This is a genomic window from Flavobacterium sp. TN-1, assembly GCF_052828645.1.
Map to the genome: position 1 here is coordinate 461371 of NZ_CM128253.1, position 57671 is coordinate 519041.

The 57671-nt window shown below is 30.5% G+C and carries 45 protein-coding genes (1 of these 45 running past the window's edge); 24 read left to right on the forward strand and 21 right to left on the reverse strand.

Annotation, left to right across the window (positions count from 1 at the left end):
* Positions 1-525 precede the first annotated feature (525 nt).
* From ACUXZJ_RS01890 to ACUXZJ_RS01900, 3 genes are all read right to left on the reverse strand, one after another.
* Entirely contained in the window at positions 526-2202 is a 1677-nt protein-coding gene (locus tag ACUXZJ_RS01890; RefSeq protein WP_081248738.1) for a thiol-activated cytolysin family protein, read from the reverse strand.
* 1082 nt (positions 2203-3284) lie between these two features.
* On the reverse strand, positions 3285-4001 hold the full coding sequence (locus tag ACUXZJ_RS01895) for a geranylgeranylglyceryl/heptaprenylglyceryl phosphate synthase (RefSeq protein ID WP_088466316.1): 717 nt from the start codon (positions 3999-4001) through the stop codon (positions 3285-3287).
* Positions 4002-4114: 113 nt separating this feature from the next.
* Complete coding sequence (locus ACUXZJ_RS01900; RefSeq protein ID WP_060381536.1) at positions 4115-4756, reverse strand: 4'-phosphopantetheinyl transferase family protein; 642 nt, start codon at positions 4754-4756, stop codon at positions 4115-4117.
* A gap of 252 nt (positions 4757-5008) precedes the next feature.
* On the opposite strand from ACUXZJ_RS01900, the gene ahcY reads away from it, so the two are divergent.
* The 3 genes from ahcY (at position 5009) to ACUXZJ_RS01915 (ending at position 9531) form a co-directional block, all read left to right on the forward strand.
* Positions 5009-6325 (forward strand): adenosylhomocysteinase, encoded by a 1317-nt coding sequence (ahcY, locus tag ACUXZJ_RS01905; RefSeq protein ID WP_060381535.1) that lies wholly within the window; start codon positions 5009-5011, stop codon positions 6323-6325.
* A gap of 513 nt (positions 6326-6838) precedes the next feature.
* A complete protein-coding gene (gene pnuC, locus ACUXZJ_RS01910) occupies positions 6839-7471 on the forward strand; it encodes a nicotinamide riboside transporter PnuC (RefSeq protein ID WP_060381534.1) in 633 nt (210 codons plus the stop codon).
* Positions 7426-9531, forward strand: coding sequence for a DUF4301 family protein (locus tag ACUXZJ_RS01915; protein ID WP_243825805.1), 2106 nt, complete (start codon positions 7426-7428; stop codon positions 9529-9531). The genes pnuC and ACUXZJ_RS01915 overlap by 46 nt, the downstream gene beginning before the upstream one ends.
* 501 nt (positions 9532-10032) lie before the next feature.
* Here ACUXZJ_RS01915 and ACUXZJ_RS01920 read toward each other — a convergent pair.
* From ACUXZJ_RS01920 to ACUXZJ_RS01930, 3 genes are all read right to left on the reverse strand, one after another.
* Positions 10033-10785, reverse strand: a complete 753-nt coding sequence (locus ACUXZJ_RS01920) for an enoyl-CoA hydratase/isomerase family protein (RefSeq protein ID WP_060381532.1) — start codon at positions 10783-10785, stop codon at positions 10033-10035.
* Positions 10786-11100: 315 nt separating this feature from the next.
* Complete coding sequence (locus ACUXZJ_RS01925; protein ID WP_060381531.1) at positions 11101-11850, reverse strand: uroporphyrinogen-III synthase; 750 nt, start codon at positions 11848-11850, stop codon at positions 11101-11103.
* Positions 11851-11882: 32 nt separating this feature from the next.
* Complete coding sequence (locus ACUXZJ_RS01930) at positions 11883-12548, reverse strand: DUF4271 domain-containing protein (protein WP_060381530.1); 666 nt, start codon at positions 12546-12548, stop codon at positions 11883-11885.
* Between the two features lie 102 nt (positions 12549-12650).
* Here ACUXZJ_RS01930 and ACUXZJ_RS01935 point away from each other — a divergent pair, with 102 nt between their 5' ends.
* The 3 genes from ACUXZJ_RS01935 to ACUXZJ_RS01945 are packed head-to-tail and all read left to right on the forward strand — an operon-like array spanning position 12651 to position 15127.
* Positions 12651-13376, forward strand: coding sequence for a polyprenol monophosphomannose synthase (locus tag ACUXZJ_RS01935; RefSeq protein ID WP_063743326.1), 726 nt, complete (start codon positions 12651-12653; stop codon positions 13374-13376).
* 14 nt (positions 13377-13390) lie between these two features.
* Positions 13391-14728: a dihydroorotase gene (locus ACUXZJ_RS01940; RefSeq protein WP_060381528.1), complete on the forward strand. Its 1338-nt coding sequence runs from the start codon at positions 13391-13393 to the stop codon at positions 14726-14728.
* 18 nt (positions 14729-14746) lie between these two features.
* Positions 14747-15127, forward strand: coding sequence for a DUF4296 domain-containing protein (locus ACUXZJ_RS01945; RefSeq protein WP_060381527.1), 381 nt, complete (start codon positions 14747-14749; stop codon positions 15125-15127).
* On the opposite strand, the gene ACUXZJ_RS01950 is transcribed toward ACUXZJ_RS01945, so the two are convergent.
* Positions 15128-15277: a hypothetical protein gene (locus tag ACUXZJ_RS01950; protein ID WP_376777404.1), complete on the reverse strand. Its 150-nt coding sequence runs from the start codon at positions 15275-15277 to the stop codon at positions 15128-15130.
* Positions 15278-15784: 507 nt separating this feature from the next.
* Positions 15785-16771 carry an NAD-dependent epimerase/dehydratase family protein gene (locus tag ACUXZJ_RS01955; protein WP_060381526.1) on the reverse strand — a complete coding sequence of 329 codons (987 nt, stop codon included), beginning with the start codon at positions 16769-16771 and terminating at the stop codon, positions 15785-15787.
* A gap of 154 nt (positions 16772-16925) precedes the next feature.
* On the opposite strand from ACUXZJ_RS01955, the gene cas1 reads away from it, so the two are divergent.
* The 3 genes from cas1 (at position 16926) to ACUXZJ_RS01970 (ending at position 19369) form a co-directional block, all read left to right on the forward strand.
* Complete coding sequence (cas1, locus tag ACUXZJ_RS01960; protein ID WP_063743332.1) at positions 16926-17810, forward strand: type II CRISPR-associated endonuclease Cas1; 885 nt, start codon at positions 16926-16928, stop codon at positions 17808-17810.
* A complete protein-coding gene (gene cas2, locus ACUXZJ_RS01965) occupies positions 17801-18130 on the forward strand; it encodes a CRISPR-associated endonuclease Cas2 (protein WP_060381524.1) in 330 nt (109 codons plus the stop codon). The genes cas1 and cas2 overlap by 10 nt, the downstream gene beginning before the upstream one ends.
* Before the next feature lie 408 nt (positions 18131-18538).
* Positions 18539-19369, forward strand: coding sequence for an IS982 family transposase (locus tag ACUXZJ_RS01970; RefSeq protein ID WP_063743850.1), 831 nt, complete (start codon positions 18539-18541; stop codon positions 19367-19369).
* 347 nt (positions 19370-19716) lie between these two features.
* Here the strand turns inward: ACUXZJ_RS01970 and cas9 are convergent, their stop codons facing one another.
* The gene (gene cas9, locus ACUXZJ_RS01975) at positions 19717-24177 is read right to left on the reverse strand and encodes a type II CRISPR RNA-guided endonuclease Cas9 (protein WP_446195655.1); all 4461 of its coding nucleotides are present in this window, start codon (positions 24175-24177) and stop codon (positions 19717-19719) included.
* Positions 24178-24492: 315 nt separating this feature from the next.
* On the opposite strand from cas9, the gene tyrS reads away from it, so the two are divergent.
* From tyrS to ACUXZJ_RS01990, 3 genes are all read left to right on the forward strand, one after another.
* Positions 24493-25803, forward strand: coding sequence for a tyrosine--tRNA ligase (tyrS, locus tag ACUXZJ_RS01980; RefSeq protein ID WP_060381522.1), 1311 nt, complete (start codon positions 24493-24495; stop codon positions 25801-25803).
* 201 nt (positions 25804-26004) lie between these two features.
* A complete protein-coding gene (locus tag ACUXZJ_RS01985; protein WP_060381521.1) occupies positions 26005-29229 on the forward strand; it encodes a reprolysin-like metallopeptidase in 3225 nt (1074 codons plus the stop codon).
* 94 nt (positions 29230-29323) lie between these two features.
* Entirely contained in the window at positions 29324-31240 is a 1917-nt protein-coding gene (locus ACUXZJ_RS01990) for a S9 family peptidase (protein WP_063743351.1), read from the forward strand.
* A gap of 57 nt (positions 31241-31297) precedes the next feature.
* Here ACUXZJ_RS01990 and glmS read toward each other — a convergent pair whose 3' ends face one another.
* The 3 genes from glmS to ACUXZJ_RS02005 are packed head-to-tail and all read right to left on the reverse strand — an operon-like array spanning position 31298 to position 35595.
* The gene (gene glmS, locus ACUXZJ_RS01995) at positions 31298-33145 is read right to left on the reverse strand and encodes a glutamine--fructose-6-phosphate transaminase (isomerizing) (protein ID WP_060381519.1); all 1848 of its coding nucleotides are present in this window, start codon (positions 33143-33145) and stop codon (positions 31298-31300) included.
* Position 33146: 1 nt separating this feature from the next.
* On the reverse strand, positions 33147-34781 hold the full coding sequence (locus ACUXZJ_RS02000; RefSeq protein WP_446195658.1) for a DUF4270 domain-containing protein: 1635 nt from the start codon (positions 34779-34781) through the stop codon (positions 33147-33149).
* Between the two features lie 4 nt (positions 34782-34785).
* The gene (locus tag ACUXZJ_RS02005) at positions 34786-35595 is read right to left on the reverse strand and encodes a glycogen/starch synthase (RefSeq protein ID WP_060381517.1); all 810 of its coding nucleotides are present in this window, start codon (positions 35593-35595) and stop codon (positions 34786-34788) included.
* 107 nt (positions 35596-35702) lie between these two features.
* Here ACUXZJ_RS02005 and panC point away from each other — a divergent pair, with 107 nt between their 5' ends.
* The 8 genes from panC to ACUXZJ_RS02045 all read left to right on the forward strand — a co-directional run bounded on the left by panC (position 35703) and on the right by ACUXZJ_RS02045 (position 44743).
* Positions 35703-36551: a pantoate--beta-alanine ligase gene (gene panC, locus ACUXZJ_RS02010; RefSeq protein ID WP_060381516.1), complete on the forward strand. Its 849-nt coding sequence runs from the start codon at positions 35703-35705 to the stop codon at positions 36549-36551.
* A 14-nt stretch (positions 36552-36565) separates the two neighbouring features.
* Positions 36566-36916, forward strand: a complete 351-nt coding sequence (gene panD / locus ACUXZJ_RS02015; protein WP_060381515.1) for an aspartate 1-decarboxylase — start codon at positions 36566-36568, stop codon at positions 36914-36916.
* A gap of 1 nt (position 36917) precedes the next feature.
* The gene (locus ACUXZJ_RS02020) at positions 36918-37880 is read left to right on the forward strand and encodes a lysylphosphatidylglycerol synthase transmembrane domain-containing protein (protein ID WP_060381514.1); all 963 of its coding nucleotides are present in this window, start codon (positions 36918-36920) and stop codon (positions 37878-37880) included.
* Between the two features lie 123 nt (positions 37881-38003).
* A complete protein-coding gene (locus ACUXZJ_RS02025) occupies positions 38004-39269 on the forward strand; it encodes an alpha/beta hydrolase (RefSeq protein ID WP_060381513.1) in 1266 nt (421 codons plus the stop codon).
* Between the two features lie 6 nt (positions 39270-39275).
* Positions 39276-40637, forward strand: a complete 1362-nt coding sequence (gene radA, locus ACUXZJ_RS02030) for a DNA repair protein RadA (protein ID WP_060381512.1) — start codon at positions 39276-39278, stop codon at positions 40635-40637.
* 11 nt (positions 40638-40648) lie between these two features.
* On the forward strand, positions 40649-41050 hold the full coding sequence (locus ACUXZJ_RS02035; RefSeq protein ID WP_060381511.1) for a hypothetical protein: 402 nt from the start codon (positions 40649-40651) through the stop codon (positions 41048-41050).
* 37 nt (positions 41051-41087) lie between these two features.
* Positions 41088-43055, forward strand: a complete 1968-nt coding sequence (locus tag ACUXZJ_RS02040) for a transglycosylase domain-containing protein (protein WP_060381510.1) — start codon at positions 41088-41090, stop codon at positions 43053-43055.
* 65 nt (positions 43056-43120) lie between these two features.
* Positions 43121-44743, forward strand: coding sequence for a DUF4139 domain-containing protein (locus tag ACUXZJ_RS02045; RefSeq protein ID WP_060381509.1), 1623 nt, complete (start codon positions 43121-43123; stop codon positions 44741-44743).
* A 126-nt stretch (positions 44744-44869) separates the two neighbouring features.
* Here the strand turns inward: ACUXZJ_RS02045 and ACUXZJ_RS02050 are convergent, their stop codons facing one another.
* From ACUXZJ_RS02050 to ACUXZJ_RS02060, 3 genes are all read right to left on the reverse strand, one after another.
* Positions 44870-45904 (reverse strand): aldo/keto reductase, encoded by a 1035-nt coding sequence (locus ACUXZJ_RS02050; RefSeq protein WP_060381508.1) that lies wholly within the window; start codon positions 45902-45904, stop codon positions 44870-44872.
* 198 nt (positions 45905-46102) lie between these two features.
* Complete coding sequence (locus ACUXZJ_RS02055) at positions 46103-47071, reverse strand: OmpA family protein (RefSeq protein WP_060381507.1); 969 nt, start codon at positions 47069-47071, stop codon at positions 46103-46105.
* Between the two features lie 21 nt (positions 47072-47092).
* Positions 47093-47851, reverse strand: coding sequence for an exodeoxyribonuclease III (locus ACUXZJ_RS02060; RefSeq protein ID WP_063743354.1), 759 nt, complete (start codon positions 47849-47851; stop codon positions 47093-47095).
* A gap of 253 nt (positions 47852-48104) precedes the next feature.
* Between ACUXZJ_RS02060 and ACUXZJ_RS02065 the strand changes: the two genes are divergently transcribed.
* From ACUXZJ_RS02065 to ACUXZJ_RS02075, 3 genes are all read left to right on the forward strand, one after another.
* The gene (locus tag ACUXZJ_RS02065) at positions 48105-49916 is read left to right on the forward strand and encodes a GNAT family N-acyltransferase (protein ID WP_060381505.1); all 1812 of its coding nucleotides are present in this window, start codon (positions 48105-48107) and stop codon (positions 49914-49916) included.
* A 92-nt stretch (positions 49917-50008) separates the two neighbouring features.
* Positions 50009-50431 (forward strand): hypothetical protein, encoded by a 423-nt coding sequence (locus tag ACUXZJ_RS02070; protein WP_060381504.1) that lies wholly within the window; start codon positions 50009-50011, stop codon positions 50429-50431.
* Positions 50432-50500: 69 nt separating this feature from the next.
* Complete coding sequence (locus ACUXZJ_RS02075; RefSeq protein WP_081078369.1) at positions 50501-51001, forward strand: septal ring lytic transglycosylase RlpA family protein; 501 nt, start codon at positions 50501-50503, stop codon at positions 50999-51001.
* Here the strand turns inward: ACUXZJ_RS02075 and ACUXZJ_RS02080 are convergent.
* A complete protein-coding gene (locus ACUXZJ_RS02080; protein WP_060381503.1) occupies positions 50998-51477 on the reverse strand; it encodes a CYTH domain-containing protein in 480 nt (159 codons plus the stop codon). The genes ACUXZJ_RS02075 and ACUXZJ_RS02080 overlap by 4 nt on opposite strands.
* 85 nt (positions 51478-51562) lie before the next feature.
* On the opposite strand from ACUXZJ_RS02080, the gene dinB reads away from it, so the two are divergent.
* Positions 51563-52639, forward strand: coding sequence for a DNA polymerase IV (dinB, locus tag ACUXZJ_RS02085; protein ID WP_063743356.1), 1077 nt, complete (start codon positions 51563-51565; stop codon positions 52637-52639).
* Between the two features lie 6 nt (positions 52640-52645).
* Here dinB and pyk read toward each other — a convergent pair whose 3' ends face one another.
* The 5 genes from pyk to ACUXZJ_RS02110 all read right to left on the reverse strand — a co-directional run.
* Entirely contained in the window at positions 52646-54079 is a 1434-nt protein-coding gene (gene pyk, locus ACUXZJ_RS02090) for a pyruvate kinase (RefSeq protein WP_060381501.1), read from the reverse strand.
* 2 nt (positions 54080-54081) lie between these two features.
* The gene (locus ACUXZJ_RS02095; protein ID WP_354018157.1) at positions 54082-54567 is read right to left on the reverse strand and encodes an IPExxxVDY family protein; all 486 of its coding nucleotides are present in this window, start codon (positions 54565-54567) and stop codon (positions 54082-54084) included.
* A gap of 419 nt (positions 54568-54986) precedes the next feature.
* On the reverse strand, positions 54987-56258 hold the full coding sequence (gene bioA / locus ACUXZJ_RS02100) for an adenosylmethionine--8-amino-7-oxononanoate transaminase (protein ID WP_060381499.1): 1272 nt from the start codon (positions 56256-56258) through the stop codon (positions 54987-54989).
* A gap of 56 nt (positions 56259-56314) precedes the next feature.
* The gene (bioD, locus tag ACUXZJ_RS02105; protein WP_060381498.1) at positions 56315-56932 is read right to left on the reverse strand and encodes a dethiobiotin synthase; all 618 of its coding nucleotides are present in this window, start codon (positions 56930-56932) and stop codon (positions 56315-56317) included.
* Positions 56933-57336: 404 nt separating this feature from the next.
* Positions 57337-57671, reverse strand: partial view of a DUF3078 domain-containing protein gene (locus ACUXZJ_RS02110; protein WP_060381497.1) — the 3' portion only. Its footprint extends 556 nt past the window's final position; the window shows 335 of its 891 coding nt (coding positions 557-891); the start codon falls outside the window, past its right edge; the stop codon is at positions 57337-57339.

The window sequence follows — 57671 nt, forward strand, 5'->3', positions numbered from 1 at the left end:
ATCCAAAAACCAAAAAAGACTTAATACAAGGGATTGTTTTACTAACGCAAAAGTTTTAGGCATCTTCGCAAACTATAAACGCTATAATAAGATAAGAAGAAAACTTATAATTTAATTATTAAAGGAAAATATTCCTCATTCCCATCTTTTAAATATTATATTTAACTAAAACAACAAACAAATTCTATAGATTTTGAGTATTAAAAAAATTCTATCATGATCTAGATTTTAAGAATTTGTAGCCCTTTTTATTTTCATACATTCTATTTCTGTATACATTCAATAAAAACGAACAAGGTTACCCTTTTATAGGGTAACCTTGTTGTATTATTCTAAATTTTTATTTAGAATAAGAAAAAAAAACAATTAACTATAATCTAAATAAATCAATTATTCTCCTAAGTAAAATCTTACCTATTAAAGTGTTTTCATTTTAAATTGGCAAACACCTCATTTTGGAGTAAAATCAGTACAAAAATATTATATACAGATTTTAAAAAAATTAACTATTTAAAATTCTTTATATTAGTTTATAACACTATTTCCTTTACCAGTAATCGTAAAATTAACATACGGTGCCGCTTTTCCTTCAATAGTACCTCTAATTCTAATATTATCTTGTATTTTTTCTATAGAAGGTCTCGTACTATTATAATTTAACTCTGATTCTGTTATTTCTTTAAAATTAACTAAAACATTATTCGTTCTAGCTGCTTCAACAGGCGCATAGGTACCGAAACTTATTGTTTTATTGTCAAATAAATATGAAATTTGGTTATATGTACCTTTTGAAGTACCATATTGATTAACAGCTAATAAATATCCATATTTTCCTGCTGGAATAGAGGTAGGTGGTAAGTTTGAAAAAGTACTACCAGACCAAGGAGTATAATTTTTTAATACGATTTCTCTATCTGTGTTATTAAATATAATAATCTTAGCACAACTATTATAACCATATTCCGTTTTTAAGTCTTCAACTCTTTTTTTAGCTTCATCAAGCGTTTTTGCTGTATATATAGTTTCTTCACACTCTGAATAGTTTGATATTCCATTAACGTTAATAGTAGCATCAAGGTTTGATTCAATATTAACAGCTGTGTATTCTATTGGGTACCCTGGATTTTCTTTAGAAACATCTGCTCCATTTACCACAAAATCTCTTACTTTTTCAAAATTTCCTGCAAATGCTCCAAATGCTGCATCTAATCCACCAGAAGCATTACCTCCTAACTGTTTTGCATATACTTTTGTATTTTGTAATGTAGTAGAATATTTTAATTTTTGATCAACTGTTATAGATGCAGCTGGATTTTTATAAGCAAAATTTAAAGCTTGCTCCATATCAAAAGAACTTTCGTCAGATTCATAAACTAAAGTATATAATCTACCATACGTTACAGACGAGATATAGGCAGCTGGATTTTTCTGTCCTATATATTTATCAAATTCAGATCTCGGATAATCTTTTTTTATCCAACCAAAATCTCCTTGAAGTCCTGGTTTTGCAGATACTGATACGTTAAAGAATTTTTGTTTAAGCGTAACGGCATAATAAGTCTTGTTCTTTTTAAAGCTTAGCCCCAAACTAGCTGACAAACCTACAGAAGGTCCTGTATAACCAACACCTAAAGCTACTTGTAATTGTTTACTGTCATACGTTCTTTGAATTTCAACAGCATAATTAGCAGGAAACTTAGTTCCTGATGTATAATATGAGTTTAATATTTTTTCTAAAGCATCTTGTACTTTACCTGCTGTTGGATTTTCTACCTCTTTACTTGATGATTTTGATTCATTAGATGAAAAAGCATCTACCTTTACCTCAATAGTATTTCTTCCTTTTGGATCAATAGGAATAGATGCCAAGTTTCCTGAAACAATAGTTCCTCCTTGCACAATATTTCCTGGCCACAATAAATGAGTCCCTGCTCCTAATTTTGAAAAATTATCAAATGTTTTATCATAAGTTTCCTCAATCGTTTTACAGCTCGCAGATCCTACTTGATCTGGTGGTGACGAAAGAACTCTTCTACTAATCTGTAATTCTGATTTAGGACCATCATTAATGCTTTCTTGTTTAATATTTTTTCCATCCTTATCTGATTCATTAGCTGCAACATCTTCTTTATTACAACTTAAAACCGACAATTGCATTAATGCGAGCAATGTCCACTTGGCATTTAGTTTTAAAAAATTCATATATTTATTTATTTGTAATTATTCTACCTTATTTTCGCAACGTTTTATTTTTATACAAAGATAACATTTTTTAATACAAAACATGTTTTTATAACACAATTAAGCTTTTTTTAACACTTGTTTCCTTTTGATAATAACAAATAGTTTAAAAAATATAAAATGTTATTTATAAATAAAAAACATAATAAAAACTATTAGTTATAAATAAAACCCTTTCGTTATATAATTGCAATATTACAACTCGTAATTACATTATTTAAACATATACGATATAAAAAACAAATTATTAAATAATTAAAAACAATCATTTAAAGAGTTGAAAATTTAAAAAACACTTATCGTGTATTTATAAAAAACACAATGTTTAAAAAATTTAAACACAAAAGGCACTAAAAAACAAATAGTTAACAACTATTCTTTAAACTACATTTTCTTCTTTTATAGTCAAAAACATACCTAAAAGAATACAAAAACAAACACATCTAATATTATTATATTTATATATTAATGTAGATAACTTTTAATTTTATTAAAAGTGTTTAAACAAAAAAGGGATAATAGAATTTATAGAATATAACTATAATACAGGAGACTGTCCAAAAAGTTCGCAGACCAAAGGGAGAGAAATCACATAATGCTGATTATGAGACTCCTCCTTACTGGAGTGACAAACTACATGTTGATTTATTACTTTTTGAACAGCCTACTTTTTAATATAACTCTTACTTAAATTATAATTTGTAGCACTATTTTATCTAAAGTCTATACAATCGATATACAGTCATTTTAAATTTATAAAGAATAAAGGCAACTAATTTTTTTTTTAAATTTTCCTTACTTTATAACATTTGGTCAATAGTAAAACCAAAAAAATATTCTTTTATATGATAAGTCATAAAGAATAACATACTAAAAGAATCTTGTTAAGTATTTTCAGAATTTACATTAATCTAAAATATCAGGACAAAATATTATCATCAAAATTATATCGTATTTTTTTAAAGCTATGAATCATTAATTCTAAAAACAACTTATCAACTAATTCTGAAGAGTCAAAAACAGTCTATATATAACAACTAGAATCAATCAAAAAAGTTCAAATCATTTTCAAATGCAGTACCTATTACAACCATATCAGCACCCGCTTGATACACTTCTTCAACTGCTTCTTTTGATCGAATTCCTCCTCCAACAATGATTGGTATTCTAAGATTTTTTGAGATTTTACGAATCATTTCTAATGGTACTTTTTCTAACGCTCCACTTCCCGCTTCTAAATACATAAGCTTATTACCTAGATATTCACCTGCTTTGGCTGTTTTATAAGCTAAATTAATATCGTTTCTCTCTATAGGTTTTGTTTTACTTACTCGTTCAACAGCTGTTTCTTTCCCTCCATTTATTAAGATGTAACCTGTAGGAATAATTTCTAATCTTGAATTTTCGAGCAAATCTATGGCATTAACATGATGTTCTATTAAATACTCGGGATTACGTCCTGAAAGCAAACTTAAAAACAATACACCATCTGCTTCATGTGAAATTTGCGAAGGGTGTCCTGGAAAAATCAATATAGGTAAGTTACATTCTTTTTTTAATTCTATGATTAATTCATCTATAATCCAATTTTTAACAATACTTCCTCCTATAAAAATATGAGTAGCTGGAGATTCATTAATTTTTCTTACTAGTCTATTAATATTATATAGTTCTATTTTATCTGGATCTATTAAAATAGCTAATAACCTGTGTTTTCTCTTTTTTGCATTAAAAATAGACTCATAAACCGTAATTGACATCATTAATTAATTTAACTCTGTAAATTTAATCTTTTTTATTAAAACGAATATTACTATTAAATTCTATAGAAGAAGCCACAAAAAACAAGCAATATTTTTCATTAATTTCATTCTCAGGATCTATAAGCACAAACTAACATATAATCCTCTATGGAACAAAAATCAATATCAAAATCTTCAATTAAATTTTTAAAACGCAATTGCGCTTTACAATGATTATCATGTAAGTTAAACATATCTTCAAAAATATGATCAGGAAAACTAATACCTACTTCATTTTTTATTTTAAATATAGATTCTTTTATTCCCCAAATAACAATCGCTTTTTGTATTTGTTCCTTTACTGAAAGATTTTCAATATGCTTCATATCCATATAACGAGGAGCTATGCGAAGAACTTTTTCTTTTATCTTCTCTAAATCTATACCTATAGGCTTATTACTTAATCCCAATGCTGAAAATTCACCAGAATGAGAAATACTTACTTCTACCACTGGTTTATTCTTTTCTGATTTAAGTATAGGTTTACCACTAACATCATAACATAAATCATGATCTGTATAACCACAATATTGTAATAGCATTCGAACCCCTAAAAAATTTTTTCGATGATCTTCAGAACCCATTTTTTCAAGTCGAGCAAGAGACTGATTTTTTAACAATACGTTTTCAAATAATTGATTGTAAGTTTCTGTAGTTTTCCAAAGATATATAGTGGTGTCTTCTGAAAAATATATTTCTTTATAAAAAGGCATTTTGAATCTTATTAATTTCTAAAGTTTGTTTAATTCATTTGAAAATAGATAATACAACTTCAAATTTTACTTTTAATAATACCACAGACAAGGGGAAATGGATTTTAAAATATAAAATACATTGATAATTAAATAGTTACAACAAAAAAACAAATATTAATTTGTACAAATCTATTGGCAAATCAAAAACTAATCCGTAGTTTTGCATCCGATTTATAAAATTTAATATTTAAAAACAAATATACTAAATAGATGAGTACTACAACAATTCCGTATGTACCTTATAAGGTTAAAGATATTTCTTTAGCAGAATGGGGAAGAAAAGAGATTCAATTAGCAGAAGCTGAAATGCCTGGTCTAATGGCTATCCGTGCTGAATATGGTCCGAGCCAACCCTTAAAAGGTGCTCGTATTGCAGGTTGCCTACACATGACTATTCAAACAGCTGTATTAATTGAAACTTTAGTAGCTTTAGGTGCTGAAGTAACTTGGTCTTCTTGTAACATTTTCTCTACACAAGATCATGCAGCAGCAGCAATTGCAGCAGCAGGTATTCCAGTATATGCTTGGAAAGGTATGAATGCAGAAGAATTTGACTGGTGTATTGAACAAACTTTATTCTTTGGTGAAGAAAGACAACCATTAAATATGATTCTTGATGATGGTGGTGACTTGACAAACATGGTATTTGATAAATACACTGAATTAGTTAAAGGAATCAAAGGTTTATCAGAAGAAACAACAACAGGTGTTCATCGTTTATACGAAAGAATGAAAAACGGCACGTTATACATGCCTGCTATCAACGTAAATGACTCAGTTACAAAATCGAAATTTGATAACAAATACGGTTGTAAAGAAAGTGCAGTAGACGCTGTGCGTCGTGCTACTGACGTAATGTTAGCAGGTAAAAGAGTTGTGGTTTGTGGTTACGGTGACGTAGGTAAAGGTACAGCAGCTTCTTTCCGCGGCGCTGGTTCTATCGTTACCGTTACCGAAATTGACCCTATTTGTGCTTTACAAGCAGCTATGGATGGTTATGAAGTTAAAAAGTTAGACACTGTTATAGGTAATGCAGATATTGTGATTACTACAACTGGTAATAAAGACATTGTAGTAAGTCGTCATTTTGAAGCTATGAAAGACAAAACTATCGTTTGTAACATTGGTCACTTTGACAATGAAATAGACATGGCATGGTTAAACACTAACCACGGTGCTACAAAACAAGAAGTAAAACCTCAAGTAGATATTTACAACGTAAACGGCAAAGAAATTATCATCTTAGCTGAAGGTCGCTTAGTAAACTTAGGTTGTGCTACAGGTCACCCATCATTTGTAATGAGTAACTCTTTCTCTAACCAAACGTTAGCGCAAATTGAGTTATGGACTAACAGTACAGCATATAAAAACGAGGTATATATGTTACCAAAACATTTAGATGAAAAAGTGGCTGCTTTACATTTAACGAAATTAGGAGTTGAATTAGAAACTTTATCTGAAGAACAAGCTGCTTATATTGGAGTTGAAGTCAAAGGTCCTTTTAAACCTGAATACTATCGCTACTAATAATTCATAAAGTTTTATCAACTTATATTCTGAAGTCTATTTTATTAACTTGTTAAAAAATATAAGATAAACTGTATAAGTATAAAGAGGCTATCCAAAAAGTAATAAATAAACATTATGTGATTTCTCCCTTTGGTCGAAATGGCAAAATTGCGAACTTTTTGGACAGTCTCTTTTTTTTAGAATATCTACTATATTTTTACAATTTCCCAACTTTTAGCACCTTCAGTCTTAATTTTTATTTTGATTTTTTGTTCATAATAAAATTTACACCTGTATTATACCCCCTTTTTTCTAGCAATATAGAAAAAGAAATAATAATCGTTTTTATTCAATTATTCTATTTCTTAAAAAAACAGTATTTTTCAAAAATACAACACAATGTTCTTTCCTTTTCCTAATTCATTTTTCATTAGTTTTGCTAGAGAACAATTTATATTTTACTGATTAATTAACTCTAATCTATATTCTTTAAATTATTTTTTTTATAAAATAAAAAAGCCTGTATAAAATATGATTAATGAAATACTTACTCAATACCAAAATATTCCAACCTGGCAAATTACACTAGAAACTATTGCTTTTATCTTTGGAATTTTAAGTGTATGGTTTGCTAAAAAGGAAAATTATTTGGTTTATCCTACTGGAATTATTGCAACTACTATAACTGTTTATATCATGTATAAAGCCAAATATATGGCAGATATGAGTATTAATATTTATTACACCTTTATGAGTATTTACGGTTGGCACAAATGGGTTCAGCCCAACATGAATGAAAACAGTACCTCAAAAATTACAAGAACTAACAATAAAGAAAAGCTAATTGGATTTGTAATGTTCCTATTAACAGCTATTATTTGTATTGGTATTTACAGTATTTTTGAAATCAAAATATATATAAATAATTGGATTGATATTTTTACTACTTGCATTTTTTTTACAGCTATGTGGTTTATGGCGTTAAAAAAAATTGAAAGTTGGAGTTTATGGATTCTTGGAGATTTTCTTATCATCCCCATCCTTTGGTCGCGAGAACTTTATATCTTTGCCCTCCAATATATTATTTTCACAATTTTAGCCATATTGGCCTATTTAGAATGGAAGAAAATCTTAAACAAAGAAAAAGTAACATCCTCAGAATAACCACTTACGGACCAGAAAGCACAGGAAAAACCACATTAGCACGTGATTTAGCTAAACATTTTAACACCACTTGGATAGTAGAATATGCAAGGGATTTTCTTTTAGAAATTCTTGATAAAGAAGGGCGTACTTGTGAAGAAAAAGATTTACTACCTATTGCTATTGGTCAAATTGCTATTGAAAATGAAGCTCTAAAAACAGCTCATAGATTTTTATTCTGCGATACTAATGCACTCGTTACTAAGGTCTATTCGGATATTTATTACAATAAATGTTCTCCTGAATTAGAAGAAGCAGCTAATTTACATCACTACGACCTTTATTTTTTAACAGACAAAGATATACCATGGGAATCTGATGGCTTAAGAGATAGTGCTGAATACAGAGACTCTTCCTTTGAAATATTTAAAAAAAATTTAATTCAATATAAAAAACCTTTTATTTTAATCAGCGGCAACAGAGAAGAACGCTTAAAAAAGGCAATCCAAATTGTAACTGATTTAGAAAAAGCTCTAAATGCAGGATTTACAAGCCATGAATTTATAGAACTCTACAACCAAAACAAAAACATTAATCTAATCATCAAACAAATTTATTCCTTAAAAAATGGAATTGTCAAAACAGCACTAGAAGCTCCTGCTACAATTGGAAATGGGATTATAAAACTAGACGCACAAGAGCTAGATTATTATATCAATTATTTTGACTCCAATAAAACTGGGAAAACGTTGGAAAAATTCATTCCAGCTTCAGGTGCTGCAACTAGAATGTTTAAGTTTTTAAACGATTTTATACTCGATTTTAACTCCGAAGAGGAAACCATAAATGGCTATATTAACAGAACAAACAATACTGCTTTAGAAACATTTATTGCTGGTATTGAAAAATTCCCTTTTTATCACCAAGTTGTCTCCAAACTAGTTCTACAAAATAATCAATACAAAAAGTTATCCGCTTCTAAAAAAAAATATTTATTTATTAAAACAATACTAGAGGATCCTGATTTTAATTTTCTTAACAAACCAAAAGCAGTATTACCTTTTCATAAATACGAAGAGAAAATTACCACACCTATTGAAGAACATTTCAAAGAATCAAACCAATACGCTTCCTGTAGCAACGGTAACATCCACTTTACCATCTCAATTGAACATGAAATACTATTTTCTGAATTAATTAAACAATTACCTAATGAATTAAAAGAAAACTTACATATAAGTTTTTCTTATCAAGATCCTTCTACTGATTCCATTGCGTTAACAAAAAATCACAAAATATTAAAAAACGAAAAAGGAAATTTTATATTTCGCCCGGGAGGACATGGTGCTCTACTCTACAATTTAAATCAAAGAGAAGCAGACATCCTTTTCATTAAAAATATTGATAATGTATCTAGAAATCATTCAGAAATTGTAACAAAACACAAAAAAGCGTTAGCTGGTATTCTACTAGAAATCAGCAACAAAAGCCACAACTACCTAAAAGAACTTAACAAAAACAAATACCATAATATTTTAATACAAGAAGTTAAAAACTTTATTCAAAACAAACTTTCTATTATTATTAATCCTGATTTTGATGAGTACAAAGAAGAAAGTCAAATCAAAATTTTAAAACATTTCTTAAACAGACCTATACGTGTATGTGGAATGGTTAAAAACGAGAATGAACCAGGCGGTGGTCCTTTTTGGGTAAAAGATAAAAAAGGAAACTCAACACTACAAATCGTTGAATCCGCACAAATTGATTTAGAAAATGATAAACAAAAATCAATTTTTAAATCTTCCACTCATTTTAATCCCGTGGATCTTGTTTGTTCCATAAAAGATTATCAAGGCAATAAGTTTAATTTATTAGATTTTACAGATCCCAACACAGGCTTTGTTGTTAAAAAAAATAAAGATGGAATTCAATATAAATCATACGAATTACCTGGGTTATGGAATGGTAGTATGGCCAATTGGATTACCCTTTTTATAGAAGTTCCTCTTGATACTTTTACTCCTGTAAAAACGATTAATGATCTTTTAAAATCTGTCCATCAACCTGAAATTTTATAATTCTAAAAAAATATAATACAGATACTGCTCAAAAAGTTCGCAATCTTGTCATTTCAACCAAAGGGAGAAATTACATAATCTTGATTATGAAACTCCTCCTTACTGAGTAACAAACTGCATGTTGATTTATTACTTTTTGGGCAGCCTCTTTTTTGTCCTATAATCCTAATCATCATTTAAATTTTATAATAAACTCTAATCTTAAAGAAGACTTTGCATTCTTATAATCTTCGGATCTTTTATAGAATCAGAAGTTTTACCCCAGATTATACTTTATCATAAAGAAGAAAAGTCCCTGTATTTTTTGTAGTTATAACTTTGTTATATTGAGAACAAAATAAAACCTATTTTATAGATTTATGATCCTTTTTATCTGTAACAAAATTCTAATACGTAATCCAAAATTTAAACAATCTTCTTAAAATAATCCTTTTATAAAACACAATCCTTTATTACCATAATAACAATATTATATGTATTAGCAACATGATTTCGTTTACTTTATTTCTTAAAAGCATTCAACGCATTTTTTGTAAAATCAGACAAAACTAGTTTTCCAGAGACAGCCGCACGATCATACAACAATTCATCCCAATGACTTGTTCCTTCCCATAAGACTTTTTTAAATTCTAATAAAGCCTCTGGATTATAGCTTGCTAATTGTTGAGTAAATTCATTCAATGTTTGATCCATAGTTTCTACATCTTCAAACAATTTAGAATACAATTTATGTTGAAATCCCCACTCTGCACTTTTCCACTCTGTAGGTGAAAGCGTCATTTCTGTCATAGCTGATTTACCAATTTTTCTTGAAACAGCTGGTTCTATTACAAAAGGACCTATACCTATGGCTATTTCAGATAATTTTATAGCTGCAGCATGGGTGGCAAAAGTATAATCGCAAGCAGACACAAGACCTACTCCTCCTCCAACTGTTTTACCTTGAACTCTCCCTATGATTATTTTTTCGCATTTTCTCATAGCGTTAATAACATTTGCAAAACCACTAAAAAAAGCTTTTCCTGTTTCTAAATCATTTACTTCTAGTAACTCATCAAAAGAAGCTCCTGCACAAAAAGCCCCTCTTCCTTCACTTTGTAAAACAACCACCCCAACTTCTTTGTTTTTACTAATTGCAAAAATTTCTTCTGTTAATAATTTTAATTGTTCGCTTGGAAATGAATTACTGGCAGGATGTGAAAAAGTAATTCTTGCAATTTTATCTTTTATAATGGTATTAATGAATCCTTTCATATTTTAATTTTTTATTATAAATCAAATAGTTTTTTTTATTTATTAACAAGGTACTAACAAAATCCTCTTTCATTAGTAATTTTACTTCTAATTTTGTTACAAAAGAAACTGTCCGAAAAGGTCGTGATTGATTGATTTCAACCATAAGGAAGCTCAAACGAAGTAAATAGACGAAAAAATTGCATAACCTTAATCATGTTTCTCCTATCATTGAAGAGGCAGGCTAAACATCTATTTTTGACTTTTCAAACGCGCTCAATTTTGTTTAAAAAAAAATCCCGATAAAATCGGGATTTAAGAATATAGATACAAAAATTATTTACCTTTATTTACTTCAGCTACATATTTCTCAAGTGCCATCGTCATAGAAGGTACTCCTGGAGCTGGTGCCATGATGTCTATACGTAAGCCATGATCAATAGCCTCTTTTTGGGTTGTACTTCCAAATACCGCTATACGTGTCTCATTTTGTTTAAAATCAGGAAAATTTTTAAACAATGACTGAATACCTGTTGGACTAAAAAAGGCTAATACATCGTAATACACATCTTTTAGATCTGATAAATCACTCATTACTGTTCTGTAAAAAGTACCTGGAGTCCAATCTAATTTTAAATTATTTAAGGTTTGAGGCACATCTGCATTTAATTTGTCAGACGCAGGGAGCAAAAACTTTTCATCTTTATACTTTTTAAAGAAAGAAGACATATCTGCAAATTCCTTTTGTCCTACATAAATTTTCCTTTTTCTGTAAACCACATATTTTTGTAAATAGTAAGCTACTGCCTCTGACTGACAAAAATAACGCAAATCTTCAGGAATCTTATAACGCATTTCCTCTGCCACTCTAAAAAAATGATCTACAGAATTCTTACTAGTTAAGATAATCGCTGTATAATTATTCAAATCAATTTTTTGAGCGCGAACCTCCTTAGCAGGCACTCCTTCTACATGAATAAAGGGTCTAAAATCAACTTTTATTTTATGCTTATTTTGTAAATCAAAATAAGGCGAGTTCTCAACTTTTGGCTCAGGTTGCGATACTAAAATCGTTTTCACTTTCATAGTCAAAAAATGTTGTTTTGTACAATTATGCTTTACCTATTTGTAATGTAGTAATACATAAAAAAATAAGGTGCAATTTCCAGGGCGCAAATATACAAAATAAAATAAAACAACTTCCTTAAAAGTAAATTTTGATAATTTCGCAATGACACAAGATATGTTACTGCATTTATTATTAAAATTATAACTAAAACTCCAAGAATAACATATTGATTTATTGAATTAGTATAATATAATACCATATCAACAGGTAACAGCAAAATACCTAAATAAGTTCTATAACTCACTTTAAAGAGATTAAACTGCTCTATAAACGACTCTGTATCAAATGAAGTTGCTATAATTTTTTCTATCAAATATTTTGACAGAACAAAAAATGTTAAAAAAGTTATAATTTGTATAAAGCTTACCCAATTAGTCTTTGTTGTATAACCGTAATAAGACAAAACTAACTGAATAAAAAAGGAAAATGAAATTAATTGCACAAAAAACAATAAGATTGTAAACCAAGTCATTAAGTTACTCGGATCCTTATAAACTTTTATATACTTATTATTAAACAATAATCTAACAAAATCAGTAAAGCGTTTTTCAAAAACGGCCTTAGTAATCGTTACCACTCCTATAGCTACAATAAAAACTATAGTAATCCAATTTTTATTCTCTACAATTCGAGGAATTAACTCATAGTTATTCATAGTACAAAATTACAAATTTTTCATTCCCTTCATCGAATTATAGATAATTTAGGAGTCTCATAATTTAAAAAGATTATTTTTGCAGCACAATTCAGTAAATTTATGCAGGACTCTATCGTTATCATACCTACTTACAACGAAATAGAAAATATTGATGCTATTATTAGAGCTGTTTTTGCTCTACCTAAAAAATTTGATGTTTTAATTGTCGATGATAACTCTCCTGATGGCACTGCAGATCGGGTAATTGAATTACAAAAAGAATACCCAGAAGCATTACATCTTGAAAAAAGACAAGGAAAAGCGGGATTAGGAACAGCTTATGTGCATGGTTTTAAGTGGGCTATACAACATCATTATGATTATATTTTTGAAATGGACGCTGATTTTTCGCATAATCCTAATGATCTTACAAAGCTTTACGAGGCTTGCAAAACACAAAATGCGGGGATGTCTATTGGCTCTCGTTATATTACGGGCGTAAACGTAGTTAATTGGCCTTTAAATCGTGTTTTACTATCTTATTTTGCTTCTGTCTACGTTCGATTGATTACGGGCATGCAAATTCAGGATGCCACTGCTGGTTTTATATGCTATCAACGTCAAGTATTAGAAAAAATAAATCTAAACCAATTAAAGTTTACGGGATATGCTTTTCAGATAGAAATGAAATACAGAACTTTTGCTAATCATTTTAAAATTATTGAAGTACCTATTATCTTTACAGATCGTACAAAAGGCGAATCTAAGATGAGTGGCGCTATCATACGAGAAGCTATTTTTGGCGTAATTATGTTGCGAGTTCGCAAGATGTTTAATTTATTATAAAAACACAACACATTATGAAAACTATTTTAATTAAAAACGCTCAGATAGTAAACGAAGGTCATATTTTTAAAGGAGATGTTTTAATTGAAAACAAGTTTATCATAGACATCGCTGAACACATTACGCCCTTAAAAGATTTTGAGATCATTGATGCTCAAAATAACTATTTAATTCCTGGGGCTATAGATGATCAAGTACATTTTCGTGAGCCTGGTCTAACCCACAAAGGTACTATAGCATCTGAATCTAGAGCCGCTATAGCAGGAGGCATAACTAGTTTTATGGAACAACCTAATACCGTACCTAACGCGGTAACACAGGAATTGTTAGAACAAAAATACGAAATAGCCTCTAAAACTTCTTATGCCAACTACTCCTTTATGATGGGAGCTACTAATGATAATTTAGAAGAAGTTCTCAAAACCAATCCACGTAATGTAGCAGCTATTAAAATTTTCTTAGGCTCTTCCACTGGTAATATGTTAGTAGATCGTGAAGAAGTACTCGAAAAAATCTTTAGCCATACGAATATGATTATTTGTGTGCATTGTGAAGACGAAACAACTATTCAGAATAATTTAGCTGATTATAAAGAAAAATACGGTGATAATATTCCTATAGATTGTCATCATTTAATAAGAAGTGAAGAAGCTTGTTATATTTCTTCATCTAAAGCTATAGAATTGGCTAAAAAAACTGGTGCTCGTTTGCATATTTTTCATCTTTCTACGGCCAAAGAAATGAGTTTACTAGACAATTCAATTCCGTTAGAAAACAAAAAAATAACCGCCGAAGTTTGCGTACATCACTTATGGTTTACTGATAAAGATTATGCGGATAAAGGCACCCTAATTAAATGGAATCCTGCCGTAAAAACAGAAACAGACAAAAACGCTTTGTGGGAAGCTTTATTAGATAACCGAATTGATGTAATTGCCACAGATCACGCACCTCATACACAGGAAGAAAAACAAAAACCTTACACAAGTGCTCCTTCTGGCGGTCCTCTTGTACAACATGCTGTAGTAGCATTATTTGAAGCTTTTCATCAAGGTAAAATTTCTATTGAACGAATTGTTGAAAAAATGGCTCATAATCCAGCTAAATTATTTCAGATAGATCGTCGTGGTTTTATTAAAAAAGGGTATTATGCTGATTTAGCCATTATTAATACAAATTCTCCTTGGACGGTTTCTAAAGACAACATTCTGTACCAATGCGGTTGGTCACCTTTTGAAAATTATACTTTTAAATCAAAAATTACACATACTTTTGTAAATGGTAATTTAGTATATGAAAACAACCAAGTCAAAGATCTTCAAGAAGGAATGCGACTAGAATTTAACCGGTAAATAAAAGACTCTTATAATATGAACAAAATAGCTTGCTTTTTTTTAATTTTATTTTCTCTGTCTTGTCAGAAATTCAACACTCCTGAAAAACCTGATAATCTGATAGATGAAGCAACTATGGAAAAAATATTATATGATTTGGCATTGATTCAAGCAATTAAGGGGCATGATGCCAAATTACTTCCAACGAATCAGATTGATCCCAAAAAATACGTTTATAAAAAATATCATATAGACAGTTTACAACTTGTAAATAGTAATAAATACTACTCTTATGATATTGCAAACTATAAAAAAATATATGATCGTGTTATCGAAAAAATCAAAACTGAAAAAATCAAAACTGAAAAACTACGACAAGCTGAATTGAAAAAAGAAAAACTAAAAAAAGCAGAATAATTATAGATAAAATGATTGAAGTTTATCAGGTCTTTTTATAATGAAAATTTCAATAAATAATTTTATTATTTCAAAAATCTCACGAATAATACCATTTAAACTTAAAATATACTGGATTAGAAAATAAAGTTCTTGATATGTTTTTTTCATTTTAAAAACAACTCAAACGGACGGTTAAGTATATAATTGAAATCATCGTTAGTTCGAGCGTGAAGCACATCGAGAACCAATGATGATTTTTATTGTTTTTGTAAAATAATACCTAAATCAACATGCGTTTTGTTACTCCAACACAAGGAGGAGTCTCATAATCAGTATTATGAGGAAATTTCAAAGTTTAAATGGTATTTAGGTTCAACGAAAACTCTTTTAGATTAAAATAATACCCTTTTAGATTCAACGAAGACTCTTTTTGGTTCTATTTTTAGTCTCTTGTTTGTCACTACGTAAGGAGGTATCACATAATCAAAACCAAAACCACTTGATAAAAGAGGAATAGCATCATGAGAATTTAAAAAGGTTATGTTTGTGATCTCTCCTAGTGTCGGGATGACAAGAACCTGATTTTTTTTGTAAGCAAAATTTTATCTCTTTAGATTGAGAGCACAGAAGACAAATTTCTTTTTAGATTTAAAATTCTTTTATCTATACTGAACTTTACAATACACAATCTTGGTTTAAGTAATCTTGTATTGTTTTAAATTCAAATTTAAGGGTTTCTTTTATTTTAGAATGATCATAATTATCCATCGTTTGTAAAGTACGAATCATATCTTTAGATAAAACTCTGGTTTTACCAAATAATCCTAAAAACCAATCAAAAGTATATGCCAATCTTAGTGCGTAAGACCGTATTAAAATGGTTGGTTTCTTAACATTTAATTTTTTTGCTATAAGATTTGTTACTTCTTGGTATGATATGGTTTGTGATACTACAATAAAACGTTGCCCGACGATGGGGCTTTTCATTAGTTTTTTCATGATACAAACTAAATCATCTACTGATACAAAGCCGGTTCCTCCTTTTGTATAAAAAGGAATTTGAGAAGCTACTTTATTATAAATATCACCGCTTCCTTCTCTCCAGAACAAGGGGCCTAAAACAACTCCTGGATTAACAATTACTACAGGCAATCCTTCTTGGTAAGCTCGCCAAACTTCCATTTCTGCTCCATATTTAGAGATAGCGTAATCACTGTGAGGTAACTCAGGATTCCACTCTGTTTCTTCTGTTATTTTATGTTCGTATTCCTTTAGATCTCCTAAGGCAGCAATAGAACTTACATAGCATAATTTTTGAACTCCAAAATCAACAGACAAATTAACTACATTAGCTGTTCCTTCAATATTTACTCTTCTTAATTTTTCTTCTTCTTTGGGTTCGAAGGATACTAAAGCTGCACAATGGTAAACCTGTACAATATCTTGAAATGCAAATTCTAAAGAGGGTACATCTAGTATATCTCCTAAGACCCAATTTATTTTATCAAACTGATCTTCTTTTTTATAATGTTCAAATACTTTTTTTACTTTTTCTTTGTTTTTTTCTGTACGAAATAACGCTTTTACTTTTTCTCCTGAATTGATTAATTTCAAGATTAAGTGTGAACCTACCAATCCTGTTGCTCCTGTAACTAAAATCATGGCTCAAATATAAAAAAGATTAGAATTATATTACCTATTTTCATTATCTTAAAACGCTTTTATACATATTATCGTTTAATAAGAGTCGTTAAACGATTTCATCTTTTTTATTTTTTTTTAGTTAGTAAATTGTTATAAATAACAAACATTAACTATGCTAAAAAAAACCGTACTTATAGAAAACAAATGTTCTATTGTTACAAAAAACAATCAGTTACATATTAAGACAGAAGAAAGAGAAAACGCTATACCTGTAGAAGATATAGGTTTTATTATCCTTGATAATCCCGAAATATACATAAGTATTCCTGCTATGAATTTGTTAATAGAACATAATTCAGCAGTAATTATTTGCAATAAAAATCATCTTCCAAACGGAATGTTTTTAAATTTAGAGAGCCACCATATTCAACAAGAAATTTTCAGATTTCAAATAGATGCTAGTATTCCTTTAAAAAAACAGTTATGGCAACAAACTATTATTGAAAAAATTACAAATCAAGGGCTTTTATTAGAAAAAATAAAAGGGAATAAAAACGTCTTTCCTTTTTTAGCTTCAAAAGTATTAAGCGGAGACAGCAGTAATATGGAGGGAGTGGCGGCTGGTCAGTATTGGAAAGATTTTTTTGAGATGGATTTTAAAAGGGAACGATACGGAAATTATCCTAACCCTTTTTTAAATTATGGTTATGCTATATTAAGGGCAGCTACTGCTCGTGCATTATCGGGGAGTGGTTTACTCAACACACTGGGTATTCATCATAAGAGTAAATACAATGCGTTTGCTTTAGCCGATGATATTATGGAACCTTTTAGACCTATAGTAGACGAAAAAGTATATGAATTGGTACAAACTTACGAGGAGCAAGAACTAAACACGGCTATCAAAGCGGAATTATTGCAAATACTAACACGAACAGTATATTTCAAGGACGAAAAAAGCCCATTGATGGTAGGTTTACAAAAAACGGCTAGTTCGTTGCAACAGTGTTTTGCTGGGGAGCGCAAAAAGATAAAATACCCAAAATTATGGATTTAAACGGGTATCGAATCATGTGGTTGTTTGTATTTTTTGATTTGCCTACTGATACTAAAAAAGACCGAAAAAATGCTTCTGGCTTTCGGAACCAACTTTTGAAAGATGGATTCAGTATGATGCAATACTCGGTGTATATACGACATTGCGCGAGTAGCGAAAGTGCTGATGTACATGAAAAACGTGTACAAAAACTCCTACCTCCTTCAGGAAAAGTAAGTATATTACGAATTACAGACAAGCAATTTGGGAATATACAAAATTTCTGGGGAAAAGTAGAAATTCCTTCGGGACCTCAACCCACTCAACTTGAATTATTTTAGGAATAAAAAAATGCTTCAATTTTGGCATAGCATCCCAAAAAAGAAGCATTTTTTTTAACGATATCAAAACTTAACCATTTGATAATTAGAAGATAAAACATCAACTAATATCGTGTTTTCTAATCTTTAATCAAACCACAACTATCTAGGCGCGCTCAAATATAAGACCGTAAATATCGTGTTTTCTAATCTTTAATCAAACCACAACTCTACGGCAACGTAAAAGATGCAATCAATTAATATCGTGTTTTCTAATCTTTAATCAAACCACAACGGAGATAAAGAATTGGCTAAAACTTCTATAAATATCGTGTTTTCTAATCTTTAATTCAAGTTGCTAGTTGATATTTATAAAAAACAAAGCAAAGGTTAAGTAATTTTGTTTTGTGAACCAAAAAAACAACACCAATGCTTTGCAAAGACAAAATTATATCAATTTTTTGTTTAATTGATGATATTTTAAAAGGAATCGAACATCCAGAAGATATAAGAAGACAGGTTAGCGATAGTGAAATTATTTTAACTGCGATTGTGTCATCAACAAGCTTTTATGGAAATCATAGTTCAGCTATAAAGTTTATGAAACAATATGGATTTATACCAAAGATGCTTGACAAGAGTAGATTTAATAGAAGATTACATAAAATTGGAAGTTTGCTTTATGAGTTATTTGAAATAATAAGTTCATATTTTAAAGATTTATGCTGTGAGATGCAGTATATCATAGATTCATTTCCAGTTGCTGTTTGCAATAATATGAGGATTTCGAACTGCAAAATCCTCAAAGAAGAAAAATGGCGAGGTTACACAGCAAGTATGCGAAATTATTTTTATGGAGTTAAAGTACAATTACTTACCACAAAAAATGGAATCCCAATAGCTTTTCATTTTACACCAGGAAAAACAGCAGATGCAAAAGCACTAGGAAAAATGATTGACAAATTACCAGTAGAGGCTTCAATATATGGAGATAGTGCTTATACTGATTATAGTTTAGAGGATGTTGTATATGAGAGAAGATGTATTTCATTAAAAATTCAGCGTAAATCAAATGCTAAAAGAATGGATACTTTAGAACAAAAAAATGAAAAACTAAAAATGAGAAAAAGGGTAGAAACAACAATAAGCGATATTAAAAAAATGTTTCCAAGAACTATACATGCAATAACATTAGAAGGTTTTCTAATAAAACTTACATTATTTGTCTTTGGCTTGCAATTAAATAAATCAATTAACTAGCAACTTGAATTCTTTAATCAAATCGACCAGAGGGAGATTCACAAACACACCTATAATAAATATTAACTTGGTGTTTGTAAACCAACTTACGATGACTAATGTTTTGAAACGGAATATCGTGTTTTCTAATCTTTAATCAATTATAATCACAAACACACCAATGACAAATATAAACTTGTGTTTTTAAATGAAATTATTCTCAAACTTTTAAAATCACCAACAAAGAGTGAAAGTCTATATGGTTTAAGGAATTACAATTCTAATTTTGTTAAGATTTTTACTTTTTTATTTCAAAGAACTTTTAATTCGAAGTTGATTCCTAGAGGATTACTTCTGTGATTGTTTTTTTATATTTTTTGAAATTTTCCCGAGGGTAAAACTTTAAAATCAATTCCTTCCACAAATGCTGTAAATTGATTGTGATTCATTTTCCTAGTTGGTTTGTTTTCATTGATTTTGAACTCTCCATCAGGTTTGAAGCTGTCTTTGCTAATTTCTTCTGATTTTCTAGCTTCTTTAAAATATCTAAGTTGAATGATGCCATATTCATTGACCTTACCAGTTTTTTTGTCTTTTTGTCTTTGTATTGTCAATCCTTCAATTAAATATACTCTTCCTCTAAAATCTACTATTTCTGAAATATCTTTAGGATTTTCAACTGTTTTATCGTAAAAAACTACCTGTTGTCCTCTTTTTAAAACTACATCTGTATTGTTTCTTTTCTCAATGGGTATTAAAACTTTTTTACCTTTTATTTCTTTTTCTTTATGTAATGGATAGTAGCCTTGACCTTGTTTAAGAAGTTTTGCTAAATTAAAATTATTGATTAATTCAAATTCGCGTTTTCCATCAAGTTCGTACAAAGCCATTGCATAATTTTCATCATTTTGTCCATACACAGTTTGCTTATGTTCGTGTTTTGATTTAGATAAAGGACTATGCTTTTTAATTTCTATAGGGTTTTTAACGGAATTAGCATAGATTCTAACTTTGTTAATTGGTATTTTTTTCTCTTCATTCATCCAAACTTTTTTACCTTCGGCAAATTTGTTTTTTTGTTTGGGGTTAGATGAAATAAGTAAAATTTTATTAGCAACAGCTTCTTTTACTTTTGCTTTTACATTTTCATCGACTATGTTTTCTATATCATTTGCTTTTAAACTTTCTAAATCTTTGCGAATTACATAACGAATTTCATTAGTATTTAATGGGTTTTTAATGGCACCATAAATACTGTCTTGATGTAAAGATCCTCTTATTGTATCGCCCTGTTGTAGTATGGGTATTTTATTACCTCTTTCGTTAAGCTTATAAATTATTTTACCACTAGCATCCTTTTTAGGAATAGCTTTTCCATTTGCACTTCTTTCTATTTCGGCTACGTATTGTTTTTTACCTCTTACACGAAGAATCTTTTTAGCTTGTTTTTTTACGTTATCTGGCGTAAAATGTGACACTAAAATTTCGGTTTCTATTTTTTCTATATCTTCTTTAAAGGTTTTCCAAGGCTTGGCTTGTTCAATTAAAGCTTTTGCTGCTTTTTTATTTTGTTCGTCTTCTAAACGCCACGCGTGAGCTAACAAATCATATTTGTCTTTAGGCATGCACGCAATGGTAATGGCATCAATGGTATGATGGGTGTGTTTACTTCTGTCTTTTTCTTTGAAGTGTTTGAATCCGTTTTCATCAATGAAACTTTCTTGGATGCCCCAAAGTTTTCTGAACTCAGCCACTGCGCCACCTTTTACACTTTCTACTCTTTTGAAATAGGATTTTAAATAGGCTTGCGCATATTTGGTTATAATACCTGTATCTGGAATTTGGCTGTTTTTAAAACCTACTTTAGGTTCTTCCCAGGTAAATCGGTCATATTTTCCTTGAATATAGTCACGTTTAAAAGTGAGGTAATGCCTTTTTCTTATGTTTTTATCTTTTGCGACTTTTGTAGCTGCTGATTTTATAGATTTTGAAATAGTTTCAATTTGTCGAGTTAGTTCCTCTGCTTGTTTTTTCCAATGCGCAATTCTCGGTAAAATTTCATTGTAGTTTGATAATTCTACAGGCATTTTTTTGCCTTTCACACTTCTGTTAAAATCTTTATCACATAGTGTTTTATTCATAAGAGAATTATCTTGGGAAATACTTCTTGGAATAGTATGCTCAATATCAAATTTTGGATTTCCCTCTAAAAAACTATCGATACTAATAGTTTTGCCTGTATAAATACAAATATGATTTTGCTCTTCCCATATTTTGTATTTTATTAGTTCTTCTTTAGTTATAATTCTTCCATCTTTAGTTTGTTCTAATGCCCATTCGAATTTTTGTAAATCTTCATCGGTAACGTGGAGTAGTTCTTTTCCTTTTTTTACTTGATAAAGTTCTTTAATTTTAGCTTCATAAATTTTATATAACTCTTCTCTTTCTTTTTGAAAATCCTGTATTCCTTTTCTTTTGTTTGCATCGTTCAATTCACGAGCCATTTCTATATGAATGCGAGTGTCTTCATCTATTTGTCCATCTAGTATTAAAGTATTAAGAACTTTACGTAATTGATGCAAAGCACGCATTGCCATTGGGTTTTTTATAGAAGTGGTAAGCGGACTGCCTAATACTACTTTTTCATTGCCCCATTCGTCTTTAATAGTTTTCTTTTTGAATACTTCTATATCTGATGGATGATAGAGTTTTTTTAACTTATCGGGATGGTTACAAAATATTTGTCCTTCTTCATTTTCGCCTTTAAGAAAAGCTTCAATTTTTTTATCTAACCTAACTATTTTAATGAATTCCTGTTTTTTTAATTGCTCAATTAAAATTGGGAATAAATCTTCAAATATTATTTCTTGTTCCTGTTGCTCACTAATAGTGTTTGCTTTATAAAATGGAACAAGCTTTTTTCTCAAATCAGCCTCAAAAAGCGATTCAGCTTCTTTAGAATAATGTACTTTTTTACCTTCTTTGTCTTCTGTATTATATATTTTCAATAAACCGTTAATAATTTCTAGCTTGCTTTTTTCTACTAAATAATTATCTATTAAATCAACTATTTTTGATTGAATAAATTTTTGTTGCTCCTTATCTTTCCAAATGTCATCATCTACAATATTCTCAATATTTGCCATAAAAACAGCATGCGAGTACAGTAATCCTTGTTTTAAATAAGGTAATATTTTTGCAATAGCTGCCAAACTAAGACTTGCAAAGTCTTTTTTAAGTTTTGTTTTGCTAAATGCTTTTGCGTTTTTAGGTTCTAGTTTTAGTTTTTCGATGGCAAAATCATATAAATACGTATCAGAGGTTGCAACTGAAAGTAAGTGCCAAAGATCTTTGTAATTTACAGATTTTGTGACTTCTTTCTTTTCTGTATTTCTAGTTTGGTATTCGAAGGTTTTAATCTTCCAGTCTTTTCCTATTGCATTTTCCAGTGAAGCCGAAACTACACAAGCAGAAACACTATCTGTAGATTTGTAATTAAACCAATAAAAAAACTCATTTTTCTTAGAAGATTTGTAATAGCCAAAACTAGCTCCTTTTTCAACCAGTTCTTTGGCTAAAACCTCAAAATTAAAGTCATTTTTTCTGTAAAATTTCGGAACTAATTTTAATTTTTCTTCCAGTGTTAAGAAACGTAATGTACTCTCGCTTTGTGTGCCTATCTTTATGGTGTTTAAGTATGACCACATTCTAAATTCCTCATAATCTGGATGCGAAACAGCACATCGAGATTTGTTTTTTTCAAAGGAACATTTTCCTATTAATCCCTTTTGCGATTTTAGAGGTCTTTGAAAAAAAATAGCTCGGTATAAGTCTTTAGCTAAACCCGTAAACTTTTTTTCGGGTAATTTTTCATTTGTATTTATCCCTTCAATTCCTTGTGTTTGACAAATTACGATAAACTCTTCTAAATAATGTTCTTCACGAGAAGTGTATTGGTTTCTTATTCTTGTTTTGTTATATAAACTAAAAAAATATTGACCTAAGGTTTTAAAATTTCCATCAAGCATTGCTTGTGAAATATCTTTAATTTCTCCTTTTACTTTGCCTAAATCTGCCTTTTTATTGAGACGCGCAATAAGCTCTTGTTTACATGTTTCAATATCATTAGCATTCTTTTTTGTAATGGATACTAATGAAGTGTATAATTTCTTTAGATTTTTTTCTCCTTCGTCTAAATCCTTTTTAAAACCACTTTTCTCTGACTCATCTATAATTCCAAGATTAATATAATACTCTTTTAATTCGTTTAAGATCTCATTAGAACTATCTAAATCTTCAATTAAATTTTGAATTTGCGGGTTATGTTCTTCAAAAACACCTTCGGCTGATTGATCTAAGCGATTACTCAAAAAACCTCTTCGTTGTGCTATATGGTATAAGGCTCTTCCTAACTCGTATAAAGTAACTTTTTGCTTACTGGCTTTGTCTCTAAAAAGATAAGGATTTATATTTTCATCTTCGTTAGTTCGCAACCAATTAAGAAATTCAGGATTTAAAGGATATACTTTGAAACCAGATTTTTTCCATTGTTCCACTTCTTCAACAGATAGAGGACACATTCCATTAATAGAGAGCACTTTTAAAGTTTCGTATTTTCTTAGTTTTCTGCGATATTTTATTTTCCGAGCACTTCTGTAGGCTGTTCTTTCGGCAGCTCTGGATATTTCTTTTCCATTTTCAGATTTTACTCCTTCAGAGAAAATTCTGACTCCTTTATCTATAATTTGATTTACTCCTTCGTTTTCATCTTCTCTAATCGCCCATCCAATAGAATTAGTCCCTAAATCGAGACCTAAAATTTTTGTCATAATAGTTTTTTATGTTGTTTAGCTTACGCCTAAACTTATAAAAAAACATTTGTTTAAAAAAATAAAATTATTTTAGATTTTTTTTTATCTTAGCAACAGATAAAATTATTCTAATCTTTAATCTTATCACAATAAGGCTATATGCCGTAGACGAAAGTCTAAAATCCCGCGTACTCCGTGGGATTTACCATTTATACGAACTACAAATTCTTTGATTTACTTCATTTTAAGGCTTGTTGGACTTATTAAAAATGTCGTATAGGAGATTTACAATCTAAAAACTAAAAACTTATCTTTGCAAAAATTTTTTAAATAATGAAAAACATAATTGCTGAATTACAATGGCGTGGACTGGTACACGATATGATGCCAGGAACAGAAGAACAATTGTTAAAAGAAAGCACGGCAACATATATAGGATTTGACCCAACATCAGATTCTCTACACATAGGTAGTTTAGTTCCTATTATTTTATTAGTTCATCTTCGAAACTTTGGTCATAAACCTTTTGCTTTAGTAGGAGGAGCTACAGGAATGATTGGTGATCCTTCAGGAAAAAGCAACGAACGCAATTTATTAGATGAGGAAAGTCTTTCTAGAAATGTAGAAGGGATTAAAGGTGTTTTATCTAAATTTCTTGACTTTAATGCTACCGATGACAACGCGCCTGTATTAGTAAATAATTATGATTGGATGAAAACTTTTTCTTTCATAGATTTTGCTCGAAATGTAGGAAAACGAATTACGGTTAACTATATGATGGCCAAAGATTCTGTTAAAAAACGTCTTTCAGGAGAAACAGGTGACGGTATGTCTTTTACAGAATTTACATATCAGTTAATTCAAGGATATGATTTTTATCATTTATACAAAACATACGGATGTAAATTACAAATGGGAGGTAGTGATCAATGGGGCAATATCACTACAGGTACTGAATTAATCCGTAGAATGAATGTAGATACGGAAGAAGAAGGAGCTAAAGCCTATGCCTTAACTTGTCCTCTAATAACAAAGGCAGACGGATCAAAATTTGGAAAAACAGAAGGAGGGAATATATGGTTAACAGCAGACAAAACCTCTGTTTACAAATTTTATCAATTTTGGCTTAATACAACAGATGCAGATGCAGAAAAGTACATTAAAATATTTACTTTCTTAGATAAAGACACAATTGAAACTTTAATTGAAGAACATCGTCAAGCTCCACATTTAAGAGTTTTACAACGCAAATTAGCAGAGGAAATAACTATTTTTGTACATGATAAAGATGCTTTAGATAAAGCTATTGCTGCTTCTAATATGTTATTTGGAAATTCTACTTCTGAAGATTTAAAAAAATTAGACTCAGAAACTTTCTTAGAAGCTTTTGAAGGAGTGCCTCAAGCAACCATTTCAAGAGAAGCTATCGAGGAAGGAATCAATATTGTAGATGTACTTAATACTAAAACAGGTTTTTTAAAATCAAACGGTGAAGCACGTAGAGCATTGACTGAAAATTCAATTTCTGTCAACAAAGAAAAAGTAACTGAGGAATTTATACTTAAAACAAAGGATCTTATTAATAATAAATTTGTCTTACTTCAAAGAGGCAAGAAGAATTATTTTGTTATAAAAATTGAATAAACATATATTTTAACACAAAAAAGCAGCTTTAAACGAGCTGCTTTTTTTGTTTAAAAAAACAAATATTTACAAGTATTTCACTAATAAATTGCACTTTACCTATTTTAAACTATTTTTTTTAACGTATTTTATTATAATTTATTTCATTTTATTAAAAAAATATAAATATATTCGCAGCCATTATTAACACCAACCAACCAAATGAAAAAGAAATTACTTTTAATTGCCTTATTGGCAACAGGAGTTGTATTGGGTCAAGATGGCTTATGGAAACGTACCAATACCAATCATAGAACCCTAATAGAATACAAAACACAACTTCCTGAGAAGAACCTTTTTGACTTGAATATTGATTTGATCAGAAAACAATTATCTAAATCTCCTAACCGATTTGGTCGTTCTAGTTCTGCAACCGTTATTTCACTTCCAAATGCTGAAGGAAAGTTAGAAAAATTTAAAGTTTACGAAAACTCTAATATGGATGCTGCTTTACAAGCTAAATATCCTCAAATCCGATCGTACATAGGAATTGGCATTGACAATCCTACTTCTACTGCTTATTTTAGTATGTCTCCTTTAGGATTTAAGTCTATGACATTAAATGCTGGAAAATCAGCTTCATTCATTGAACCTTATTCTAAAGATTTAAAGACTTATTCTGTTTATAAAAAAGCTGATAAAAAAGAAAACTTATCACCATTTGAATGTAAAGTAATTGATAAAATAGAACCAAGTTTTAAAGTTTCTGGAACTAATTTACGCCCTAATGCAGATGATGGCACTTTAAGAACTTTTCGTTTAGCATTATCCGTAACAGGTGAATACACGACTTATTTTGGTGGTACCGTAGCACAAGCATTGGCTGCTATAAATGCCACAATGACTCGAGTAAATGGTGTTTTTGAAAAAGATTTTAATACCAGAATGAACCTGATTGCAAATAATGATGTACTTATTTATACAAATGCTTCTACGGATCCTTATTCCGTTGCTTCTACAGGTTCAGGAGGCGCATGGAATACTGAGTTACAAAATAACCTAACCAATACCATTGGCAATGGAGCTTATGACATAGGACACTTATTTGGTGCTTCTGGAGGTGGTGGTAACGCGGGTTGTATTGGCTGTATTTGTGTAGATGACACTTCTAGTACGACCGATCAAAACAAAGGTTCTGGATATACATCTCCTGGTGATGGAATACCACAAGGAGACAATTTTGATATTGACTATGTTGCGCATGAAATGGGGCATCAATTTGGTGCTAATCATACACACTCTCATAGTAAAGAAAGAACTGGAGCTAATATGGAGCCAGGTTCTGGGTCTACAATTATGGGATATGCTGGCATTACACCACAAGATGTTCAAGCTCATTCTGACGCTTATTTTCACACTTATAGCATTCAACAAGTTACTAACAATATAAAAACAAAAGCGTGCGCTGTAAACACTCCAACAGGTAATGCTATTCCAACTGCAAATGCTGGATTAGATTTTACTATTCCAAAAAGCACTCCGTTTGTTCTTACTGGTACAGGAACTGATGCTAATGGAGATGTCTTAACTTATATTTGGGAACAATTTGACAGTGCTACTTCAACCCAAACTGGAACAAGTTCTGCTGCTAGTACAACCAAGGTGTCTGGTCCTATTTTTAGATCTTATACCCCTACAACAATTCCTTCGAGATATTTTCCTCAAATGGCTTCTATTCTAACAGGAGCAACTACTACACAAGGTTCTGAAATTTTAGTAGAAGCTTTACCTTCTATTGCTAGAACTATGAATTTCCGTTTTACCGTTCGTGATAACAGAGCTGGTGGTGGTGCTAACAACTCTGATGATATGATCGTAACAGTTAATGGAACTGCTGGTCCTTTTGCTATTACTTCTCAAGGAAGCGAAACTTCTTATACAGGAGGCACTTCTCAATTAATAACTTGGAACGTAGCAGGTACCACTGCAAATGGTGTTAACTGCTCTAATGTAGATATTTTATGGTCAACAAATAATGGTGCAACTTGGACAACTTTATTAGCAGGAACACCTAATGATGGATCCGAAAATATAACAATACCTAATACTGCTACTACTACAGGCCGAATTATGGTTAAAGGATCAAATCATATCTTTTTTGATGTTAACAATGCAAATATTACTGTAAACCTAAGTACATCTGATACTATACCACCAACAGCTCCTGTCTTAAGCGCATCTGGCACAACAACTTCTTCTACTAACTTATCTTGGAATGGTGACACTGATAATGTAGGTGTTATAGGATATGATGTGTATCAAGGAACTACTTTATTGGGTTCCATTACATCTAAAACTTATAACGTAACAGGCTTAACCCCTTCTACAACCTATTCTTTTACAGTGAAAGCAAAAGATGCCGCGGGTAATATTTCTATTGCAAGCAATGTTGTTAGCGTAACAACTTTAGCTAATGTAATTGACACAACTGCTCCAACTGCTCCAATATTAAGTGCATCTGGTACAACAACTTCTTCTACTAACTTATCTTGGAATGGTGATACTGACAATGTAGGCGTTACAGGATATGAAATATATCAAGGAACTACTTTATTGGGTTCCATTACATCTAAAACTTATAACGTAACAGGCTTAACCCCTTCTACAACCTATTCTTTTACAGTGAAAGCAAAAGATGCCGCGGGTAATATTTCTATTGCAAGTAATATTGTTAGCGTAACTACACTATCTAACACACTTACTTATTGCACTTCAAAAGGCAATAGTACTGCTGATGAAAAAATAGGAAAAGTTGTAATTGGAACAATTAATAATACTTCTACTAGCACTGTTGGTTACGAAAACTTTACAACTCTATCTACTTCAGCAGTAAGAAGCTCAACTCAAACGATAACAATTACTCCATCATGGAACTCAACAACTTATCCTGAAGGCTATGCCCTTTTTATTGATTATAATCAAGATGGTGATTTTACAGATGCAGGTGAAACTGTTTGGACTAAAGCCCCTTCTACTACAACACCCGTTTCTGGTACATTTACAATTCCAGCAACAGCAATTTTAGGAGCAACTAGAATGAGAATATCTATGAAGTACAATGGAATTCCTACTTCATGTGAAACTTTTTCTTATGGACAAGTAGAAGATTACACTATTAACATTACTTCGAGTGCTAAAGAAAATCAAAAAAATATTGCCTCAGGTTTTGAAATTACTGTATTCCCTATTCCAACTTCCGAAATACTTACTATTAAAGGTATTTCTGAAATGGCAACGTATAAAGTATATAACCTAGTTGGACAAATAGTTTTAGAAGGAAAAATAAACAATGAACAAATCAATGTAACCAATTGTAAAGCTGGAAACTATATATTAGAAGTTTCTGATTTGCATTCAACTGTTACTAAACGCTTTATCAAAGAATAACTTTGATAATTAACCCAACCCCCAACCAAAAAGCTATCTCTAAGAGATAGCTTTTTTTTTAATAAAATCATTATTTTAGCAAAAAAGATCAAAAATGAAAAAACTAGCGCTATTAAGCGTAACGCTTATGAGTATTAATTCTGGAATCGCACAAAACATCATGACTCCTGATTTATTATGGAAATTAGGTCGTGTAACACCTCTTGGAGTATCAAAAGATGGAAAAAATATTATTTATAAAGTAGCTACCCCATCTATTGAGGAAAACAAATCTACTAGTAAATTTTATAGCATTTCTATTACAGGTGGTAATGCCAGTGAAATTAAAGAGTACACAGAATTGATAAAAAACAAGAACATTTCTCCTGATGGAATGTACTTACTTTCTGATAAAGAAGTTAAAATAACTCCTGTATTAGGAAAAGATTTTTACCCAGAATTATCTCTGTCAGATGCTCAAGTTTATGACGGTCTTGATTATCGTCATTGGGATACTTGGCGAGATGGCACATACAATCATGTCTTCTTTGGCGGAGTACCTGCACCTAATGTACGTTTGGCTCCAGCTATAGACATTATGGAAGGAGAACCTTATGATGCTCCACAAAAACCATTTGGTGGTGATGAAGATTATATTTGGTCTCCTGATAGTAAAAACATCATCTATGTCTGTAAAAAAAAGACTGGAACGGCTTATGCAACCAGTACTAACACTGATTTATACCAATATAATATTGAAACTAAACAAACTGTAAATCTTACACCTAATAATCCGGGTTATGACACACATCCTGATTTTTCACCAAACGGTGATCTTACTTGGCTACAGATGAAACAAGATGGTTACGAAGCTGATAAAAATGATATTATTGTAAAACATAAAGGAATTGAAATAAACCTAACTGCTAACTGGGATGGAACTGTAGAGAGTTTTAAATGGAGTAAAGATGGAAAAAAAATCTATTTTATTGCTCCTATAGATGGCACAAAGCAATTATTTGAAGTAAACTTTCCAGGATTGACCAAAATAGCTATTGGAGTTAAACAAATTACCAATGGTGATTTTGACATAACGCAGATTATAGATTTTACACCTGATCAAATTCTTTTGATGAGAAATGACATCAATCATGCTTCTGAAATTTATTCTTATCATTTAAAAAACAAATCTTGGAATCAGATAACTCATGTTAATACAGAAATTTATAAAAATTTAAATTTATGTAAAACAGAGAGACGTTACGTAACCACTACAGATGGTAAAAAAATGTTGGTTTGGATTATACTTCCACCAAATTTTGATGCTACAAAAAAATACCCTACTCTATTATACTGCCAAGGAGGACCACAAAGTGCCTTAACTCAATATTATTCTTTTCGTTGGAATTTTCAAACAATTGCATCACAAGGCTATATAGTAGTTGCTCCAAACCGTAGAGGAATGCCTGGTCATGGTGTAAAATGGAATGAACAAATTAGCAAAGATTGGGGTGGTCAAGTAATGGATGATTATTTATCAGCTATTGACGATATAACAAAAGAATCTTATGTAGACAAAACCCGATTAGGTGCTGTAGGTGCAAGCTATGGTGGGTACTCAGTATTTTACTTAGCGGGAATTCACAACAATCGTTTTAAAACATTTATTTCACATTGTGGTATCTTTAACACCCAAAGTATGTATGGAACTACAGAAGAAGTGTTCTTTACAAACTGGGATTCAGGAGGGGCTTATTGGGAAAAGAATAACATTGTTGCACAAAAAACGTACAACGATTTTAACCCAATTCATTTAATTAATAACTGGACTACTCCTATTCTTATTATACAAGGAGGAAAAGACTATAGAGTTCCGTTAGGACAAGGTCAAGAAGCTTTTCAAGCAGCTCAATTAAAAGGAATAAAAAGTCGTTTTTTACATTTTCCAGAAGAAAACCACTGGGTTTTAAAACCACAAAACGCATTGGTATGGCAACGCGAATTTTTTAAATGGCTTAAAGAAACACTATAAAAATAAAAGCGGTAGTCTCTAAAACAAGACTACCGCTTTTTTATTATATACGTATAATTATTCTACTGTAACTGATTTAGCTAAGTTTCTTGGCTGATCTACATTACAACCTCTTAGTACTGCTATATGGTATGACAATAACTGCAAAGGAATAGTTGTTAATAATGGTGATAAAGCGTCTGAACATTCTGGAATTTCAATAACGTGATCTGCTAAAGAGCGCACTTGTTCATCTCCTTTAGTTACTACGGCAATTATTTTACCACTACGGGATTTAATTTCTTGGATATTACTTACCACTTTATCATAGTGTCCTTGTTTAGGTGCAATAACAATTACAGGCATGTGCTCATCTATCAATGCAATAGGACCATGCTTCATTTCCGCTGCTGGATAGCCTTCAGCATGTATATAAGAAATTTCTTTTAGTTTTAAAGCACCTTCTAAAGCCACTGGAAAATTGTACCCTCTACCTAAGTACAAACAATTGGTAGCTTCTTTATAAACCTCCGCTATTTCTTTTGAAACTTCATTTGTTAACAATGTTTCTTCTACTTTTTCTGGCATTGCCTCTAATTCAGATAAATAACGATGGTAATCTGATTTTGACAAGCTTCCTTTTGCTTTAGCCAAACGTAAAGCAATCATGGTTAAAACCGTAATTTGTGTAGTAAATGCTTTTGTGGAAGCTACCCCAATTTCTGGTCCTGCATGTGTATAAGCTCCAGCGTGAGACTCTCTAGAGATAGAAGATCCAACTACGTTGCAAACTCCAAATACAAACGCTCCTTTTTCTTTTGCTAATTTGATGGCTGCTAAAGTATCTGCTGTTTCTCCTGATTGAGAGATTGCAATTACAACATCTTTATCGCTAATGATAGGATTTCTATAACGGAACTCAGAGGCATATTCTACTTCTACTGGAATGCGAGCAAACTCTTCAAAAATATATTCTGCTACTAGACCTGCATGCCATGAAGTACCACAAGCAACTATTAGGATTCTATTGGCATTTGTAAATTTCTCTAAATTATCTTCAACACCAGCCATTTTAATGATTCCTTCATTAGAGTACAAACGTCCTCTATAAGTATCTTTTATTACGTTAGGTTGTTCATAAATTTCTTTTAACATGAAATGATCATACCCTCCTTTTTCAATCTGTTCTAAGTTCATTTTTAGTTCTTGAACATAAGGATGTACTAATGAATCATCTTTAATTTTTCTTACTTTTAATCCTTTTTTCAAACGAATAATAGCCATTTCTTCGTCTTCTAAATAGATTGCGTTTGAAGTGTACTCAATAAAAGGAGAAGCATCTGAAGCTATAAAAAATTCGTTTTCAGCTACTCCAATAGCTAAAGGACTACCTAGTCTAGCTACTACTATCTCATTGGGTTTTTTCTTGTCAAAAACACAAATTGCATAGGCTCCTACTACTTGATTCAAAGCAATTTGTACTGCTTTCCCTAATTTTATATTTTCTTGTTTTTGAACTTCTTCTATCAGATTAACTAATACTTCTGTATCTGTATCTGAATGAAAAACATAACCTCTGTTAATTAATTCTTTTTTTAAGGGTTCATAATTTTCAATAATTCCATTATGAACAATAACCAGGTCTCCAGAATTAGAAGTATGAGGATGCGAATTTACATCATTTGGAACTCCGTGTGTAGCCCAACGTGTATGACCAATACCTATGGTTCCACTTAATGTTATTTCTGTTTTAGATTTTTCTTCTAGATCAGAAACTTTTCCTTTGGTTTTAGATAATTTTATGTCTTCTCCATCATACAGTACCAAACCAGCACTATCATAACCTCTATATTCTAATCTTTTTAACCCTTTTACTACAATAGGATAAGCTTCTCTATATCCTATATATCCTACAATTCCACACATATTAATTTCGTTTAGTATAGCTTATTTTAAATTGAACTTTATTATCTCCTTGCATTCCTCCTAAAACAACACCTAAAGGGCTTATTACTGCAGTTGAAGGAATACTTTTTAAAATATTTGTTGTGTTTTTTAATGCACTTATAGCCGATAATCCCTGTGCTTCAGGCGTTATATAAATACTTTCGGCAATAGCAAGACCTAACTTTACATTGGTATAAGTGCCTGTTTTATCATTTATAATCTGATTAATATGATCCGTTAATCGAATACGATACATATATTTATCATTTACTTTTTGTAATATACCTCCGTGAACATATTTATCCTTTTTAGGAACATTAGTTAGCTTGGTAATATCATTTGTATAATCTAACAATGATCTTGTTTTTTCTGCATTAAACAAGTATAAACGCATTGGATTAAGGTAATAAAAAGACTTATTACTACTGCTTAGCGAGTTTACAAAATTTGGATCAACAGTAAAATACAAACTAGCATCATTAACGAGTGCTCCTTTATTTTTTAAATCATCAATTAAAGCTTGGTCTATTTTGATTTCTGCTATTGATCCTTGACCACCTTTTAAGAATAAATTATCCGTTGGTGTATTGGATGAAAGAGCACTTGCATAAATAGCCGACTTATTATGTTTTAAAATATTTAAATTATTTCCCGTCATTTTAAGAACGAAGGTTTTCATTTCTTTTCCTTTATTATCCGTTCTATCTTGTTTGTAATAAATTGTTACATCTCCTTTCTTAAAATCTAGCCCCATCATTGTGCCTTCGTTTCTAGATACTCTAAATGTCAAACCTTTATAATAATTTACAAAAGCATTATTGTTTGTTAAATATCTTGAATCAGCTTTTATGATATTATTTTCAAAATGAGATTTATCTAGGTGTAAACGTATACGAGGAGAAAAACGTTCTCCTACATTCCCTGGATTATCTTTTATAGGTAATAACTTTTGTGTTAGATCATCTACTTTTGGCTTTTCAAACTCAGCTTGATTGGGTTTAAAATTAGTGTTTTCATTTGGATTAGCAGCATTATTTAATTTTTCTCCTACTACTACATCTAATACACTTTCTTGATCTGAATAATATTTTCCATTTTTGGTAATATCATTTATATCATAATCATTTAAAGCAAAATTATTACGAAAGACCTCTAAATTGAAAGCAGGCAACTTATCTGTTTTAAAATCTGTGTAATAATCTTTTGTATTAGTATAAATAGAATCTAGTCTATAAGTTCCTTTTCCATTAACATCAGTACTTAATTTAGTACTAAAATAAGGCACTGAAAGCACCACACTATCTACTTCAATTCCTGTTCCAAATACTGGTGCTGCTGTTGCTAATTGTAATTGAGTAACAAAAGAAGCAGTTGTCTCTCCAAAATAATCATTCTTTAACAATCCTAAATGATTTACAGAAAGATTATTAGACTGAACTGCGCCTAAATCTAGATCATTAATAGTTATACTACTTGATTTATCCTCACCTGCCAAAAAAGTAAAAGTTTCATCTCCAACTAAATCAGCCCCTAATGTATTATAATCTTGATCGCAAGACAATAAAAAACCGAATAGCAAAACTATTGATTTTTTTGCAAAAGTATTGAAATTCATTTTATTAACCTAATATTTGAGTTTTATAAAATTCTGTATAAGCTTCTGCGAATACATCTTTTGAGGCGAAAGGTAAAAAAGGTTTTTTAGAAGATTCTATAAATTTTGTTAAATTTGGCGATATTTCTTCAGACCCCATCACAACCCCGTCAGAATGGTTAATAGCAACCATCATCAAATTTTCATAGGTTGGGTTATCTAATTCTTGAATTGCTTCTTGTGGCACACCATCAAATTGAACCTTTTTAGAAATTTGTGCATCTAATATTCCTTCATAACCATCCTTAAAGATAGATGTGACTATTTTAGTTTCGGAAAACAAAGCATCGTCTTTATAATAATGTCTCATATAAATAGGCAATAACGAAGCCATCCATCCTTGAACATGAATAATATCTGGAACCCAATTTAATTTCTTTACAGTTTCTACAACTCCTTTTGCAAAGAAAATGGCACGCTCATCGTTATCTTCAAACAACACGCCTTCTTCATCCGTAAAAGTAGACTTGCGTTTAAAATACTCATCATTGTCTATAAAGTACACCTGAATACGTTCCTTAGGTATTGAAGCAACTTTAATAATCAGAGGCATATCAACATCATTTACCACTAAATTCATTCCTGAAAGCCTAATTACTTCATGTAATTGATGCCTTCTTTCATTTACATTTCCATAACGTGGCATAAAAATTCTAATTTGCCCGCCTTGATCGTTAATCATTTTTGGTAAATCAAACGACATCAAAGAGACCTCATTTTCAGGCAAATAGGGCACTAATTCGGATGATACATACAATATCCTTTTATCCTCCATCTTTACTTTACTGTTTTGTTTATTGGACACAAATCCACGCAAAATTACAAATTTTTACGGAGATAACGACTAAAATAGTAATTTTGCACTTATTTTAAGAATTTTATATGCCTTTATTTACTCAAAAAAGCGAATTAAAAAGACATTTAGATACTTTTTTAAATCCAAAAAAGACAATTGGTTTTGTTCCTACTATGGGAGCTTTGCACCAAGGACACTTGTCATTGGTAGAAGAAGCTTTAAATTATAACGATCTTGCAGTTGTAAGTATTTTCGTAAACCCAACTCAATTTAACAACCAAGAAGATCTTGATAAATATCCTCGAACTTTAGAAGAGGACTTAAGCAAGATTAACACCTTCAACCCTAACATCATTGTTTATGCCCCTACTATTGAGGACATATATGAAGGCAATACTGTATCTACTCATTTTGAATATGACGGTTTAGAATTTGAAATGGAAGGCAAACACAGACCTGGTCATTTTGATGGTGTAGGAACTATTGTTAAAAAATTATTTGAAATTATTAATCCTACAAATGCTTATTTTGGAGAAAAAGATTTTCAACAATTACAAATTGTTAAAAAATTAGTCAAAAACTATAACATCCCTGTAAACATTGTAGGTTGTGCTATTTATCGAGAAGCAAATGGTCTTGCCATGAGTTCAAGAAATCAACGTTTATCTCTACAAGAAAAAGCAGAAGCCTCTTTTATTTTTGAAACACTAACTGCTGTCAAAAACAATTTTTACAATCAATCCCCTGAAAGTTTAACAAGATGGGTACAGACAGAATTTTCAAAACAATCTTTATTTGATTTAGAATATTTTGAAATAGCAGAAGAAGAAACTTTAAAAACTTGTAGGGAGAAATTACCAAACAAAGTTTACCGTGCTTTTATAGCTGTTTTTGTAAACAATATACGTTTAATTGACAACATTTCACTAAAATAATATAACTTTGTGCCATGCGAATTGAAGTTGTAAAATCAAAAATTCACCGAGTTAAAGTAACAGGTGCCGATTTAAATTATATCGGAAGTATAACTATTGACGAAGTTTTAATGGAAGCCGCCAATATTTTTGAAGGCGAAAAGGTATCTATTGTTAATGTCAACAATGGAGAACGCTTAGAAACCTATGCTATCAAGGGACCTAAAAACAGTGGTGAAATTACGTTAAATGGACCTGCTGCGCGTAAAGTACATCAAGGAGATATTATTATTATTATTTCGTACGGAAGCATAGAGATTAGTGAAGCCAAAAACTTCAAACCTTCTATTGTATTTCCTAATGAAGAAAACAATTCATTAGAATAACGTGAGTAGCAAAATACGCTCTTATGCTAGTTTGATCATTCCATTACTATTAGGTGCTGGATTGACTTACTATACATATAATTCATTTACCGAAAAGCAAATTGCTCAAATGAAATTGTACTTTACAACGGCTAATTATAGTTTCGTTACAATTTCTTTATTTATAGCTATTTTGGGTTGTATTTTTAGAGCTTATCGTTGGAAATATGCACTACAAGAAATAGGGGTAAAACCCAATTTCAAACTTAATTTCTTGGCAGTTTGTATAGGCTATTTCGTAAATTTAACAATTCCTAGATCAGGTGAATTTTCTAGAGCATTACTCCTAAAAAAATACCAAGATGTCCCTTTTGATAAAGCTTTTGGAACGATCATAGCTGAGCGAATTGTTGATCTAATTTTTCTCTTATTATTTGTATTCAGCGCCTTAATATTAGAAATAAATACGTTAAAAAGTTTTTTACTTACCTATATCCCTATCGAAAAACTAATTATACTTTTAATCATAGGATTTATATTAGGCGTTAGTTTTTTATTATTGTACAGCTATTCTAATTGGAAGTACATCCTCCTTTTTAAGTCAAAAATTGCAGGTTTAAAAGAAGGTATTTTTAGTTTATTATACATGCCTAATAAATGGCGTTTTTTATTTTTTACTTTTCTAATCTGGTTTTCCTATGTACTAATGTTCTATATTACCGTATTTGCATTAGAAGCTACCAGCACAATTAATTTTGGAACAATACTTGTCGCTTTCGTAATAGGAGGACTAACCATGTCATTTACTAACGGTGGATTTGGCTTTTTCCCTGTTTTGATAGCAAAAATTTTAGTCTTATATAAAATCCCTATAGAAGCAGGAAATGCTTTTGGATGGATTGTTTGGACATCTCAACTTTTAATTACAATTCTTCTAGGCATCTTTTCATTTTCCGTTTTACCAATTGTTACTAAAAAAAAATAATTTAGTAACTTGCTTCACCAACTAAACAGATGATTTTTTTATAAATTTTAGCCTATAACAAACTATTTACACAATTAAAGGCAATTTTATAATATGAAGACATTATAAATAAAATACACAGATATGAAAAATTTTATATGGGCGTTTGCCTTCTTTTGTTCATTGAATCTATTTTCTCAGACAACAGTAGACCACTTTTTCTCTGCAAAACTTAATACAAAAAGAGATATTACAGTTAAGTTACCTACCTCTTATAGCACTAATCCAGAACGTAGTTATCCTATGATATTGGTACTTGATGGAGAATTTTTATTCCCATCATTTGAAAGTACTTTACGTTATGGTAATTATTGGGATGATCTACCAGAAGTAATATTAGTTGGTATTAATCAAAATAAAAACAACGAACGTTATGATGATTCACAATTTGATCCAGCAGAAGGTTTACCAACAAAGAAAGGTGCTGATTTTTTTGAATTTATAGGTGCTGAACTTTTACCTCATCTAGAAAAAAAATACCGATTAGCTCCTTTTCGTATAATAGCGGGTATGGATGTAACAGCTGGTTTTTTAAATGCTTTTTTATACAAAGAAAACCCTTTGTTTGATGGTTACATCTCTATTAGTCCAGAACTAGCAAATGGAATGGAGGGAATGGTAGCACAAAGACTTTCAGAAACAAAAAAACCTATTTTTTACTACCAAGCAACCTCTGATGGTGACTTAAAAAAATTTCAAAAAAACATTAAAACATTAGATAAAAACATACAAACCATCAAAAATGATTTTCTAAATTACAAGTTTGATGACTTCAAAAGATTAGCTCATTACGGAATAGCCCCCAACGCTATCCCTAGTGCTCTTTATCAGTTTTTTGAAATATATCAACCTATTACCGCTATGGAATATCAAGATAACATTAGTCCTTTAAAAGAAGGCTATGTAGATTATCTTAACAAAAAATATGACGCAATAGAAAAATCATTAGGATTAAAAACCAAGATCCGTTTTAGTGATATGAAAGCCATTGAAACAGCTATTAAAAAAAATGAAGCTTGGTATGAATATGAACTTTTAGCTCAGATTTCAGGTCAACAATATGAAAAAACAATGTTGTATGAGTATCACATGGGAATGTATTGGGAAAAAAGAGGTGAAATAAAAAAAGCCTTAAAATTTTATCAAGATTCTTTTAATAAAACAGAAATTGGAGACATTACGAAGGATTTCATGATGAATAAAGCGGAAGAACTTAAAACCAAACTTCCTAAAAAGAATAAAATGAAAGGTGGTAAAGCAAAAGATCAAAAAACAGAAGAAAATATTTTAGAAACACCTTCTGAAACATCAACCGAACCACTAAAAGAAGAAAGTAAAAAAGAGAATTAATACCCAATGGCCAAAATAAAAACCTCTTTTTTTTGTCAAAGTTGCGGCAGTCAATTTGCTAAATGGCAAGGACAATGTACATCTTGTAAAGAATGGAATACTTTAGTTGAAGAAATTGTTCAAAAAGAAGAAAAAATTACTTGGAAAACCGAGTCTCCTACTCATAAAAGAGTACCAAAGCCTCTTTTAGTTCATGAAATTGATTCTACGGAAGAAATTAGAATGAATACAACTGATGGGGAATTAAACCGCGTTTTAGGTGGTGGATTAGTTCCAGGTTCGCTAACCTTATTAGGAGGTGAACCTGGTATTGGTAAGAGTACTTTATTACTTCAAATATCTCTTAAATTACCTTATAAAACGCTATATGTTTCAGGTGAAGAAAGCCAGAAACAGATAAAAATGCGAGCAGAACGAATTACCACCGAAAATGATAATTGTTATATATTAACAGAAACCAAAACTCAAAACATTTTTAGGCAAATTGAAACGATTGAACCCGATGTGGTTATAATAGACTCCATACAAACTTTACAAACGGATTATATAGAATCTTCAGCAGGCAGTATTTCTCAAATTAAAGAATGTACCGCAGAGCTTATTAAATTTGCTAAAGAAACCAATACACCTGTTATTCTAATTGGTCATATAACAAAAGACGGCACCATTGCAGGACCTAAGATCTTAGAGCACATGGTAGACACCGTATTACAATTTGAAGGAGATCGAAATCATATTTATCGCATTTTACGATCACTCAAAAACCGTTTTGGCTCTACATCAGAACTAGGCATTTATGAAATGCTTGGATCAGGGCTTAGAGAAGTCAGTAATCCTTCTGAAATATTAATATCTCATAAAAATGAAGAATTATCAGGCACCGCTATAGCCACAACCATGGAAGGTATGCGCCCTCTAATGATTGAAATACAAGCACTCGTTTCTACAGCCGTATATGGTACACCCCAAAGAAGTACTACGGGTTATAATGCCAAAAGACTCAATATGATACTTGCTGTTTTAGAAAAAAGAGCAGGCTTCCGATTAGGGTCTAAAGACGTTTTTTTAAATATTACAGGCGGAATTACAGTAGATGATCCAGCCATTGATCTAGCTGTTGTGGCTGCTATACTTTCTTCCAACGAAGATATTTCAGTAGGAAAAGATATGTGTTTTGCAGGAGAAGTAGGCTTGTCAGGAGAAATACGCCCCGTTAATAGAATTGATCAACGAATACAAGAAGCGGAAAAACTTGGTTTTTCAACCATATTTGTATCTAAATATAGTAAAATATCATTGAAAAATCATCAAATAGCAATAAAGCTAGTTGCCAAAATTGAAGATGTAATCAGTGAATTATTTGGATAAACAAAAAACCTATGAAATCATTGAATGAAATCCTCCAAACTGTACAAACTTATCATGAATTAGGCAAAACTATAGCTGCTGCCAAATACGTTAGTAAAACATTTGACATTATACACCCTAATTTTGAAGGATTTGAACTCAGAGAGAAAGCAGTCCCTAAATCTATACTAATGACTACAGAAGGTGTATTTGGAAAACCTCAAAAAATACGGATTCCTGATAATACTTTTGGGTTCAAACTCATCTTCAATCTTATAACACATGAAATGATTTTTCATAAAACCTATCCTCAAATACCTAATCCTGCCCATAATCAACAACTTTTTTTTGACAACAAAGCAATAGAATACTATAACCGCATGGAACAGGAAGGCCCTCTTCAAAAAAAATATGCAGCACAAAAAAAGAAATAGAAAATTTTATAGCTTCATTACCCCAATAACCTGATTTATGAAAACAAAAAAGCAATGGCTATTTTTATTTATTAAAATATTACCTATTCTACTAATCTTATTCATAGGAATTGTATATTTTTTCCGTGATACCTTATTAGAACAAGCTATTTTAAAAACTCAAAATAAATTTGAAACGGATTATGAAACAACTTTTCAAATAGGTAAAGCTTCTTTTACAGGTACTTCTAGTATTGTCTTAGAAGATATTCAAATACTTCCTTTGAATAAAGACACTTTAGTATCTGTTAAAAAGATTGAAACGGAAATCAGTCTTTTAAAAATCATCACAGGAGATTTACAACTTCAAAATTTAAAAATTGAAAAAGGTTTTATTCAGCTAGTAAAAAACGAAAAAGGAACCAATTTTAGTGCCTTTCTAAAAAAAGACAAATCGGAAGAAATAAATACTGGAAAGCGAAATTATGCACAACTTGTTAATCGTATTTTAACCAAAATACTCAATCTTATACCTACTCAAATGCGTTTACAAAATTTAGCCCTTCGCATACAAGATATGGATAAAAAACTAACTTTTCAAATGCAGAATCTTTCTTTAGAAGGTGAAAAATTAAACACTCAAATACAAATTACAACAGATCATTTTTCTCAAAAATGGAATCTACAAGGATATGCTAATGCTCGCAAAAAACAAACGGATTTATTAATTCAATCAGCCGATACAACTCAAATAACACTTCCTTATTTACAGGAAAAATGGGGACTCAAAACAGGTTTTGACAAAATTCGATTAAAAGTAGATCAAATTGATATGAATTTTGGAGAATTAACCATTAATGGATTAGCCTCTATAAACAATCTTACCATTAATCATCCTAAAATAGCCTCTAAAGATGTAGTTGTTAAAGAAGCTGAGTTTGATTATCAATTTGTATTAGGAAGTAATTTTATTTCGCTCAGTCAGAACTCATTAGCCAGACTTAATAAAATAAAGGTAAAACCTTATTTAGAATATAATACAGCCCAAGATACACTTTATAAAATCAAATTAGATTTAGAAAAAATTAAAGCGCAAGATTTTATCACCTCACTACCTACTGGTCTATTTAGCCATTTTGAAGGAATGCAAGCAAATGGTGACTTTGATTATCATTTAAACTTTCAAATAAATAGTAACAAACCACATCAATTAATTTTTGATAGTAAATTAAATAAAAACAACCTGCAAATTTTAAAGTATGGACAGGCTAATTTAGAAAAGTTAAATTCTGAATTTGAATACAGAGCTATTGAAAATGGAGTTCCTCAACGTCCTATTTGGATAGGGAATACGAATCCTCACTACACTCCTTTTGACTCTATTCCTTCTTATCTAAAAAATGCTGTCTTAACAAGTGAAGATCCCTCTTTTTTTAGACATCGAGGATTTATTACTGAAGCTTTTAAACAATCTATCACGAAAAATATACGTACTAAACGTTTTGCAAGAGGTGCCAGTACGATAAGTATGCAATTAGTGAAAAATGTTTTTTTAACTCGCGAAAAAACATTATCTCGAAAATTAGAAGAAATATTATTAGTTTATATTTTAGAGAATAACCAGATTACTTCTAAACAAAGAATGCTAGAAGTCTATTTTAATATCATAGAATGGGGACCTAATATTTATGGTATAAGTGAAGCTGCTGAATTTTATTTTCAGAAAAAACCGCAACAAATGAGCTTAAATGAGTGTTTATTTCTAGCTTCTATAGTTCCTAAACCTAAAAAGTTTATGTATCAATTTAACGAAATTGGAAAACAAAAATCAGGTGCTGAAAGGCATCAAAAATTCATAAAAAATCTAATGTTAAAAAGAGGTTTAATAACCTCTGAAGATACCATTGGTCAATCCGTTCCTATATATATATCAGGAAAAGCAAGAAATTTGTTACGTATTAAAACACCAAAAGACACAACTCGTTTAGATAGTTTGACAATTATTGAAAAAAAGATTTTTCAATAGTTTTTTATTTAATTTCAAAGCTTTTGCACTAAATTGTACTCTTATAAAGTATAAACTTTCATATTATGCAAAAGATTCTTATAAAATTCATTTTATTGACTTCTGCTTTTGCTTGGGCACAAAATCCTATTTTTACCCAAGCAAAAATAAAAGAAGCAACAGTTTATTTTAATTCAGCTGAAATAATACAACAAGCTAATATTCCTTTAACCAATGGTACTCATGAGGTCGTGGTTAAAAACGTAGCGAATTATTTAAATGAAAATTCAATTCAAATAAGCACCCCATCTCACGTTACTATTCTATCTATACAATTTACTAATGATTATATTTCCGAGTACGATACAAATGAAAATTCTCCTGAAATAAAAAGAGTAAAAGATAGTATCTCTTTACTAAAAAAAGAACTAAATAAAGTAACAAACATTCGAATTTCAGAACAAAAAACAATTGAGCTTTTAGATAAAAACCAACAAGTTTTTGGTCAAAATTCAGGTTTAAGTGTTCTAGAACTTTCCAAAATGGTTGAGTATTACAAATTAAAACGAACCGAAACTAGTAACACCATCAATGTTCTTGAAGAAAGAGAAAAAAAGTTACTCGAACGATTAAATCATTTGAATACTAAACTTGAAACCAACAATTTAAAAAACGAAAAAACCACAACAGGTAAATTGGTTTTACAACTTATGAATACTTCTGCCGGAAATATTCCTCTAGAAATTTCATATATAACACCCAATGCTAGTTGGATTCCTTTTTATGATCTTCGTACAGAAAACATAAAAGATAATATTAACTTGATTTACAAAGCACAAGTTTATCAAAATACTGGACTTGATTGGAAAAAAATAAAACTTACATTATCTTCTGGAAATCCCAATCAAAATAATCAGGCACCAATCTTAAATAGCTGGTTTCTTACCTATGGATATCCTAATTATGGATCTCAACAAAAAAAAGGAGTCATGAATCAATTACAAAGTAGAATAGCAGATGTACAAATAAATACAATAGACGCGGAATCAGCTCAAGCCGCTCCTTCTTCTATAAGCAATTACACAAATATTGTAGAAAATCAATTACAAACTTCTTTTGAAATAGACATTCCGTATGACATTTTATCTAATGGTAAAGCTCATAGTGTTTCGCTAAAAGATTTTAAAATACCTGCTTCGTTTAAATACTATGCTGCACCAAAAATAGAAAAAGAAGCTTTTTTAATGGCCGAAATAAAAGATTATACAAAATACAACCTGTTAGCAGGCGAGGCAAATATTATTTTTGAAGGTTTATATGTCGGAAAAACTTTTATTAATCCGAATCAAACATCAGATACACTTAACCTAAGTATGGGACGAGACAAAAAGGTATCTATTAAAAGAGAAAAAGTAATGGAGCAATCAGGTATACGTTTTTTATCTTCTAAAAAAGAACAAACATTTACCTATGACATCGTCATTAAAAACAATAAAAAAGAGACTATTTATATGCTTCTAAAAGATCAATACCCTCTTTCAACTGACAAAGAAATAGAAATTGAACTTACAGAAAGAAATGGAGCAAAAGTAAACCCAGAAACGGGGATTTTAACATGGGATCTTCAATTAAAACCTAACGAAATTCAAAAAATACGAATACGTTATATTGTTAAATATCCTAAAGATAAAATAATCAGTAATTTGTAATTTTGTAAAAAGGCTATCCCAAATACTATAACACTTTTATTGAGTCAAAAAAAATTAGAATAAATCTTTTTTAATTGATACTTTAAATACTTTTTTGGGATAGCCTTAATGATTTACACACCCTTTTTATGGTGCTGGATTAGGATGTAATTCTTGTATTTTATTAACCTCTTTTATTACCTCATCAGTAAGTCGAACCTCAAAAGCATTGATGTTTTCTTCTAATTGATCTAATGAAGTTGCTCCTATTATGGTAGAAGTTACAAAAGGTTGATGATGCACAAAGGCTATAGATAACTCTGTTAAAGTAAGTCCTAAACTATGCGCCAATTCTTGGTATTTAGGAGTTACCTTATAACAGTTTTCGTTAGTATAACGAATAAAGTTAGGAAATTTTCCCATTCGCGAATCAACAGGAGTCCCTTGTAAATACTTACCAGTAAGGAATCCAAAGGCTAATGGTGAATAAGCTAATAAAGCTAAATTTTCACGCATACAAATTTCTGAAAGTCCTACTTCAAAAAGTCTATTTAATAAGGAATAAGGATTTTGTATACTGGCTATTCTAGGCAAATTATGTTTTTCTGCTTCTATAAGATAACGCATAACGCCCCAAGGATTTTCATTAGAAACACCTATGTTTCTAATTTTTCCTTCTTTTATCAAGCCATCAAAAATGGTTAATATTTCAAAAATAGAGTCTTTCCATTGGTTATCAATTTCGGTCATACCTCTTTTACCAAACATATTCATAACTCTTTCTGGCCAGTGCATTTGGTAAAGGTCTATATAATCTGTTTGCAAATTTTTCAAGCTTAAATCAACTGCTTCATGCAAACTTTTTTTTGAAAAATCTAATGGTTGACGAATATAATCTAACCCTCTGTTAGGTCCTGCAATTTTGGTTGCTAAAATAACTTGATCGCGCTTCCCTTTTTTTTTGAACCAACTCCCAATATAACGTTCTGTATTACCAAATAGCTGTGCATTTCCTCCTATTGGGTACATTTCGGCAGTATCAAAAAAATTAATTCCTCTTTCAAAAGCATAATCCATTTGAATATGTGCCTCTGATTCTGAATTTTGATTACCAAAAGTCATCGTTCCTAAACAAATATCACTTACTTCTAATTCAGTGTGAGGCAATTTGATATATTTCATCTATGAAATTTTTAATTTATTTAACCTAAAAGGTGTGTTATAAAATTTAAAAAAGGCTGTCCAAAAAGTAATAAATCAACATCCAGTTTGTCACTACGTAAGGAGGAGTCTCATAATCAATATTATATAATTTCTCCCTTTGGTCGAAATGAACAAAATTGCGAACTTTTTGGACAGTCTCTTTATTCAAAATTTTAGTTACAACTCATTTAATGCTTTTGTCAACTCATCTAGCTTAGGTGTCAAAATGATTTCAATACGGCGATTTTTAGCTTTACCGTCTGTCGATTCATTTGATACCAATGGGCTATATTCGCTACGTCCAGCAGCTGTTAAGTTTTCTTTTTTAATCTTCGGATTAGCTGACAACAAATTTACGATGGCTGTGGCGCGTTTGGTAGATAAATCCCAGTTGTTTTCAACTCCTCCTCCTAATGTTCCTGTTATTTTATCATTATCAGTATGTCCTTCTATTAAGATTGAAATATCTGGATTATCAGCTAAAACTTTTGAGACTAAATCAACTGCTTTTTTTCCTTCTGTTCCTACTGTCCAGCTTCCTGATTCAAATAGTAATTTATTTTCCATAGAAACATAAACTTTCCCATCTTTCTGGTGGATCACAAGTCCTTTTCCTTCAAAAGCTTTTAAAGATTTAGCTAATGTTTCTCTTAATTTTTTCATAGAAGCTTCTTTAGCTTCTACTAAATTTTCAAGTTCTGTTACACGATCTGAACGATCCTTAAATTCTTTACTTAATTTATCCAAACGAGCTTTTTCAGCAGCCAGAGCTTTTTCTTTTGCTTCTAATTGTGCTAATAATTCTCTGTTTTTGTCCATATTTGCTTTTAAAGCATCGTCGCTATTTTTTTCTAAAGCATTATACGAATTTTGTAACGTAGTCAGATTATTAGAAGTAGCACTATAATCGGCTGCTAACTTATCACGTTCTGCTTTTATTTTTTCTAATTCAGATTTTACTTTTGCTAAATCTAGATTGGCCTGGCTTTTACCAGATTTAAGTAACTCATTTTCATCAGCTAAAGCATTGCGTTCTTTTTTTAGTTCAGCAAACTTATTTTCTAAATCAGTATATATTTTCTTGGAAACACAAGAGGAAGTACTTAAGGCGAGTAAAAGTAAGCCTATAGAAGTTCTTTTTATCATAATTCAAAACATTTGGGATTATTAAAATTCTACACACACTGGACAATGATCAGAATGTTTTGCTTCTGGCAAAATATAGGCTCTTTTCATTTTATTTTGCAAAGGTTCATGCACCAAGCAATAATCAATTCTCCAACCCTTATTATTAGCACGTGCATTAGCACGATAACTCCACCAGCTGTAATGATGCGGATCCGTATTAAAAAAACGGAAACTATCTATAAATCCTGATTTTATAAATTTATCCAACCATGCTCGTTCTTCTGGTAAAAAACCAGAAACCTTTGCATTTCTTATGGGATCATGTATGTCAATGGCTTCATGACAAATATTATAATCACCACAAATTACAAGATTAGGTACTTCTTTTTTTAGTTGATTTATGTAATTATAAAAATCATCCATATACATAAACTTGTGTTCTAATCTATCTATATTCGTACCAGAAGGCAAATATAAACTCATAACAGAACAATCATCAAAATCTAATCTTAGATTTCGTCCTTCCTTATCCATGTGTTCTATACCCGTTCCGTACACAACTTTTTTAGGTTCTATTTTGGAGAGAATAGCTACTCCGCTATATCCTTTTTTTTCTGCAGGAAAATAATACTGGTAAGGATAACCCGCTAATTCAATATCCATTACAGGAATTTGATCTTGAGTAGCTTTGATCTCTTGTAAACATATTACATCGGGATTTGCTGCTTGTAACCATTCTAAAAAACCTTTTGTAATGGCAGCACGAATACCATTTACGTTATATGATATAATTTTCATCAAACCAAATTAAAAATTAAAACTAAATCACTAATTATGAATACCATTATTGTATTACTGATGGTATAATTGATTTTTTCAAAAGTATAGAATATTTTAAGAGTCTCGACTATTTTTTTTAAACAATTAACAAACATTTGAATATCAAACAAATCAGAATATATTTAATAAAAAAATAAATGATTCATTGTTAAACCATTACATATTATACGACTTTTGCTATATTTGCAACTTGCATTAATCGTAAATATAAATGGGTTTAGTCACTGCCAAAGAAGTAGCCAAAGCAATTAAAACTGATAATTATGGCCCTATTGGGACCTTTTCGGGTTGGTTGTTAATGAAAGCACTTCAAATATCAACATTAAATAAAATTTATGACAGGAATAAACATCTATCAGATGTTGAGTTCTTGAATGCAATTTTGGACGAATTCCAAATTAAATTTGAGATTCCCGAAGAAGATCTAAAAAGATTACCTAAAGAAGGTCCTTATATTACCATTTCTAACCACCCGCTAGGAGGCATAGATGGAATATTACTTTTAAAATTAATGCTTGAACGCGAGCCTAATTTTAAGATTATCGCTAATTTCTTATTACATCGTATAGAGCCATTAAAGCCATATATCATGCCCGTAAATCCTTTTGAAAACCATAAGGATGCTAAGTCGAGTGTAATTGGTTTAAAAGAAACTTTTCGCCATTTAAGCGATGGAAAACCTTTAGGTATGTTTCCAGCTGGTGAAGTTTCTACTTACAAAGACGGAAAACTCATAGTGGACAAAGAATGGGAAGAAGGAGCTATTAAAGTTATTAGAAAAGCACAAGTTCCTGTGGTACCTATTTATTTTCATGCCAAAAACAGTAAATTATTTTACTTCTTATCAAAACTAAGTAGTACTTTGCGAACTGCAAAACTTCCTTCTGAATTACTTACTCAAAAAGATCGTGTAATAAAAGTTCGTATAGGAAAACCAATTTCAGTAGCGGAACAAAATGAGTATACAACCTTAGAAGATTATACAGATTTTTTACGCAAAAAAACATATATGTTAGCAAATGCTTTTGCCGAAGAAAAAAAACTTTTTGAAGCACCTATTCTAAAACCTACTTCAAAACCCGCAAAAGCAATTGTAACAGGAGCTAATCAAGAAAAAATGATTGAAGAAGTAGCCAAACTTAGAAAAAAAGAGGCTCGATTGCTCCAAAGTAAAAATTATGAAGTATTCTTAACAGAAGCTAGTGAAATTCCTAATATCTTACATGAAATAGGTCGTTTACGAGAAATTACCTTTAGAGCCGTTGGTGAAGGTACTAATGAATCTATTGACTTAGACGAGTTTGACAACTACTACCACCACATGTTTTTATGGGATGATGATACCAAACAAATTGCAGGCGCTTACCGTATGGGTTTAGGATCTAGAATATTTGCTAAATACGGAATAAACGGTTTCTACTTACAAAATCTTTTCCGTTTTGAACCCGAACTGTACGATATGATGAGTAAATCCATCGAAATGGGACGTGCCTTTATATGTAGTGAATATCAGCAAAAACCAATGCCTTTATTCTTATTATGGAAAGGTATTGTACACACTACACTAAGACACCCTGAACATAAATTTTTAATAGGTGGAGTAAGTATTAGTAATCAATTTTCAGAGTTTTCAAAATCATTGATGATTGAATTTATGAAATCTAATTTTTACGATCCTTATATTGCTCAATATATTCATCCTAAAAAAGAATACAAGGTAAAATTAAAAGATGCTGATAAGGATTTTGTATTTAACGAAGCAGAGTCTGATTTGAATAAATTTGATAAGATCATAGACGAAGTAGAACCTGGTAATTTACGTTTACCTGTTCTAATCAAAAAATACATCAAACAAAATGCTCGAGTAGTTGCCTTTAATGTAGATCCTTTGTTCAACAATGCCATTGATGGACTCATGTACATCCGAATTGCTGATTTACCAGAAAGTACTGTAAAACCAGTAATGGAAGAATTTCAAGCAGAATTAGAAAGAAAATTGAATGAAGAACTACAATCTAAATAAGATTGTAGTTCTTTTCATACAAACACAAACATTCACTATATTTTTCTATTTATCATTTTTTATTTATATTTGTTTAAACCAAAACATTTAAAATGCACAATTTCATACAAAAATTTCACTCAGGATGGGCTTATGTAGCCTTAGCTTTATTAGTTTTTGCTATTATTAATAGTTTTTTAGGTAATTCCTCTAATAGAGAATTTACAGCTAAAGACAGAAAAATTGCTTTATTTGGTTTAATTGGTACCCATATTCAATTTTTAGTAGGAATTATTTTATACTTTGTTTCTCCAATGGGCTTATCAGGTTTTAATATGAAAGAAGCCGCTTTAAGACTTACTTCTATGGAGCATCCTTTAATAAATCTAATTGCTATAGTATGTGTAACCATTGGATGGTCAAAACATAAAAAAATGGAAACAAGTCATGATAAATTCAAAAAAATAGCTATTTTATACAGTATTGGACTTATCCTAATTCTATCTCGTATACCATGGTCATCTTGGTTATCATAAAAAACAGTAAGCCCTTTTAATGGGCTTATTTTTTTATCCTATTATACAAAATGATTAAAAGAAAAAACTATGATCAACCGTATTTTAATGGGTGTTTCTACACTACTAGCTATACTTCTAACATCAAAATTTTCATTTAAAAAATTTGATTCAACCAGTTTTGAGCCTATTAAAATCGTCCCTGACACGATCAAAAAAGATTCTTTACCCCTTATTTTAGACAGTTTATCCGTAGAGGAAGGTCTTTACAACTTCAAACTTTACAAAAGCAAAGGACACGCCTCTTATTATGCCAATCGTTTTAACGGGAGGAGAACAGCTAGTGGCGAGCGTTTTTATAATCATAAATTAACTGCTGCCCACCGAAAACTACCATTTGGAACAAGAGTTAGGGTAACCAATTTAAAAAATGGTCGCAAAATAATCGTAAAGATAAATGACCGTGGTCCTCATATTCGCAATCGTGAAATAGACTTATCTCACAAAGCCTTTCATCATTTGGCTAAAGGAAAAGGAGGAGGAGAAATGCCTGTAAAAATTGAAATAGCTCTAAAAAAAGAAAAAAATTAAATTTTTATATCCCATTCGCTATAAGGATGTCTACTTAAATAGGCATTGTAAAAACGCATATCTGAGGTAACTTCTAAACCTAGCCATGAAGGTCTATCAAAAAACTCATTTTCTGTCTGCAGCTCTATTTCTGCTAAAACAAGACCTTGATTTAAGCCTAAAAAAACATCTACTTCAAAGAGGTGTTTTCCAAAAGGAACTTCATAACGTATTTTTTCTATAATTCCCTTTTCACAAAGAGGCAAAAGCAGTTCAGCTTCGTTCAAATAAATCTCTTTTTCCCATTCTAGTCTAGAAGCTCCAGTAGTGCTACTAGCTCCTTTTACAGTAATATATCCTTTTTCATCTTTTATTCGTACTCTAACTGTTCGTTCAGCAACCGAACTCAAATAACCTTGTACAATTCTATTATTAGACTTGCTTTCTTCCAAAAATTGATTATTTGTAACTAAAAATTTACGTTCTATCTCAATCATACGATCTTTTTTAAATAACCAAGCGAAGATACTCTAAGTTTTTTAAAGCTATTAACTTTTGCAGAAACATTAGTAATTTTGCAATATGGAAAGCCTTATTCGTAAAATAATTCATATAGATATGGATGCCTTTTATGCGTCCGTTGAACAAAAGGATCATCCTGAACTAATAGGTCTTCCTATAGCTGTGGGAGGCAGTGAAATTAGAGGTGTTGTATCTGCTGCTAGTTATGAAGCTAGAAAATTTGGTGTACGAAGTGCTATGACTGGTATACAGGCTAAACGTTTATGTCCTGAGTTAATTTTTGTAAAACCTCGTTTTGAACGATATAGAGAGATTTCTCTGAAAATTAGAAAAATATTTTATGAGTATACTGATCTAGTAGAACCTCTATCTTTAGACGAGGCCTATTTAGATGTAACCCAAAACAAAAAAAACAATCCTAGCGCAACTCTTATAGCTTCTGAAATCAGACAACGTATATTTGAAGAAGTTGGTTTGACTGCTTCAGCGGGAATTTCTATCAATAAATTTGTAGCCAAAATAGCATCTGATTATAATAAACCAAATGGTCAAAAAACGATTCATCCTGATGATGTAATTCATTTTTTGGAGAGTTTAGATATTAAAAAATTTTATGGTATTGGAAAGGTAACTACTGAAAAGATGTATATGTTAGGGATTTATACTGGTCTAGATCTAAAATCTAAAACAATAGAATATTTAGAAGAACATTTTGGAAAAAGTGGTACTCATTATTATCATCTTGTTAGAGGAATTTCAAACAATCCTGTAAAACCTAATCGAGCCTCTAAATCTGTTGCAGCGGAGCATACTTTTTATACCAATTTAACCTCTGAAATTTTTATGGAGGAAAAATTAGAACGTATTGCTGATGAATTAGCTAAAAGACTTCAAAAGCATAAATTATCTGGTAAAACCATAACACTTAAAATAAAATATTCTGATTTTAGTCAACAAACCAGAAGCAAAACACTTCCTTATTTTGTTTCCGATCGAGATGTATTGTTAGAGGTAGCTAAAGAGCTTCTTTATCAAGATCGTATGAAAGACTCTGTTCGTTTATTAGGTATTTCTCTTTCTAATTTAAATACAGAAATAAAAAAAACCGTAGTGATTCAGCTACGGTTTGATTTTTAATTCTTTTTATTCTATTTCAGAAATTCTTAATGTATTTACCATTCCTTTTGCTACAACTGGCATGGCTGCTAAGTTTACCAAAATATCTCCTGGCCTTACAAATCCTTTTTCTTCTGCTATTTCATTAATATCATCTATTGTATCATCTGTACTTACAAATTTATCATACATAAACGCATGAACTCCCCACAATAAATTTAACTGAGTTAAAATACGAGGGTTGGATGTAAAGACTAGAACATGTGCATTGGGTCTCCATGCAGAAACTTGAAAGGCAGTATAACCACTATTTGTTAGTGTAGTAATAGCTTTGGCTCCTATATCTCCAGCTAAAATAGCTGCGTGATAACAAATGTGTTTTGTTATAAAGCGATTGGTTTTTACTTGTGGTTGTTTTTGAGGCACATGAATTAGTGGTGAATCTTCGACTGCCTCAATAATTTGGGTCATTTTTTCAATTACTTGTATTGGATAATTACCTACTGAGGTTTCACCTGACAGCATTACTGCATCTGCTCCATCCATTACTGAATTAGCGACATCATTTACCTCTGCACGAGTAGGAGTAAGACTTGTAATCATGGTTTCCATCATTTGGGTTGCTACAATTACAGGAATACGAGCCAATTTGGCACGGTTAATTAATTTTTTTTGAATTAATGGAACTTCATGTGCGGGCATTTCTACCCCTAAATCACCACGCGCTACCATAAAACCATCACAATGAGCCACTAGCTTATCTAGATTTTCAATTGCTTCTGGTTTTTCTATCTTGGCAATAACTGGGATTTTGTGATCTGAATTTTCTTCTATTAATTCTTTGAGATCTTTAAGATCTTCTGGTGTTCTTACAAAAGATAACGCAATCCAATCAACTTTACTTTCAATTGCAAATAGTGCATCACGAATATCTTTTTCGGTAAGGGCTGGTAATGATACTTTTGTATTGGGTAAATTAACTCCTTTTTTAGATTTTAATGGCCCTCCTTGAATTACTTTACAAACAACTCTACTTGTTTCAACATTACTTGATATTGCTTCAAATATAAGCTTTCCATCATCTAATAAAATACGTTCTCCAGGATTTACATCTTTAGGAAATGCTTTATAGGTCATATATATATTATCAGGTGTTCCTGGCACATCTTCTATTGTTTGAAAAGTAACCAGATCTCCCTCATTTACAACCACATCTTCTTTCATTACGCCTACACGTAGTTTTGGCCCTTGTAAATCAGCTAATATAGCGGTTGTATAACCGTATTCTTCGTTTAATTCCCGAATAATACGTATACGCTCTGCAACATCTGCATAGTCTGCATGGGAAAAATTGATACGAAATACATCAACTCCAGCATCCATCATCTTTTTAATCACTTCCTTAGAACTACAGGCTGGGCCTAGAGTTGCTACTATCTTTGTTTTTTTTTGTGTACGCATTCTTAAAATATCAAATTATTCTTAGATTTAATTTCATTTGGGTTTACTTCATAAACTGCAGAAATCAAATCAATTTTATTCAACTTATAAATTATTTCTTTTAACTCTATCTGTTCGTCGTGTTCAATTTTTAATACAAAATCAACTTTTTTTAAATCTGTTACCAAATTTACTTGAGTTGTAATACTATTTTCTTGAAATAATGAATTTACAATATCTGAAGGGGGAAATTCTATTTCTTGCTTATTTTGTATTAAATCCCAGGTCATCATTGCTTCATCATCTTCGTATGTGAATCTAGAAAAAGTAGCTAATTGTTTGTTAATTTCGACTGGAATTTCATCCTCGTTCTTGGAAAGCAAAATCTCTAAATTCTGATTAATCTTATAAGCTAACCGATAATCTTCTAAAGTAGTATGAATAGCAAGTAGGTCATAATCTACTTGATCAAAATCCCCAAGATAAATTTGATGTTTAAGTTTGGTCATACTATTCAACATTAAAAACAAAGGTAAATCTTTTTTAAAAAAGCATTAATATTTATCTTTAAAAATAATCGATAAAAGACAAATAAAAACCGACAAAGTACACTGTCTTTCTTGTTTTTTTCTCAGATCGTATTTTATCTATTATTGATTTACTTTTTATTGTTAATTCAATTAATGATATACTTTTTTTATTTTAACAACATAAATTTATTACGGATAAAAATAACTTTGAATTTTTAAAAGTATTCTTTTGTCCTGAATATAGAGAGCTACATTTATAAAAAGAATTTTATTATAAAATTCTTTTGACTTTATGAATCTTGCTAAATTTACGACATTTTTTAAACCTAGATAAGCTTACAATTCTTTTTAAGATAAGTTTACAAGTTTTTTAACGATTTATTTTTATTCAAATGATATTAAAGTATTAAGAGTGCTTCTTCAATTGTATCATATATTTTTTTTAACTGCTGATCTGTTATAATATAAGGGGGTAATATATAGACTGTGTTCCCTACAGGACGAAGTATAATTCCTTTTTCTATAAAAAAGTTATATAGCTTATTACGAATGGTTCCATAGTATGAAATTTCTTCATCTGTTATAATTTCCAAAGCAAAAATCACTCCTATTACGCGAGTAGTTTTAACCTTTGGATTCAAATTCATTTTTATCTGAAAGGCTAAATGTTTTTGATGAATTCTATCAATATTTTTTTGTGTTTCATCTCTTTGTAATAGTTCAATACTGGCTAAAGCAGCTGCACAACCTGTTGGATTAGCTGTAAAAGTATGTCCATGAAAAAACGCATGATTAATAGATTCATTTTTAAAACCATTAAAAATAGATTCTGTAAAGGAAGTAATGGCCATAGGAATTGTACCTCCTGTTAATGCTTTAGACATACACATCATATCGGGATTTTCTTTGAGATAATTACATGCAAAAAAGCGTCCTGTTTTTCCAAATCCTGTCATCACTTCATCAGCAATAGTAAAAACTGAATTGGATTTACAAATTGTAATTAATTCATCTAAAATAAAGGCTTCATACATTATCATACCCGCAGCTCCTAAAACCAACGGTTCAAAAATAAATGCGGCTACTTGATTTTCTTTTAAAGCTTTTTGAAGTGTTTTTTTTGTAATTTCTTCGTTTCCTTTTGTTGGAACGGGAATTCGGATAACATTGATTAGTGAGTCTTGAAAAGCTTCTGTAAACAAACCTATCCCACTTACAGCCATAGCGCCGAAGGTATCGCCATGAAAAGCTTCTTCAAAGGCTATTATCGTATCTTTTTTTATCCCTTTGTTAAAAAAGTATTGAAATGAAGCTTTTATTGCCACCTCAACTGCCGTTGACCCATTGTCCGAATAAAAAAATTTTTTTTGATTTATTGGTAGTATTTCAATTAATTTTTCTGCTAATTGTACTGCTTTATTATGTGTAAAACCACCAAATAAAACGTGTTCTAAAGTAGTTAATTGATCGTAAATGGCTTTAGCGATAAACTCATTTGAATGTCCAAAAGGATTTACCCACCATGAAGCAATAGCATCTATATATTCTTTATTTTTTTCATCCCATAACAAAGCTTCTTTTCCTTTTACTATAGCAGGTAGTATACCTATTGTTTGATGTTGTGTATAAGGATGCCAATTATATAATTGATCTTTTTCAGATAAAGTCATAAAACTGTTTTTTTTAACTAAAGGAAATTAAGGATTTATTATTTTTTTTAGAGCTTTTAAAGTTCCAATAATTTTTCTCTAAATTTTTCAGCATAATATGAGATAACGTTTTCGTCAAAATAGGGTTCATTATCTATACGTCCTATATATTTTATACCCGATTTATGAAGAATAATATTTTCTGTTGATGTATTTTCATCTCCTGAAAAGATAATTCCGGATACTTTTATATTTCTATTTTTTAGTAATTCTAAAGTCATTAAAGTATGATTAATGCTTCCTAAATAATGTCTAGAAACAATTACTACTTTATAATCAGGTTGAATAAGGTCTACAACGCAGTCTGTTTCATTTAGTGGAACTAAAATCCCTCCCGCTCCTTCAATTACTAAATGATTGTCTGTTGTAGGTTCTATAATTTTTTTTAAATCTATGGTAAGATTATCAATTGTTGCAGCTAAATGTGGACTAGCAGGCGTATTTAATGCGTAAGCATTAGGGTGAATGGTAAGTCTGGTATTTTTTACTCTTTTTTTTATTTTATGACTATCTGAATTATCTAAATCTCCTGCTTGAATAGGTTTCCAATAATCTGCTTCTAAAGCCTGTGTGATAATAGCTGATGCAATTGTTTTACCTACGTCTGTTCCTATACCTGTAACAAAAATTTTCATTTTATAAAATTCTAATTTCTTACAAAAATAAGAAAAACAGGTCTTTTTTAGTTTCTTCTTTTGATTCTTTATTTGTATCTGTTTCTATTTTTAGAAATTCTCTTTATAAATGTTTTTTTTAGGAAAGGAGCGAAAAATAGTTTATCTTATTTTAAAAAGGAGGATTTGACAAATATTTTTTTATTAAATATTTATTCTTAAAAAATAGTGGTAAATAATTTAAAAAAACATTACAAAAAGTAAATGTTTTAAATTTAGTGTACTATTTAAAAGACAAGAATGACAGTCTGGTTATTCTTATGTTTTTTTTGGTAGTTGTTCTAAATTATTCTTTTTGTAATGTTTTTCTTGAATTATAGATAGGAATATATGTGTATTTTAAAAAAAATTAATTTAATATTTAATTAAAATCCGTAATTAAAACCTAGACCAAATACTTCTCTAATTTGAAAGGCTCCCACAGCATTATCATCATAAATTGCTTGAAAAGCTAAATTAGTAGATATGTATTTATTGATTTTCATTACTAAATTTGCTTGATAATCAATATCTACATTTTGTGGTTTATCTAAATAATTAGAATACAGGTTTAAAATATTTTCCCAGGTAACATTATCCATTAGTTTAAATTTGTAATATGCTTGTAGACCAGCACCAAATTCAAAACGAGTGGATTTTCCTTGTTCAACTCCAAAAGAGCTTCCGTTTTGAGTAAAATGAGAATGAACTACTACTAAAC

What these genes read in the sequence shown, in the direction of transcription:
- ACUXZJ_RS01890 (WP_081248738.1), bottom strand. Translation starts at nt 2,202, where the DNA reads ATGAATTTTTTAAAACTAAATGCCAAGTGGACATTGCTCGCATTAATG.
- ACUXZJ_RS01895 (WP_088466316.1), bottom strand. Translation starts at nt 4,001, where the DNA reads ATGTCAATTACGGTTTATGAGTCTATTTTTAATGCAAAAAAGAGAAAA.
- ACUXZJ_RS01900 (WP_060381536.1), bottom strand. Translation starts at nt 4,756, where the DNA reads ATGCCTTTTTATAAAGAAATATATTTTTCAGAAGACACCACTATATAT.
- ahcY (WP_060381535.1), top strand. Translation starts at nt 5,009, where the DNA reads ATGAGTACTACAACAATTCCGTATGTACCTTATAAGGTTAAAGATATT.
- pnuC (WP_060381534.1), top strand. Translation starts at nt 6,839, where the DNA reads ATGATTAATGAAATACTTACTCAATACCAAAATATTCCAACCTGGCAA.
- ACUXZJ_RS01915 (WP_243825805.1), top strand. Translation starts at nt 7,426, where the DNA reads ATGGAAGAAAATCTTAAACAAAGAAAAAGTAACATCCTCAGAATAACC.
- ACUXZJ_RS01920 (WP_060381532.1), bottom strand. Translation starts at nt 10,785, where the DNA reads ATGAAAGGATTCATTAATACCATTATAAAAGATAAAATTGCAAGAATT.
- ACUXZJ_RS01925 (WP_060381531.1), bottom strand. Translation starts at nt 11,850, where the DNA reads ATGAAAGTGAAAACGATTTTAGTATCGCAACCTGAGCCAAAAGTTGAG.
- ACUXZJ_RS01930 (WP_060381530.1), bottom strand. Translation starts at nt 12,548, where the DNA reads ATGAATAACTATGAGTTAATTCCTCGAATTGTAGAGAATAAAAATTGG.
- ACUXZJ_RS01935 (WP_063743326.1), top strand. Translation starts at nt 12,651, where the DNA reads ATGCAGGACTCTATCGTTATCATACCTACTTACAACGAAATAGAAAAT.
- ACUXZJ_RS01940 (WP_060381528.1), top strand. Translation starts at nt 13,391, where the DNA reads ATGAAAACTATTTTAATTAAAAACGCTCAGATAGTAAACGAAGGTCAT.
- ACUXZJ_RS01945 (WP_060381527.1), top strand. Translation starts at nt 14,747, where the DNA reads ATGAACAAAATAGCTTGCTTTTTTTTAATTTTATTTTCTCTGTCTTGT.
- ACUXZJ_RS01950 (WP_376777404.1), bottom strand. Translation starts at nt 15,277, where the DNA reads ATGAAAAAAACATATCAAGAACTTTATTTTCTAATCCAGTATATTTTA.
- ACUXZJ_RS01955 (WP_060381526.1), bottom strand. Translation starts at nt 16,771, where the DNA reads ATGATTTTAGTTACAGGAGCAACAGGATTGGTAGGTTCACACTTAATC.
- cas1 (WP_063743332.1), top strand. Translation starts at nt 16,926, where the DNA reads ATGCTAAAAAAAACCGTACTTATAGAAAACAAATGTTCTATTGTTACA.
- cas2 (WP_060381524.1), top strand. Translation starts at nt 17,801, where the DNA reads ATGGATTTAAACGGGTATCGAATCATGTGGTTGTTTGTATTTTTTGAT.
- ACUXZJ_RS01970 (WP_063743850.1), top strand. Translation starts at nt 18,539, where the DNA reads ATGCTTTGCAAAGACAAAATTATATCAATTTTTTGTTTAATTGATGAT.
- cas9 (WP_446195655.1), bottom strand. Translation starts at nt 24,177, where the DNA reads ATGACAAAAATTTTAGGTCTCGATTTAGGGACTAATTCTATTGGATGG.
- tyrS (WP_060381522.1), top strand. Translation starts at nt 24,493, where the DNA reads ATGAAAAACATAATTGCTGAATTACAATGGCGTGGACTGGTACACGAT.
- ACUXZJ_RS01985 (WP_060381521.1), top strand. Translation starts at nt 26,005, where the DNA reads ATGAAAAAGAAATTACTTTTAATTGCCTTATTGGCAACAGGAGTTGTA.
- ACUXZJ_RS01990 (WP_063743351.1), top strand. Translation starts at nt 29,324, where the DNA reads ATGAAAAAACTAGCGCTATTAAGCGTAACGCTTATGAGTATTAATTCT.
- glmS (WP_060381519.1), bottom strand. Translation starts at nt 33,145, where the DNA reads ATGTGTGGAATTGTAGGATATATAGGATATAGAGAAGCTTATCCTATT.
- ACUXZJ_RS02000 (WP_446195658.1), bottom strand. Translation starts at nt 34,781, where the DNA reads ATGAATTTCAATACTTTTGCAAAAAAATCAATAGTTTTGCTATTCGGT.
- ACUXZJ_RS02005 (WP_060381517.1), bottom strand. Translation starts at nt 35,595, where the DNA reads ATGGAGGATAAAAGGATATTGTATGTATCATCCGAATTAGTGCCCTAT.
- panC (WP_060381516.1), top strand. Translation starts at nt 35,703, where the DNA reads ATGCCTTTATTTACTCAAAAAAGCGAATTAAAAAGACATTTAGATACT.
- panD (WP_060381515.1), top strand. Translation starts at nt 36,566, where the DNA reads ATGCGAATTGAAGTTGTAAAATCAAAAATTCACCGAGTTAAAGTAACA.
- ACUXZJ_RS02025 (WP_060381513.1), top strand. Translation starts at nt 38,004, where the DNA reads ATGAAAAATTTTATATGGGCGTTTGCCTTCTTTTGTTCATTGAATCTA.
- radA (WP_060381512.1), top strand. Translation starts at nt 39,276, where the DNA reads ATGGCCAAAATAAAAACCTCTTTTTTTTGTCAAAGTTGCGGCAGTCAA.
- ACUXZJ_RS02035 (WP_060381511.1), top strand. Translation starts at nt 40,649, where the DNA reads ATGAAATCATTGAATGAAATCCTCCAAACTGTACAAACTTATCATGAA.
- ACUXZJ_RS02040 (WP_060381510.1), top strand. Translation starts at nt 41,088, where the DNA reads ATGAAAACAAAAAAGCAATGGCTATTTTTATTTATTAAAATATTACCT.
- ACUXZJ_RS02045 (WP_060381509.1), top strand. Translation starts at nt 43,121, where the DNA reads ATGCAAAAGATTCTTATAAAATTCATTTTATTGACTTCTGCTTTTGCT.
- ACUXZJ_RS02050 (WP_060381508.1), bottom strand. Translation starts at nt 45,904, where the DNA reads ATGAAATATATCAAATTGCCTCACACTGAATTAGAAGTAAGTGATATT.
- ACUXZJ_RS02055 (WP_060381507.1), bottom strand. Translation starts at nt 47,071, where the DNA reads ATGATAAAAAGAACTTCTATAGGCTTACTTTTACTCGCCTTAAGTACT.
- ACUXZJ_RS02060 (WP_063743354.1), bottom strand. Translation starts at nt 47,851, where the DNA reads ATGAAAATTATATCATATAACGTAAATGGTATTCGTGCTGCCATTACA.
- ACUXZJ_RS02065 (WP_060381505.1), top strand. Translation starts at nt 48,105, where the DNA reads ATGGGTTTAGTCACTGCCAAAGAAGTAGCCAAAGCAATTAAAACTGAT.
- ACUXZJ_RS02070 (WP_060381504.1), top strand. Translation starts at nt 50,009, where the DNA reads ATGCACAATTTCATACAAAAATTTCACTCAGGATGGGCTTATGTAGCC.
- ACUXZJ_RS02075 (WP_081078369.1), top strand. Translation starts at nt 50,501, where the DNA reads ATGATCAACCGTATTTTAATGGGTGTTTCTACACTACTAGCTATACTT.
- ACUXZJ_RS02080 (WP_060381503.1), bottom strand. Translation starts at nt 51,477, where the DNA reads ATGATTGAGATAGAACGTAAATTTTTAGTTACAAATAATCAATTTTTG.
- dinB (WP_063743356.1), top strand. Translation starts at nt 51,563, where the DNA reads ATGGAAAGCCTTATTCGTAAAATAATTCATATAGATATGGATGCCTTT.
- pyk (WP_060381501.1), bottom strand. Translation starts at nt 54,079, where the DNA reads ATGCGTACACAAAAAAAAACAAAGATAGTAGCAACTCTAGGCCCAGCC.
- ACUXZJ_RS02095 (WP_354018157.1), bottom strand. Translation starts at nt 54,567, where the DNA reads ATGACCAAACTTAAACATCAAATTTATCTTGGGGATTTTGATCAAGTA.
- bioA (WP_060381499.1), bottom strand. Translation starts at nt 56,258, where the DNA reads ATGACTTTATCTGAAAAAGATCAATTATATAATTGGCATCCTTATACA.
- bioD (WP_060381498.1), bottom strand. Translation starts at nt 56,932, where the DNA reads ATGAAAATTTTTGTTACAGGTATAGGAACAGACGTAGGTAAAACAATT.